54 protein-coding genes and 3 tRNA genes (1 of these 57 only partly in view) are annotated in these 56376 nt (G+C 66.0%); 38 read left to right on the top strand and 19 right to left on the bottom strand.

Features of this window, described 5'->3' with window-relative positions:
* Nucleotides 1-1571: the 3' portion of a bifunctional aspartate transaminase/aspartate 4-decarboxylase gene (locus DXK93_RS19345; protein ID WP_119450897.1), read on the top strand. The gene continues 250 nt to the left of window position 1, outside the view; 1571 of the gene's 1821 nt are visible here — the last part of the coding sequence; the start codon falls outside the window, past its left edge; the stop codon is at nt 1569-1571.
* A gap of 37 nt (nt 1572-1608) precedes the next feature.
* A complete protein-coding gene (gene aspT / locus DXK93_RS19340) occupies nt 1609-3309 on the top strand; it encodes an aspartate-alanine antiporter (protein ID WP_054450923.1) in 1701 nt (566 codons plus the stop codon).
* On the opposite strand, the gene DXK93_RS19335 is transcribed toward aspT, so the two are convergent.
* Nucleotides 3306-4241, bottom strand: a complete 936-nt coding sequence (locus DXK93_RS19335; RefSeq protein WP_054450925.1) for a LysR substrate-binding domain-containing protein — start codon at nt 4239-4241, stop codon at nt 3306-3308. The genes aspT and DXK93_RS19335 overlap by 4 nt on opposite strands.
* 95 nt (nt 4242-4336) lie before the next feature.
* Between DXK93_RS19335 and DXK93_RS19330 the strand changes: the two genes are divergently transcribed.
* The 14 genes from DXK93_RS19330 to DXK93_RS19265 all read left to right on the top strand — a co-directional run bounded on the left by DXK93_RS19330 (nt 4337) and on the right by DXK93_RS19265 (nt 19224).
* Nucleotides 4337-5542 (top strand): CaiB/BaiF CoA-transferase family protein, encoded by a 1206-nt coding sequence (locus DXK93_RS19330; RefSeq protein WP_054450927.1) that lies wholly within the window; start codon nt 4337-4339, stop codon nt 5540-5542.
* Nucleotides 5539-6306 (top strand): enoyl-CoA hydratase/isomerase family protein, encoded by a 768-nt coding sequence (locus tag DXK93_RS19325; protein ID WP_119450896.1) that lies wholly within the window; start codon nt 5539-5541, stop codon nt 6304-6306. Before DXK93_RS19330 ends, DXK93_RS19325 begins: the two co-directional genes overlap by 4 nt.
* Nucleotides 6307-6371: 65 nt before the next feature.
* Nucleotides 6372-7346 (top strand): tripartite tricarboxylate transporter substrate-binding protein, encoded by a 975-nt coding sequence (locus DXK93_RS19320; RefSeq protein WP_054450932.1) that lies wholly within the window; start codon nt 6372-6374, stop codon nt 7344-7346.
* A gap of 10 nt (nt 7347-7356) precedes the next feature.
* Nucleotides 7357-9183, top strand: coding sequence for an acyl-CoA dehydrogenase (locus DXK93_RS19315; RefSeq protein ID WP_119450895.1), 1827 nt, complete (start codon nt 7357-7359; stop codon nt 9181-9183).
* Nucleotides 9184-9331: 148 nt separating this feature from the next.
* Nucleotides 9332-9973, top strand: a complete 642-nt coding sequence (locus DXK93_RS19310) for a peroxiredoxin (RefSeq protein ID WP_042792543.1) — start codon at nt 9332-9334, stop codon at nt 9971-9973.
* A 271-nt stretch (nt 9974-10244) separates the two neighbouring features.
* Nucleotides 10245-11225, top strand: coding sequence for a sulfate ABC transporter substrate-binding protein (locus DXK93_RS19305; RefSeq protein ID WP_225589316.1), 981 nt, complete (start codon nt 10245-10247; stop codon nt 11223-11225).
* Nucleotides 11226-11249: 24 nt separating this feature from the next.
* The gene (cysT, locus tag DXK93_RS19300; protein ID WP_054450938.1) at nt 11250-12140 is read left to right on the top strand and encodes a sulfate ABC transporter permease subunit CysT; all 891 of its coding nucleotides are present in this window, start codon (nt 11250-11252) and stop codon (nt 12138-12140) included.
* Nucleotides 12137-13036 (top strand): sulfate ABC transporter permease subunit CysW, encoded by a 900-nt coding sequence (gene cysW, locus DXK93_RS19295; protein ID WP_054450940.1) that lies wholly within the window; start codon nt 12137-12139, stop codon nt 13034-13036. The genes cysT and cysW overlap by 4 nt, the downstream gene beginning before the upstream one ends.
* A gap of 12 nt (nt 13037-13048) precedes the next feature.
* The gene (locus tag DXK93_RS19290) at nt 13049-14113 is read left to right on the top strand and encodes a sulfate/molybdate ABC transporter ATP-binding protein (RefSeq protein ID WP_054450941.1); all 1065 of its coding nucleotides are present in this window, start codon (nt 13049-13051) and stop codon (nt 14111-14113) included.
* Nucleotides 14110-14853: a phosphoadenylyl-sulfate reductase gene (locus DXK93_RS19285; RefSeq protein ID WP_054450944.1), complete on the top strand. Its 744-nt coding sequence runs from the start codon at nt 14110-14112 to the stop codon at nt 14851-14853. The genes DXK93_RS19290 and DXK93_RS19285 overlap by 4 nt, the downstream gene beginning before the upstream one ends.
* A 41-nt stretch (nt 14854-14894) precedes the next feature.
* Nucleotides 14895-15803 carry a sulfate adenylyltransferase subunit CysD gene (gene cysD, locus DXK93_RS19280; protein ID WP_059379315.1) on the top strand — a complete coding sequence of 303 codons (909 nt, stop codon included), beginning with the start codon at nt 14895-14897 and terminating at the stop codon, nt 15801-15803.
* 41 nt (nt 15804-15844) lie between these two features.
* On the top strand, nt 15845-17143 hold the full coding sequence (locus DXK93_RS19275; RefSeq protein ID WP_119450894.1) for a sulfate adenylyltransferase subunit 1: 1299 nt from the start codon (nt 15845-15847) through the stop codon (nt 17141-17143).
* Between the two features lie 212 nt (nt 17144-17355).
* Nucleotides 17356-18702 (top strand): PA0069 family radical SAM protein, encoded by a 1347-nt coding sequence (locus DXK93_RS19270; RefSeq protein WP_119450893.1) that lies wholly within the window; start codon nt 17356-17358, stop codon nt 18700-18702.
* 72 nt (nt 18703-18774) lie between these two features.
* Entirely contained in the window at nt 18775-19224 is a 450-nt protein-coding gene (locus DXK93_RS19265) for a hypothetical protein (RefSeq protein WP_054450951.1), read from the top strand.
* A gap of 88 nt (nt 19225-19312) precedes the next feature.
* Here DXK93_RS19265 and DXK93_RS19260 read toward each other — a convergent pair whose 3' ends face one another.
* Nucleotides 19313-20185: a DMT family transporter gene (locus DXK93_RS19260; protein WP_054450952.1), complete on the bottom strand. Its 873-nt coding sequence runs from the start codon at nt 20183-20185 to the stop codon at nt 19313-19315.
* 298 nt (nt 20186-20483) lie between these two features.
* On the opposite strand from DXK93_RS19260, the gene rplS reads away from it, so the two are divergent.
* A complete protein-coding gene (gene rplS / locus DXK93_RS19255) occupies nt 20484-20864 on the top strand; it encodes a 50S ribosomal protein L19 (protein ID WP_006218237.1) in 381 nt (126 codons plus the stop codon).
* A gap of 135 nt (nt 20865-20999) precedes the next feature.
* Nucleotides 21000-21731: a CoA pyrophosphatase gene (locus DXK93_RS19250; protein WP_119450892.1), complete on the top strand. Its 732-nt coding sequence runs from the start codon at nt 21000-21002 to the stop codon at nt 21729-21731.
* A gap of 136 nt (nt 21732-21867) precedes the next feature.
* Here DXK93_RS19250 and rsgA read toward each other — a convergent pair whose 3' ends face one another.
* Nucleotides 21868-22773: a ribosome small subunit-dependent GTPase A gene (gene rsgA, locus DXK93_RS19245; protein ID WP_054450957.1), complete on the bottom strand. Its 906-nt coding sequence runs from the start codon at nt 22771-22773 to the stop codon at nt 21868-21870.
* Nucleotides 22770-24020, bottom strand: a complete 1251-nt coding sequence (locus DXK93_RS19240; protein WP_054450959.1) for a M48 family metallopeptidase — start codon at nt 24018-24020, stop codon at nt 22770-22772. Before DXK93_RS19240 ends, rsgA begins: the two co-directional genes overlap by 4 nt.
* Before the next feature lie 63 nt (nt 24021-24083).
* On the opposite strand from DXK93_RS19240, the gene orn reads away from it, so the two are divergent.
* Nucleotides 24084-24629 (top strand): oligoribonuclease, encoded by a 546-nt coding sequence (gene orn, locus DXK93_RS19235; RefSeq protein WP_042792554.1) that lies wholly within the window; start codon nt 24084-24086, stop codon nt 24627-24629.
* Between the two features lie 13 nt (nt 24630-24642).
* Nucleotides 24643-25617: a sigma-54-dependent Fis family transcriptional regulator gene (locus DXK93_RS19230; protein ID WP_054450961.1), complete on the top strand. Its 975-nt coding sequence runs from the start codon at nt 24643-24645 to the stop codon at nt 25615-25617.
* Nucleotides 25618-25620: 3 nt separating this feature from the next.
* Here DXK93_RS19230 and DXK93_RS19225 read toward each other — a convergent pair whose 3' ends face one another.
* The 3 genes from DXK93_RS19225 to DXK93_RS19215 form a co-directional block, all read right to left on the bottom strand.
* Nucleotides 25621-26571: a tripartite tricarboxylate transporter substrate-binding protein gene (locus DXK93_RS19225; RefSeq protein ID WP_233564574.1), complete on the bottom strand. Its 951-nt coding sequence runs from the start codon at nt 26569-26571 to the stop codon at nt 25621-25623.
* A 71-nt stretch (nt 26572-26642) separates the two neighbouring features.
* Nucleotides 26643-26969, bottom strand: a complete 327-nt coding sequence (locus DXK93_RS19220; protein WP_013392433.1) for a DUF4387 domain-containing protein — start codon at nt 26967-26969, stop codon at nt 26643-26645.
* Between the two features lie 12 nt (nt 26970-26981).
* Nucleotides 26982-28343, bottom strand: a complete 1362-nt coding sequence (locus tag DXK93_RS19215) for an acyclic terpene utilization AtuA family protein (RefSeq protein WP_054450963.1) — start codon at nt 28341-28343, stop codon at nt 26982-26984.
* Between the two features lie 180 nt (nt 28344-28523).
* Between DXK93_RS19215 and DXK93_RS19210 the strand changes: the two genes are divergently transcribed.
* Complete coding sequence (locus DXK93_RS19210) at nt 28524-29150, top strand: NAD(P)H-hydrate epimerase (protein WP_119450890.1); 627 nt, start codon at nt 28524-28526, stop codon at nt 29148-29150.
* A gap of 28 nt (nt 29151-29178) precedes the next feature.
* Here DXK93_RS19210 and paaX read toward each other — a convergent pair whose 3' ends face one another.
* Nucleotides 29179-30108, bottom strand: a complete 930-nt coding sequence (gene paaX, locus DXK93_RS19205) for a phenylacetic acid degradation operon negative regulatory protein PaaX (protein WP_119450889.1) — start codon at nt 30106-30108, stop codon at nt 29179-29181.
* A 173-nt stretch (nt 30109-30281) separates the two neighbouring features.
* On the opposite strand from paaX, the gene paaA reads away from it, so the two are divergent.
* The 9 genes from paaA to paaK all read left to right on the top strand — a co-directional run bounded on the left by paaA (nt 30282) and on the right by paaK (nt 38438).
* Nucleotides 30282-31271, top strand: coding sequence for a 1,2-phenylacetyl-CoA epoxidase subunit PaaA (paaA, locus tag DXK93_RS19200; protein WP_054450966.1), 990 nt, complete (start codon nt 30282-30284; stop codon nt 31269-31271).
* 83 nt (nt 31272-31354) lie between these two features.
* Nucleotides 31355-31639 (top strand): 1,2-phenylacetyl-CoA epoxidase subunit PaaB, encoded by a 285-nt coding sequence (gene paaB, locus DXK93_RS19195; RefSeq protein ID WP_006388300.1) that lies wholly within the window; start codon nt 31355-31357, stop codon nt 31637-31639.
* 15 nt (nt 31640-31654) lie between these two features.
* Nucleotides 31655-32419 carry a 1,2-phenylacetyl-CoA epoxidase subunit PaaC gene (paaC, locus tag DXK93_RS19190; RefSeq protein WP_119450888.1) on the top strand — a complete coding sequence of 255 codons (765 nt, stop codon included), beginning with the start codon at nt 31655-31657 and terminating at the stop codon, nt 32417-32419.
* On the top strand, nt 32416-32922 hold the full coding sequence (paaD, locus tag DXK93_RS19185; RefSeq protein ID WP_054450968.1) for a 1,2-phenylacetyl-CoA epoxidase subunit PaaD: 507 nt from the start codon (nt 32416-32418) through the stop codon (nt 32920-32922). The genes paaC and paaD overlap by 4 nt, the downstream gene beginning before the upstream one ends.
* 13 nt (nt 32923-32935) lie before the next feature.
* Entirely contained in the window at nt 32936-34024 is a 1089-nt protein-coding gene (gene paaE, locus DXK93_RS19180; protein ID WP_054450969.1) for a 1,2-phenylacetyl-CoA epoxidase subunit PaaE, read from the top strand.
* Nucleotides 34025-34072: 48 nt separating this feature from the next.
* Entirely contained in the window at nt 34073-35737 is a 1665-nt protein-coding gene (gene paaN / locus DXK93_RS19175; RefSeq protein ID WP_054450970.1) for a phenylacetic acid degradation protein PaaN, read from the top strand.
* Between the two features lie 14 nt (nt 35738-35751).
* Nucleotides 35752-36540 carry a 2-(1,2-epoxy-1,2-dihydrophenyl)acetyl-CoA isomerase PaaG gene (gene paaG / locus DXK93_RS19170; protein WP_119450887.1) on the top strand — a complete coding sequence of 263 codons (789 nt, stop codon included), beginning with the start codon at nt 35752-35754 and terminating at the stop codon, nt 36538-36540.
* A 2-nt stretch (nt 36541-36542) separates the two neighbouring features.
* Entirely contained in the window at nt 36543-37013 is a 471-nt protein-coding gene (paaI, locus tag DXK93_RS19165; protein WP_054450972.1) for a hydroxyphenylacetyl-CoA thioesterase PaaI, read from the top strand.
* Between the two features lie 111 nt (nt 37014-37124).
* On the top strand, nt 37125-38438 hold the full coding sequence (gene paaK, locus DXK93_RS19160) for a phenylacetate--CoA ligase PaaK (RefSeq protein ID WP_054450973.1): 1314 nt from the start codon (nt 37125-37127) through the stop codon (nt 38436-38438).
* A 32-nt stretch (nt 38439-38470) separates the two neighbouring features.
* Here the strand turns inward: paaK and DXK93_RS19155 are convergent, their stop codons facing one another.
* The 6 genes from DXK93_RS19155 to radC form a co-directional block, all read right to left on the bottom strand.
* Entirely contained in the window at nt 38471-39871 is a 1401-nt protein-coding gene (locus DXK93_RS19155) for an MATE family efflux transporter (RefSeq protein ID WP_119450886.1), read from the bottom strand.
* Entirely contained in the window at nt 39868-41598 is a 1731-nt protein-coding gene (locus DXK93_RS19150) for a glycosyltransferase family 39 protein (RefSeq protein ID WP_054450975.1), read from the bottom strand. Before DXK93_RS19150 ends, DXK93_RS19155 begins: the two co-directional genes overlap by 4 nt.
* 123 nt (nt 41599-41721) lie before the next feature.
* On the bottom strand, nt 41722-41988 hold the full coding sequence (locus DXK93_RS19145) for a type B 50S ribosomal protein L31 (protein WP_054450976.1): 267 nt from the start codon (nt 41986-41988) through the stop codon (nt 41722-41724).
* Nucleotides 41989-42247: 259 nt separating this feature from the next.
* On the bottom strand, nt 42248-43096 hold the full coding sequence (gene kynA / locus DXK93_RS19140; RefSeq protein ID WP_054450977.1) for a tryptophan 2,3-dioxygenase: 849 nt from the start codon (nt 43094-43096) through the stop codon (nt 42248-42250).
* A 179-nt stretch (nt 43097-43275) separates the two neighbouring features.
* On the bottom strand, nt 43276-43902 hold the full coding sequence (kynB, locus tag DXK93_RS19135; RefSeq protein ID WP_054450978.1) for an arylformamidase: 627 nt from the start codon (nt 43900-43902) through the stop codon (nt 43276-43278).
* An 82-nt stretch (nt 43903-43984) separates the two neighbouring features.
* Nucleotides 43985-44662: a DNA repair protein RadC gene (radC, locus tag DXK93_RS19130; RefSeq protein WP_054450979.1), complete on the bottom strand. Its 678-nt coding sequence runs from the start codon at nt 44660-44662 to the stop codon at nt 43985-43987.
* A 50-nt stretch (nt 44663-44712) separates the two neighbouring features.
* On the opposite strand from radC, the gene DXK93_RS19125 reads away from it, so the two are divergent.
* The 3 genes from DXK93_RS19125 to maiA are packed head-to-tail and all read left to right on the top strand — an operon-like array spanning nt 44713 to nt 46866.
* Nucleotides 44713-45189 carry a peptidylprolyl isomerase gene (locus DXK93_RS19125; RefSeq protein WP_119450885.1) on the top strand — a complete coding sequence of 159 codons (477 nt, stop codon included), beginning with the start codon at nt 44713-44715 and terminating at the stop codon, nt 45187-45189.
* Nucleotides 45189-46166, top strand: coding sequence for a 4-hydroxy-3-methylbut-2-enyl diphosphate reductase (gene ispH / locus DXK93_RS19120; protein WP_119450884.1), 978 nt, complete (start codon nt 45189-45191; stop codon nt 46164-46166). The genes DXK93_RS19125 and ispH overlap by 1 nt, the downstream gene beginning before the upstream one ends.
* A 55-nt stretch (nt 46167-46221) precedes the next feature.
* Entirely contained in the window at nt 46222-46866 is a 645-nt protein-coding gene (gene maiA, locus DXK93_RS19115; RefSeq protein WP_054450982.1) for a maleylacetoacetate isomerase, read from the top strand.
* A 23-nt stretch (nt 46867-46889) separates the two neighbouring features.
* Here maiA and DXK93_RS19110 read toward each other — a convergent pair whose 3' ends face one another.
* The 4 genes from DXK93_RS19110 to DXK93_RS19095 all read right to left on the bottom strand — a co-directional run bounded on the left by DXK93_RS19110 (nt 46890) and on the right by DXK93_RS19095 (nt 50587).
* On the bottom strand, nt 46890-48332 hold the full coding sequence (locus DXK93_RS19110) for a DegQ family serine endoprotease (protein WP_054450983.1): 1443 nt from the start codon (nt 48330-48332) through the stop codon (nt 46890-46892).
* Between the two features lie 64 nt (nt 48333-48396).
* The gene (locus DXK93_RS19105; RefSeq protein WP_119450883.1) at nt 48397-49725 is read right to left on the bottom strand and encodes an ATP-binding protein; all 1329 of its coding nucleotides are present in this window, start codon (nt 49723-49725) and stop codon (nt 48397-48399) included.
* Nucleotides 49722-50381, bottom strand: coding sequence for a response regulator (locus DXK93_RS19100; RefSeq protein WP_054450985.1), 660 nt, complete (start codon nt 50379-50381; stop codon nt 49722-49724). Before DXK93_RS19100 ends, DXK93_RS19105 begins: the two co-directional genes overlap by 4 nt.
* A gap of 130 nt (nt 50382-50511) precedes the next feature.
* Nucleotides 50512-50587: transfer RNA gene (locus DXK93_RS19095), tRNA-Thr, on the bottom strand.
* Between the two features lie 208 nt (nt 50588-50795).
* On the opposite strand from DXK93_RS19095, the gene DXK93_RS19090 reads away from it, so the two are divergent.
* From DXK93_RS19090 to DXK93_RS19080, 3 genes are all read left to right on the top strand, one after another.
* Nucleotides 50796-50871: transfer RNA gene (locus tag DXK93_RS19090), tRNA-Asn, on the top strand.
* A gap of 78 nt (nt 50872-50949) precedes the next feature.
* Nucleotides 50950-51948 carry a GTP-binding protein gene (locus DXK93_RS19085; RefSeq protein ID WP_119450882.1) on the top strand — a complete coding sequence of 333 codons (999 nt, stop codon included), beginning with the start codon at nt 50950-50952 and terminating at the stop codon, nt 51946-51948.
* Between the two features lie 121 nt (nt 51949-52069).
* Nucleotides 52070-52975 (top strand): LysR family transcriptional regulator, encoded by a 906-nt coding sequence (locus DXK93_RS19080; RefSeq protein WP_119450881.1) that lies wholly within the window; start codon nt 52070-52072, stop codon nt 52973-52975.
* A gap of 652 nt (nt 52976-53627) precedes the next feature.
* Here DXK93_RS19080 and DXK93_RS19075 read toward each other — a convergent pair.
* A tRNA-Met gene (locus tag DXK93_RS19075) sits at nt 53628-53704 on the bottom strand.
* Nucleotides 53705-53772: 68 nt separating this feature from the next.
* Between DXK93_RS19075 and scpB the strand changes: the two genes are divergently transcribed.
* Both scpB and rluB read left to right on the top strand, forming a co-directional pair.
* Complete coding sequence (scpB, locus tag DXK93_RS19070) at nt 53773-55011, top strand: SMC-Scp complex subunit ScpB (RefSeq protein WP_370127217.1); 1239 nt, start codon at nt 53773-53775, stop codon at nt 55009-55011.
* Between the two features lie 35 nt (nt 55012-55046).
* Nucleotides 55047-56376: 23S rRNA pseudouridine(2605) synthase RluB (gene rluB / locus DXK93_RS19065; RefSeq protein ID WP_199728315.1), on the top strand; the 1330-nt coding region annotated here is incomplete at its 3' end.

Genomic DNA, 56376 nt, shown 5'->3' with positions numbered 1-56376 from the left:
GCGTGCGCGACGAGTCCATCCTGGCGGGCATGCCGGCCAAGAAGGGCTGCGCCGACCGGATGCGCAAGTTCCTGGCCAAGCACAAAGGCATGGACGGCTACGATTTCCTGGTCGGCGTGCTGGAGTACGGCGTCAAGGTCAAGGGCTTCGACCCCGACGCGTGGGTCCATGAACTGACGGACAGCATCATCGGCGACAACTATCCCGTGCCGCCGCGCGCGCTGGTCCATCTTGAACAGATCGTGCACGATTACCTGATCAAGGAAATGTGCGACGGCCGTCCGCCCAAGGGCAAGTTCGACCTGTTCCCGGTCGAAGGCGGCACTGCGGCCATGTGCTACATCTTCGATTCGCTGATGCAGAACGGCCTGCTCAAGCAGGGCGATACCATCGCGCTGTTCCTGCCGACCTTCACGCCCTATATCGAGATCTCGCATCTGGAGCGCTTCCAGTTCAAGATCGTGCCGATCAACGCCAGCAGCCTGCGGGCCGACGGCACCCATGATTGGCACTACCCGGCGTCCGAAATCGCCAAGCTCGAGAATCCCAAGATCAAGCTGGCGGTCACGGTCAACCCCAGCAACCCGCCGTCGGTGGCGTTCAGCCCGGTCGAGATGAAGCAGATCGTGCGCCTGATCCGCAAGAATCCGGACCTGGTGCTGGTGACGGACGATGTCTATGGCACCTTCGTGCCGAACTTCCGCTCGCTGATGGCGGAAGTGCCGCACAACACCATCTGCGTGTACTCGTTCTCGAAGAACTTCGGCTGCACGGGATGGCGCCTGGGCGTGATTGCGACCCATGAAAAGAACACCATGGACCGCCGCATCGCCGAATTGCCTGCATCCTGGAAACAGCGCCTGAACAAGCGCTATGGCGCCATGACGATGGAGCCCGAAAAGCTCAAGTTCATCGACCGGCTGGTGGCCGACAGCCGCAACGTCGCGCTGAACCACACCGCGGGCCTGTCCTTGCCGCAGCAGGTGCAGATGGGATTCTTCGCGCTGTCGCACCTGATGGACCTGAAGGACTCCTACAAGCACCTGACGATGAAGATCGTGCGCGCGCGCCGCGATGCCTTGTGGCGCGGCCTGGGCATACCCATGCCGCCCGAAGATCCGATGCGCGCCTGGTACTACGTCGAGCTGGATTTCATGGTCTGGGCCAAGATCACGTACGGCGATGCGTTCTGCAAGTACATGATGGCCAACTACGAGCCGGTCGACTTCCTGTTCCGCCTGGCCGAGAAATCCGGCGTGGTGCTGATGGACGGCGGCGGCTTCGGCGGTCCGCCATGGTCGATCCGCGTGTCGCTGGCGAACCTGGACGACGGCGACTACGCCAAGATCGGCAAGCATATGGTCGAAGCCGCCACCGAGTACGTCGAGGCGTGGAAGGCCGGCGAACTGGTGCGTTCGGGCCCGACGGCCGGCAAGGGCCAGACCACGAAGGCGCCCGCGGCCAAGCGCAAGGCGGGCAAGACCGCGGCAGCCAAGAAAGCGGTCAAGAAGGCAGTGAAGAAGGCCGACACGGCGGCGAAGTCCGCCAAGAAGGCCGTGGCGCGCAAGTAGGCGGGCCGGGCAGCAACCTCCAGGGCGACATGACGACATGACTTGTACGGTCGGGTTTTTCAATAGCGTTCCCATCGCAGTGCTGTTTGTGACGGTGGGCTTGGGATACCTGATCGGCAAGCTGAAAGTCGGACCGATCCAGCTAGGCGGCGTGTGCGGAACACTCATCGTCGCCCTGCTGATCGGCCAGACGGGTTGTCAGATGCGCGGCGACCTCAAGGAAGTCGCCTTCGCCCTGTTCATATTCGCGATGGGGTACTCGGGCGGGCCGCAGTTCTTTGCCAACCTGAACCGCTCCAGCTTGCGCTACATCGCGCTGCCTATCATCGAAGCATTGCTGGTGCTGACCATCGTGCTGGCCGCGGTGCCGCTGTTCGGCCTGGACGCTGGGACGGCGGCGGGCCTCGCGGCCGGCGCGGCCACCGAATCGGCCGTGGTAGGCACGGCGGCAGAGGCGCTCAAGCATCTGGGCCTGGCGGATGCCGAGGTCCAGCGCATGGAAGCCAACATCGCCACGGCCTACACGCTGACCTATCTGGTTGGCCTGATCAGCATCGTGTTCTTCACCAGCCAGGTAGCGCCAGCCCTGTTGCGCATGAATCTGCGCGAGGCTTCCAAGGCATTGGAGGAAAAGCTCGGCGTGGCGGCCGGAGAGGGCGAGGACGCGAACATGCCCACCTTGCCGCGGCTGGTGGGACGCTCGCACGTGGTCAAGGACGCGGATGGCAAAAGCGTGGCTGAAGTGGAAGCCGCGCTGGGCGGACGCACCGTCATCAGCCGCATCCTGCGCAATGGCGAGGCGGTGGACGCCACGCCCGGCGACATGCTGGCCACGGGCGACATCGTGGTGGTGCTGGGCTTGCGGCGCTTCGCGCTGCGCGCGGGTTCCGTCATCGGACCCGAAATCCAGCTGCCGGAGGCGCATGCCGACGACTTGCAGCTGAGCGAGCTGGCCGTCATCGTCAACAAGAAGGCCGTCAATGGCCATACCGTCGGCGAACTGGCGAAGCGGCCCAACGCCCAACGCGCACGTGGCGTGTTTCTGCAGTCCATAGTGCGCTCGGGCCATTCCTTGCCGATCACGCCAGCCACCGTGGTGCAGTACGGCGACCTGGTTACGCTGGTCGGCGCCGAGCCCGAACTCTCCCAGGCCGGCGCGGCGCTGGGCAACGAGCTGCGGCGCAGCGGCGTGACCGACCTGGTGTTCCTGGCGTTCGGCATCCTGGCCGGCTTGTTGATCGGCAGCCTGAGCGCGCGGATGTGGGGCATCCCCGTGTCGCTGGGCAGTGGCGGGGGCGCGCTGGTCAGCGGTCTGGTCTGCGGCTGGATCAACGCCAAGCGGCCCTCGATAGGCCACATGCCGGACCATGCCGTGCAGTTGCTGAAGGATCTGGGCCTGGCTGTGTTCGTGGCCTGCGTGGGCTTGTCGGCGGGGCCGGAAGCCATCGCGCTGATCCGCGAGCACGGCGCGGTATTGCCGCTCATCGGCCTGCTGGTGTCGCTGGGGCCTGCCTGCCTGTCGCTGTGGGTGGGACACAAGATCCTGAAGATCGAAGGTCCCTTGCTGGTCGGCGCCATCGCTGGCCAGCATGTCAGCACGCCGGCCATCAGCGCCATCCTGACCTCCAGCGGCAGTTCCGTGCCGCTACTGGGCTACACGGTGACCTACGCCATCGCCAACGTGCTGCTGCCAGTGCTGGGGCCGATCATCGTGTCGCTGGCGCACCATCTGGGTTAGCGCGGGCTCTGCTTCAGCAGCGCGCATCCCTGCCACGCCTGATCGTCGATCAGGCGTTTTATTTCGTCCTTGCACAAGGCCATGATCTGGCTCACCGCCGGCGTGGGGGGCAGGCTCTCGCTGGCGCATAGCACCAGTTCGCGCGACAGCGTGTCGTCCAGGGCATGCGCCACGATCGACCCTTCCGCGATTTCGGGCTGCGCGGCCGAGCAGGGCAGGATCGTGGCGGCCATGCCGCTGCGCACCGCGGGGACGAGGATGGCCGAGGTGCTGGCTTCGGCAAACAGATTGCAGGTCAGGCCGGCGGTCAGGAAGGCATGGTCCAGGCGTGCGCGCAGCGTGTTGGGCAGGCTGGGCAGAACCAGGGGCAAGGCGGCGAAGTCCGCGATGGCCAGCGTGCGGCGCGGCAGCGCGACGCTGGCGTGAGCCAGCAGGAACAGGCTCTCGCGCAGCAGCGGCGTGCGCAGCAGTCCCTGCATGGGTTGCTGGTCCGGCGACAAGGAAAAATCGATGCGTCCCTGCAGCACCAGCTTGGTCAGGTCCGCGCTGGGCACATCGACGATTTCCAACACCACCGAAGGCAGCTCCGCCTTGGCCCGGCGCATCAGCGGCAACGCCAGCATGCGCGCGGTGCTGGAGGCCAGTCCTATCGACACCGTGCCGGTGACCTGGTCCCCGGTCTTGGACAGCAGGCTGCGAGTGCTGTCGACCTGACGCAGGATGGTTTGCGCGTGCCGGTACAGCAACAGGCCTTCCGCGGTGGGCTGGGCGCCTTTGACCCCGCGCACCAGCAGTGCGACGCCCAGGCTTTCCTCCAGCAGCGCCATCTGCTGACTCAGCGCGGGTTGCGCCACATGCAGACTTTCGGCGGCCCGGGTCATGTTGCGCATTTCAACCACCCGGACGAAGTACTTGAGCTGACGCAGATTCATTGGATAAGAAAATCTTATGAATGGATCGGAAAACAGTATTTTCGGGACCTGTGAAGCGCTGCCTAGAATGGGCTTCGCATCACGGGAGGACGAACATGAGTCTGCCATTGGCAGGGCTGAAAGTGCTGGATCTGACTCGGGCCCTTTCCGGGCCTTTCTGCACAATGATTCTGGGAGACCTGGGCGCCGAGGTCGTCAAGGTGGAACCCATGCCCGCCGGCGAGATGGCGCGGCAGTGGGGCCCCTTCGATGACGACATAAGTGTTTATTATCTTAGTGCCAATCGCAGCAAGCAAGGCATAGGCGTGGACTTCCGCAAGCCGGAAGGGATCGCGCTGCTGCGCAAGATGGCCCTGGCTTCCGACATCGTGGTCGAGAACTTCAAGGTCGGAACGATGGAGGCGATGGGCCTGGGATACGAGGCGTTGGCGCAAGAGCATCCGGGCTTGATCATGGCGTCGATTTCCGGCTTCGGCAGCAAGGGGCCGGCGCGGGACTGGGCCGGATTCGATCAGGTCGCGCAAGGCTATTCGGGCTTCATGAGCCTGACCGGCACGCCGGAATCGGGGCCGATGCGGGTGGGCGTGGCCGTGGGCGACTTGAGCGCCGGCATGTGGCTGACGATAGGAATACTGTCCGCCGTCGCGCAGCGTGCCTCGACCGGCCGCGGGCAGCATGTCGAAACCTCGCTGCTGGCGGGCCTCATGGCGTTGCTCAGCGTGCAGGGCCAGCGCTACCTCAGCAAGGGGGAGATCCCGGAACCCTGCGGCAACGTGCATCCGGTCATCGCGCCCTACGGCACATTCGAGACCGCGGATGGGCCGCTCAACCTGGCGCCCGCGACCCAGGCGATGTGGGTCAGGCTTTGCGGCATTCTCGGACTCTCCCATCTGGTGTCCGACGAGCGGTTCCTGACGAACGCCGAGCGCATGCAGCACCGCTATGCGTTGAAGCAGGAGCTGGAGGCGGGGCTCAAGCGCAAGACGCGCATGGAATGGACCGCGCTGATGATCGAGGGCGGCATTCCCGCAGGGCCCATCAATACCCTGGAGGATGTGTTCGCCGACGCGCAGGTGCAGGCTTGCGGACTGGTCCGCTCGTTGACGCATCCGGTGTTGGGCGAATTGCGGCAGGTGGACCTGCCCCTGGGCCTGAGCGGCGCGCAGGCGCCGAGCCGCCGCGCTCCGCCCGTGTTCGGCCAGCACACGCGCGAGGTATTCGCCCGTTACGGGATGGCAGATGCCGAGATCGACCGGCTGCTGGCCGAGGGCGTGGCGCATCAGGCGGAGACGTGCACATGACGGGTCCCGCCGATACGCCCAGCCTTGCCGTCGACGGCCACGTGGCGACCATCCGGCTGCGCAGGCCCGGCCATGCCAACCGGCTCGGGCCGCAGGACCTGGCGGTCCTCAGAGAGCATCTGGACAGGGTCAACGCGGACGACGCCGTGCGGGTGCTGCGCTTTCAATCCGACGGCAAGTATTTTTGCAGCGGGTATGACATTTCGTCCCTGGCGTCCGACAGCGCGCCCAGCTCTCTTTATTTTGGCCAGACCATGGACCTGATCGAGGCGGCGCGGCCAGTGACCATCGCCGCGGTGCAGGGCGGGGCCTATGGCGGCGGCACGGACCTGTGCCTGGCTTGCGATTTCCGCATCGGCACGCCGCAGTCCGACATGTTCATGCCGGCCACGCGCCTGGGCCTGCACTTCTACGCGGGCGGCATGTCGCGCTATGTGACGCGCCTGGGCCTGGACCAGGCCAAGCGCCTGTTCCTGACGGCGGAAAAAATCCAGGCCGACGAAATGCTGCGCATCGGATTCCTGACCGAGCTGGTGCCGCAAGAAATGCTATCGGCCCGGCTGGACGCCCTGAGCGCGCAGATTGCGGCAATGGCTCCGATTCCGCTGTTCGGCGTGAAAGCGCACCTGAACCGCCTCGCGCGGGGCGAGCTCGATCTGGCCGCAATCGAGCAGGCGGTGCTGCGTTCCGAGCAGTCCCGCGACCTGGCCGAGGGCGCGCGGGCGTGGAAGGAGAAGCGCGCGCCGGATTTCACCGGCCGCTGACGCGGCCGGCGCATGACCAGAGAGCCGCGCCACAAGCGGCTCCGATTCCATCAAAGGAGACCCTGATGAAACCTGCTATTGCCGTCCATGGCGCCTTGCTTGCCGCCATCGCCTTGTCCGCGATGTCCGGCGCCGCGCATGCCGCCGATCCTTATCCCTCCAAACCCCTGACCTTGGTGATCGGGTTCCCGCCCGGCGGCGGGGCGGATCAAGTGGGGCGGGTCTATGCGAATGCGCTGGCCAGGCAATTGAAGCAGCCGGTGGTCGTGGAAAACCGCCCTGGCGCCGGTTCCACGATCGGCGCCAGCCTGGCCGCGCGCGCCGCCGCCGACGGCTACACGCTGTACCTGGGGAATTCCAGCGTCATGGGCAGCGACAGCGCCTTGTACAAGGTGGATTACACGCCGGACAATTTCGTGCCCGTGGCCCAGCTCACGACCGGCCCCATGGTCCTGATCGCGAATGCAAAGCTGGGGCTGAAAAGCGTGCAGGACCTGATAGACCGGGCCAGGAGCAAGCCGGGGTCCATCAATGTCGCCTCGTCCGGCAACGGCGTCATCACGCATCTGGCCGCGGTCGAGTTCATGACGCTTGCCAACGTGAAGCTGATGCACATTCCCTTCAAGGGGGGCGCCGCGGCGGCGCAGTCCGTGGCGGCGGGCGACACAGATATCTCGTTCGCCACGGCGCCTTCGGCCAAGTCGGTGATCGATACGGGCAAGGTGGTGGCCCTGGCGGTCACGTCTGGCCAGCCCTCGCGCCTGTTGCCCTATCCGACCATCGCGCAGACCGTGCCCGGCTATGACGTGTCCAACTGGTGGGGAATCTTTGCTCCCAAGGGCACGCCGCCGCAGGTGCTGGACACGCTGTTCAAGGCCAGCAACGATGTGCTGGCGCTGGCCGATGTGCAGCAGGGCATGGCGGCCGGATACGAGGAAGTGACGCCGTCCGCGTCCTTGGCCGCGTTCGGGGAGTATGCCCGCAAGGAAGGAAGCAAGGGTTTAAGATTGGCCAAAGAGAGTCAGGAAACGGCCAATTGATGGAGACCCCATGCCCTACGTAACCCCGCTGCAGGACTTCCGCTTCGCTTTGAAGGAGCTGGCAGGACTCGATGATGTCCTGAAACTGCCCGGCTTCGAAGAAGTCACGCCGGATCTGGTGGACGCCATCCTGGAAGAAAACGGCCGCTTCGTCGAGCAGGCCGTGGCGCCTTTGAACGTGCCGGGCGATACGCAGCCGCCGGTCTGGAAGGATGGCCAGGTCACGACCACCCCGGGCTACGCGCAGGGCTTCAAGGATTACGCCGCGGGCGGCTGGCAGGGCTTGCAGCATCCGGTGGAGTGGGGCGGGCAGGGCCTGCCCAAGCTGGTCGCGGCGGCGCCGGGCGAGAACATCCAGGCGGCCAGCCTGGCGTTTTCCTTGTGTCCCATGCTGACGGACGGCGTGATCGAAGCCTTGTTGACGGTCGGATCGGACGCGCAGCGCAAGCAGTACGTGCCGCAGCTGATCGGCGGCAAGTGGACCGGCACGATGAACCTGACCGAACCGCAGGCCGGCTCGGACCTGGCGCAGGTCGCGACTCGTGCGGTGAAGCACGACGACGGCAGCTACCGGCTGACGGGCCAGAAGATCTTCATCACCTATGGCGACCACGATCTGGCCGAGAACATCATCCATCTGGTGCTGGCGCGCACGCCGGACGCGCCGGCCGGCGTGAAGGGGATCTCGCTTTTCATCGTGCCCAAGTTCCTGGTGCAGGCCGACGGCAGCCTGGGCAAGCGCAACGACGTCTGGTGCGCGTCGCTGGAGCACAAGCTGGGCATCCACGGCAGTCCCACCGCAGTGCTCATGTACGGTTCGGGCAAGGGCGACGTGGGCGAAGGCGCCATCGGCTATCTGGTCGGCGAGCAGAACCGCGGCCTGGAATACATGTTCATCATGATGAATGCCGCCCGCTATTCGGTGGGGCAGCAGGGCATAGGCGTGTCCGAACGCGCCTATCAGCATGCCCTGGCCTATGCGCGCGAGCGCGTGCAGGGCCGCGCGGTCGAAGGGTCGGCCGGCCCCGTGGCCATCGTGCGCCATCCGGACGTGCAGCGCATGCTGATGACCATGAAGGCGCTGACCGAGGCGGCGCGCGCCGTGTCCTACGTGACGGCGGCCGCGCACGACAAGGGCACGCATCATCCGGATCCGGAGCAGCGCTCGCGCAACCGGGCCTTCTATGAGTACATGGTGCCCATCGTCAAAGGATTCTCCACCGAGACCGCGGTCGAGGTCGCATCGCTGGGCCTGCAGGCGCACGGCGGCATGGGCTATATCGAGGAAACCGGGGCCGCGCAGTATTACCGCGACGCGCGCATCCTGCCCATCTACGAAGGCACGACCGCGATCCAGGCCAATGACCTGGTCAGCCGCAAGACGCAGCGCGACGGCGGCGCCACCGCCCATGCCGCGATCGCGGCGATGCGCGAGACGCTGCGCGCAGTCGAGAACGAGGCGATGCGCGCGTCGGCGGACGATCGCGAAGGACTGCGCCTGCTGCGCGACAACCTGGACAGCGCCATCCAGGCCTACGAGGCCGGCGTGGCATTCATCCTGGAGCAGTCGCCGACCAATATCAGGGCGGTCTATTCCAGCAGCGTGCCCTATCTGATGCTGGCTGGCGTGGTGCACGGCGGCTGGCAGATGGCGCGGGCCGTGCTGGCCTGCCGCCGGCATCTGGCGGCAGGTTCCACCGATCCGTTCTACGGGGCCAAGCTGGCGACCGGATTGTTCTACGGCGCCCACATCCTGCCGCGCGCGCTGGCCCTGTCCGCCGCAGTGCGGGCCGGGGCGGTGGCGGACGCCTGCGGCGCCAGCTTGAATATTGCATAAGGTTATATGACTTGCGTATTTCCCCGGCTACAGGTTTGATGGAAGAATCGTTTCACAGACGCTGACCTGCGCCATGAAACGCTTTTCCTGCGCTGCCCGCCGCGAAGGGCGGCCAGCCCCCAACCTGCATCCGCACACTGGAGACACCATGAGTCATCTACGCCTGGGCGACACCGCCCCTGATTTCGAACAGGAATCTTCGGCAGGGCCGATCCGCTTCCATGAGTATCTGGGCAACAGCTGGGGTGTTCTTTTCTCGCACCCGGCCGATTTCACGCCCGTCTGCACCACTGAACTGGGCTACACCGCCAAGCTGGCCGACGAATTCGCCAAGCGTAACGTGAAGGTGCTGGCGCTGTCCGTGGACGGCACCGATTCGCACACCAAGTGGATCGAGGACATCAACGACACGCAGTCCACCAAGGTCAACTTCCCGATCCTGGCCGACAAGGACCGCAAGGTGTCCGAGCTTTACGACATGATCCATCCGAACGCCAACGCCACGCTGACCGTACGCTCGGTGTTCATCATCGACCCCAACAAGAAGGTGCGCCTGACCATCACGTATCCGGCCAGCACCGGCCGCAACTTCAACGAGATCCTGCGCGTCATCGACTCCCTGCAGCTGACCGACAGCCACAGCGTGGCCACGCCGGTGAACTGGGAAGACGGCGACGATGTGATCATTGTTCCGTCCTTGCAGGACGAGGCCGTGATCAAGCAGAAATTCCCGAAGGGCTACAAGGCCGTGCGTCCCTATCTGCGCATTACGCCTCAGCCGAATAAGTAAATTCGGAAATCGAAGGGGCGGGTCCCCGTTAGCAACCGCCGCCTGCCCCTTGGGGAGGCGGCGGTTTTTCATTGGGGCGCGCATGGGGCCAGGGCAAATTCCCATTGCTGGGACACCGGTCCTATATGCCTGCGAGCGATGAGCAACCAAATAATGATTCGTTCCGTTCAGAACGCCCAGCCAGCACACTTGCTCCCACATTGCCGAACACAGGGAGCATGGGATGTCTTTCAGGAAAGCCGGTTGGTTGGCCGCCTTGGCCGCAGTGACGATGTCGTTTGCCGCGATTGCGCCGGCGCAGGCACAGCAGAAGCAGACGCTCCTGAATGTCTCATATGACCCGACCCGCGAGCTGTATCGCGCCATCGATGATGCGTTCATCAAGCAATACAAGGACAAGGCCAACGTCGACCTGACCATCCGCCAATCGCACGGCGGTTCGGGCCGCCAGGCGCGCTCCGTCATCGACGGCCTGGAAGCCGACGTGGTGACGCTGGCGCTGGCTTATGACATCGACGCGGTTGCCGACCGTGGGCTGCTGCCTGCCGATTGGCAGGCCCGCCTGCCGCAGAACAGCTCGCCCTACACCTCCACCATCGTGTTCCTGGTGCGCAAGGGCAACCCCAAGCAGATCAAGGACTGGGACGACCTGGTCAAGGATGGCGTGCAGGTCATCACGCCCAATCCCAAGACCTCGGGCGGGGCGCGCTGGAATTACCTGGCCGCCTGGGCCTATGCGCTGGAGAAGAACGGCGGCAGCGAGGACAAGGCCCGCGCCTTCGTGGGCGACCTGCTCAAGCACGTGCCGGTGCTGGACACTGGCGCGCGCGGCGCCACCACCACCTTCGTGGAGCGCGGCGTGGGCGATGTGCTGCTGGCCTGGGAAAACGAGGCTTTCCTGGCGCTGGAAGAGCTGGGTCCGGACAAGTTCGACATCGTGGTGCCGTCGCTGTCCATCCTGGCCGAGCCGCCGGTGGCCGTGGTTGACAAGGTCGTGGACAAGAAGGGTACCCGCGCCGCGGCGCAGGCCTATCTGGAATTCCTCTACACGCCCGCCGCGCAGGAAATCATTGCCAAGAACTACTACCGGCCCATCGACAAGACCGTGGCCGCCAAGTACGAAAGCAAGTTTCCCAAGGTCAAGCTCGTGACCATCGACGACAAGATCTTCGGCGGCTGGCGCAAGGCGCAGAAGGACCACTTCAGCGACGGCGGCACCTTCGACCAGATCTACCTGCCGCAAAAGAAATAAGCATCTGACGATCGGACGACGGCCATGACGACAGCCTCGAACCCGGTGGCAAGCGGCGCGCAAGCGCCTTTTGCCTTTCGGCGCAACAGCCCGGGCGTGCTGCCCGGATTCGGCATCTCGATGGGCTACGCGGTGCTGTACCTCAGCATCCTCGTGCTCATTCCGCTGGCGGCCTTGCCGATCAAGAGCGCGGGCCTGGGCTGGCAAGGCTTCTGGGACGCGGTGACCGCGCCGCGGGTGCTGGCCTCGTACAAGCTGACCTTCGGCGCGTCGTTGATCGCGGCGCTGGTGAACCTGGTGTTCGGCACGGTGGTGGCCTGGGTGCTGGTGCGCTACCGCTTTCCGGGCAAGAAGATTCTGGATGCGCTGGTGGATCTGCCGTTCGCGCTGCCCACGGCGGTGGCGGGCATCGCGCTGACCTCGCTGTATTCGCAGAAGGGCTGGCTGGGCGGACCGCTGGCCGACTGGTTCGGCTGGAAGGTGGCATTTACGCCCTTGGGCATCGTGATCGCGTTGATCTTCATCGGCGTGCCGTTCGTGGTGCGCACGGTGCAGCCGGTGCTGGAAGACGTGGAGCGCGAAATCGAGGAGGCCGCGGCCAGCCTGGGCGCCAACCGCTGGCAGACCATACGCCGGGTGCTGCTGCCCATCATCATGCCCGCCTTGATGACGGGCTTCGCGCTGGCGTTTGCACGCGCGGTGGGCGAGTACGGCTCGGTGGTGTTCATTGCCGGCAACATGCCGATGGTGTCCGAGATCACGCCGCTACTGATCATCGCCAAGCTCGAGGAATTCGACTACGCGGGCGCTGCCGCCATTGCCACGGTGATGCTGGTGCTGTCCTTCGCGCTGTTGCTCGTCATCAATCTGCTGCAGGGCTGGCAGGCCCGCCGCAACCTCGGGAGGCTCGCATGAGCGCCGCGGACCGTCCCGCCCATCTGACCGAGCCGCGCTGGGTGCGCGGCGTGCTGCTCTTCATCGCGCTGGGATTCCTGGCGCTGTTCCTGCTGGTGCCGCTGGCAGCGGTATTCGCCGAAGCCTTCAAGAAGGGCTGGCAGCTGTACCTGGACGCCATCGTCGAGCCGGACGCGCTGTCCGCCATCCGACTGACGCTGCTGGTGGCGGCCATCGCGCTGCCGGTAAACCTGGTGTTCGGCGTGGCCGCGGCCTGGGCGATCACCAAGTTCCAGTTCCGCGGCAAGCAGTTCCTGATCACCCTGATCGACCTGCCGTTCTCGGTGTCGCCGGTGGTGGCCGGCCTGGTGTTCGTGCTGCTGTTCGGCACCCAGGGCTGGTTCGGCGGCTGGCTGCAGGAGCATGACATCAAGATCGTCTACGCGGTGCCGGGCATCGTGCTGGCCTCGCTCTTCGTGACCTTTCCGTTCGTGGCGCGCGAGCTTATCCCCCTGATGCAGGCGCAGGGCAGCGAGGAAGAGCAGGCTGCGCTGACCCTGGGCGCCAACGGCTGGCAGATCTTCTGGCGCGTCACGCTGCCCAACATCAAGTGGGGCCTGCTGTACGGCGCCATCCTGTGCAACGCGCGGGCCATGGGCGAGTTTGGCGCGGTGTCGGTGGTGTCCGGGCAGATCCGCGGCCTGACCAACACCATGACCCTGCACGTCGAGATTCTCTACAACGAGTACCAGTATTCCGCGGCGTTCGCCGTGGCGTCGTTGCTGGCCCTGCTGGCGCTGGTGACGCTGGTGGCCAAGAACGTCGTCGAGTGGCGCAACGCGCGCTTTCAGCAGGCCGCCGACCTGCCGGTCGAGTATCCCGGCCAGCCGGCCGCCATCAAGCCGGCCCTGGCCTGACAGGAGACAAGCATGAGTATCGAAGTCCGCAATCTATCCAAGCGCTTCGGCCAGTTCCGCGCGCTCAACGACGTCTCGCTGCATATCGAGACGGGAGAGCTGGTCGCGCTGCTGGGCCCGTCGGGCTGCGGCAAGACCACGCTGCTGCGCATCATCGCGGGGCTGGAGTCGGCTGATTCCGGCAGCGTGCTGTTCGCGGGCGAAGACGCTACCGCGGTGGACGTGCGCCAGCGCCAGGTCGGTTTCGTGTTCCAGCACTACGCGCTGTTCAAGCACATGACGGTGTTCGAGAACGTGGCCTTCGGCCTGCGCGTCAAGCACCGCTCGCAGCGTCCTTCGGAGGACGTGATCCAGCGCAAGGTGCATGACCTGCTGGGCCTGGTGCAGCTGGACTGGCTGGCCGACCGCTATCCCGCGCAGCTCTCCGGCGGCCAGCGTCAGCGTATCGCGCTGGCGCGCGCGCTGGCGGTGGAGCCGCGGGTGCTGCTGCTGGACGAGCCCTTCGGCGCGCTGGACGCCAAGGTGCGCAAGGAATTGCGGCGCTGGCTGCGCCGCCTGCATGACGAGCTGAATGTGGCCAGCGTGTTCGTCACCCATGACCAGGAAGAAGCGCTGGAAGTGTCGGACCGGGTGGTGCTGATGAACTCGGGCCGCATCGAGCAAGTCGGCACGCCGCGCGAGGTCTGGGAAGCACCGGCCACGCCCTTCGTCTACGGCTTCCTGGGCGACGTCAACCAGTTGCAGGGCTTTGCCACGCGGGGCGTCTGGAACGGCGCCGGCCTGTCCTTGCCCGCGCCAGAGCTGGCGCAGGCCGAAGCGCAGCGCGCCACGGCCTACGTACGGCCGCACGAGTTCGAAGTCGAGCGCTACCGTGCCGGCGCTGACGGCATTCCGGTGCGCCTGGCACACGCCTTCCTTGCCGGTCCCAGCGCCTATCTGGAGCTGGCGAGCGAGGATTCCGACGCCATCATCGAAGCCGAGGTGCCCGAGTCCCTGTACCGGGAGTTGGGCCTGCGCGATGGCGAAATTCTGTTGGCGCGTCCGCGGCGGGCGCGCATTTTCGCGACGCAATCATGAGCACTACCGATCTTTTGCCTGAACTCGAGGCGGGCCTGGCCGCGCGCTGGCGCGAGCTGGGCGCACGCCTGGCCGACGTGCAGCAGCGCTACCCGGACGCCGCGCTGGCGTCCTCGCTGGCGGCCGAGGACATGCTGCTGACGCACGCCATCTACAGCGCCGGCCTGGACCTGGAGGTCTTTACGCTGGACACGGGCCGGCTGCACGCCGAAACGCTGGGCGTACTGGACGCCGTGCGCGAACGCTACGGCCGCGAGGTCTCCGTGTACAGGCCGATAGCGACCGCGGTCGAGCAGCACGTCGCCGAACACGGCGCCTACGCGTTCTATGAAAGCGTGGAGCTGCGCAAGGCCTGTTGCCAGATCCGCAAGGTCGAGCCGCTCAAGCGCGCGCTGGCCGGACGCGGCGCCTGGATCACCGGGCAGCGGCGCGCGCAATCCACCACCCGCGGCGAACTGCCGCTGGAAGAACACGACCAGACCTTCGGCCTCTACAAGTTCAATCCGCTGGCCGAATGGAGCGAAGAGGAAGTCTGGTCCGCCATCCGCGCGCTGGGCATCCCGTACAACCCGCTGCATGACCAAGGCTACCCGTCCATTGGTTGCGAACCCTGTACCCGCGCCATCCGTCCGGGCGAGGACCTCAGGGCAGGGCGCTGGTGGTGGGAGTCGTCGGACTCCAAGGAATGCGGCCTGCATGCGGGCAACCGGGTCATCAGCATCGCGGCGCGCGCCGACTGATGCGGCCCACGAATTCGAAATCTGTTTTAGGGGAAGTGCATATGTCTGCAGTGATCCAACGCAGCCACCTGGATTGGCTGGAATCGGAAGCAATATTCATCCTGCGCGAGGTGGCCGCCGAAAGCGAGAAGCCCGTGCTGCTGTTCTCTGGCGGCAAGGACTCCGTGGTGCTGCTGCGCCTGGCCGAGAAGGCATTCCGGCCGGGACGCTTTCCGTTCCCGCTGATGCACATCGACACCGGCCACAACTTCGACGAAGTGATCGCCTTCCGCGATGCGCGCGCGGCAGAACTGGGCGAGACCCTGATCGTGCGCAGCGTCGAGGATTCGATCGCGCGCGGCAGCGTGGTGCTGCGCCGCGAGACCGATTCGCGCAATGCCGCCCAGGCCGTGACGCTGCTGGAGGCGATCGAGGAATTCGGCTTTGACGCCTGCATCGGCGGAGCGCGCCGCGACGAGGAAAAGGCCCGCGCCAAGGAACGCATCTTCTCGTTCCGCGACGAGTTCGGCCAATGGGATCCGAAGGCGCAGCGCCCGGAACTCTGGAACCTGTTCAATACCCGCGTGCATCGCGGCGAGAACATGCGCGTGTTCCCGATCTCGAACTGGACCGAGCTGGACGTCTGGCAGTACATCCAGCGCGAGCAGCTGGCGCTGCCGTCGATCTACTACAGCCACCAGCGCGAGGTCGTGCGCCGCAAGGGCCTGCTGGTGCCGGTCACGCGGCTGACCCCGCCGCAGGATGGCGAACAGGTCGAACGCCTGCAGGTGCGCTTTCGTACCGTGGGCGATATCTCCTGCACCTGCCCGGTGGCGTCCGATGCCGCCGACACCCGGGCCATCATCGCCGAAACAGCGGTGACCGACATTACCGAGCGCGGCGCCACGCGCATGGACGACCAGACTTCCGAGGCCTCGATGGAGCGCCGCAAGAAGGAAGGCTATTTCTGATCGCTTGACACGCCGGCATCAGCCGGCGACCAGGAACGCACATGAACGCACTCAACGATTCTTTTCTTTCCGGCGCCGATACGGGCGTGCTGCGCCTGATCACCGCCGGCTCGGTGGATGACGGCAAATCGACGCTGATCGGCCGCCTGCTGTATGACAGCAAAGGCGTGTTCGCCGACCAGCTGGACGCGATCTCGCGCGCCAAGCACAAGCGCGTGGCGGGCGACGGCATCGACTTTTCGCTGCTGACCGACGGCCTGGAGGCCGAACGCGAACAGGGCATCACCATAGACGTCGCCTACCGTTACTTCTCGACGCCCGCGCGCAAGTTCATCATCGCCGACGCGCCGGGCCACGAGCAGTACACGCGCAACATGGTCACGGGCGCTTCAACCGCCGACGTGGCCGTCATCCTGATCGACGCCACCTGCGCGGCCGACGGCGTGCTGCTGCCGCAGACCAAGCGGCACAGCACCATCGCGCGCCTCTTGGGCATCCGCCATATCGTGGTGGCGGTCAACAAGATGGACCTGGTGGACTGGGACCGCGCCGTCTTCGAGCGCATCCGCGATGCTTATGCGGATCTGGCAGGCAAGCTGGGCATCGAGCACTTCGACGCCTTGCCGCTGTCGGCGCTCAATGGCGACAACGTCGTCACCTTGTCGCCGCAGACGCCGTGGTACGACGGGCAGCCTTTGCTGGCCTTGCTGGAATCGCTGGACCTGGCAAGCGACGGCCGCGCCTTGCCGCTGCGCTTTCCGGTGCAATGGGTGGCGCGCCATGACGGCAGTCGCAAGGATGACTTCCGCGGCTATGCCGGCCGCGTCGCCAGCGGCGTGCTGCGGCCGGGCGACGAGATCACGGTGCAACCCTCGGGCGTGACGGCTGTTGTGAGCGAAGTGCGCGCCTTCGACCGCGCGCTGGATGAGGCGGTGGCGGGCGACTCGATCACGCTGGTGCTGGATCGCGACGTGGACGTGTCGCGCGGCGACGTGATCGTGCATGCGTCGGCGCCGGCGCAGGTCGCGCGCGAATTCGAAGCCGAGCTGTGCTGGCTCGATGCGCAGGCCTTGAATCCCGCGCGCAAGTATCTGTTGAAGTCGGGTACGCGCCTGACCTCGGCGAAGATCCGCGCGGTGCTGTCGCATCGTGATATCCACGAATTGCAGGAAGTGGAGAACACCGAGGGCACGCTGCGCATGAACGACATCGGACGCGTCACGCTCACCACGCGCGAGTCGTTGGCGGTCGATCGTTATGCCGATGTGCCCGCGACGGGCGCATTCATCCTGATCGACGAGGCCACGCATCAGACTGCTGCGGCAGGCATGTTGCGCTAATCCGCAAGAGGCCGGAAAACAACGGCTTTCCAGCCCCTGAGGGATCTGTTGTTTTTCTGCTAGATCCAGTATTGGCGCGGGTTTCCGGGTGATCTCGCCTGGTGAAATCGATTTGTCCGGACGGCGCCGGCGTCTTGCGGTAAAGTGGGGCTGTCTTACGAAAAGGCTTTTGGTGCTTGTCAAAACCACTGTGTTTTTGTACAGTAGTTTTCATGGCACGCACCGATCATTCTTTTCCCGCCGGTTCTGGGTCCCCGGCTGCCGCCCCCGCCGCCTTGCGCGGTCGGGGTGCGGTTACTAATGTTCGGCATCGCTTTCAGCGCGATGACCGCGTGCAGGTCGACGACGGCTGGTCCTCCTCCGGCCTGCCCGCCGACTTCATAGATTCCGTCCCCGATAATTTCCCCGAAGCTGCCGCCGGCGAGCAAGCCGCCCGCGTCATTCCCATCCTGCCGGATGCGCGCATAGCGCCCGCCGCTCCCAAGACCGCGGTCACTGCTGAAGAAGCGCGCAAGATGCTGTCGCGCAACGATTCGCCCGATATCCCCTTCGACGTGGCGGTGAATCCGTACCGGGGCTGCGAGCATGGCTGCGTCTATTGTTACGCCCGGCCCACGCATTCCTACCTGGGCCTGTCGCCCGGGCTGGACTTCGAAACCCGGCTGGTGGCCAAGGCCAACGCGGTAGAGGCCCTGCGCGCCGAACTCGCGCGGCCCGGCTACAAGCCGTCTCCCATCAACATCGGTTCCGCCACCGACGCCTACCAGCCCATCGAACGCGAATGGCGGCTGACGCGCGGCCTGCTGGAACTGATGCTGGAAACCCGCCATCCGCTCACCATCGTCACCAAGAACGCGCTGGTCGCACGCGACCTGGACCTGCTGGCCGCGCTGGCCGAGCAGAAGCTGGTGGTGGTGTACATGAGCATCACCACGCTGGACGCCGGCATGGCCCGCACGCTGGAACCGCGCGCCGCCGCGCCGTGGCGTCGGCTGGAAGCCGTGCGCAGCCTGACCGACGCCGGCGTGCCGGTCGGCGTGCTGGTCGCGCCCATCATCCCGTTCATCAACGACGAGTCCATGGAGCACATCCTCCAGGAGTCCAAGGCGGCCGGCGCGCACTATGCCAGCTACACCGTCCTGCGCCTGCCCTGGGAGGTCAAGACCCTGTTCGAGGATTGGCTCAACGCCCATTTCCCGGACCGCGCCCAGCGCGTCCTGCATCGCATCGAAGACCTGCGCAATGGCCGCCGCAACGATCCCAACTTCGGGTCGCGCATGCGCGGAACCGGCGTCTGGGCCGATCTGCTGCGTCAGCGGTTCACCATCGCCACGCGCAAGCTGGGCCTGAACCGCCATCGCCTGGCGCTGGACTGCGACCGTTTCCTGCCTCCTGCCGCAACTGCGGCGAAGGCTGCCGATTTCCTATCCCCGGTTGGCGCGCAAGCGTCTTCAGGGGTCCCTTTTCCCGCCGTATCGCCCGCAGCCGGCGGCGCGCACGGGCGCGTAGCGCGCCAGTTGCAAGCCATGGCCGCAGGCCAGTTGTCATTGTTCGATTGACCGCCGGCTGCCGCCGCGGATGCCTGCCGGGGGGCTACGCCTGGCGCTGGACCGTCTTTCCTAGGAGTTCCCATGAACACCGCTGATATTTCCGTCTTGTCGGACGAACTCGTCGTTACGCTGAACCCGCTGCGCCGCGGCACGAACCGCGCCCGCGCCTGGTGCGCCCGGGTGGCCGGCATGGCGCTGCCCTGGAACACCTCCGGCGCCGATGTCGAGCCGCGCCGCCGCGTGCGGCCCGGCTCCGCGCCGGCTCGCTGGCCGTTCCCGCCCGCGCCGGCCGAGGCTGGCGCGCCGGCAGGCCCGGCCGTCGCCGCGCCGATGCCTGCGCCCGCAGCACCGGTCGAGGCCGCGGTTGCCGCCGCGCCTGCCGCGCGCGAGCGCAGCCTGGGTAACGCCACGGTGGAACCCGTGACGGCTCAAGTGACCATGAAGGCCATGGTGATAGATGTGGTGATGGTGCTGGCCTGGGGCGCGATCATTCCTGGCCTGATGTGGCTGGGCGCGGCCGCCGGATTCTGAACGGTCGGATGCCCGGCGGTAGCCGGCAGGCAAGGCGTAACCGGTACGCGCCAGCCCCGCCAGCCGGATCTGCCCGGAGCAGGGTTCGTCAGCTTGAACCCAGCAGAACGACGCCCGCCAGGATGGCCAGGCAGCCAGCCAACCGGCCCGGTCCGACTTTTTCGCGCAGCAGGAACATGCCGGCCAGGGTGCCCAGCATCATGGACATTTCCCGGGCAGGGGCTACCAGGCTCAGCGGCGCGCCGTTGCGCAGCGCGTACAGCACCAGGATGTAGCCCAGCGGCGACAAGAGGCCCACGGCCAGCGCCAGATGCCAGTGCCCGCGCATGGCCTCCCAGGACTGGGGGCGGCGGCGCAGCATGTGGGGGGCCATCATGGTCGTGCGGGTCACGCAGGTAAACCAGTCGAACAGCACGGGGCTGATCAGCAGCACCTTCACGCCGTAGGCGTCGACGACGGTATAGGCCGCGATGAACAGGCCGATCACCACGCCCCAGCGCACGCCCACCCAGGCCTGGGCCTGCTTGAAAATGGCCAGGCGGCCCTGGGTTGCGATCAGCAGCACCCCGCCCACTACGCAAAGCATGCCGATGATGCCGGTGCTGGTGGCGGGTTCGCCCAGCAGCAGAAAGGCGCCGGTGGTGGACAGCAGCGGCCCGGTGCCCCGTGCGATGGGGTAGACCACAGACAGGTCGGCCACCTGGTACCCGCGTTGCAGGCACAGGCTGTAGCCCAGATGCAACAGGCTGGAAGTCAGGATGGCGCCGACCACGGGCCAGGTCCAGGTCATGCCGTCGTGCAACAGCACCCAGATGACCCACGGCGCATACAGTACCGAGGCGCACAGGCCATAGGCGAAGACGAAGGGAGCGCCCACCATGGCCGCGCGCTTGGCGAGCAGATTCCACGTGGCGTGGGCCATTGCCGCCAGGACGACCAATATCAGGGACGAATACGACATGAAGGAACAGCGCCAGATGACGTGTTTGTTACAGAAGACGGAAGGGTACTCCAAACCGCGAGAACCGGGGCCATGTTACCTGATGCCCGGAGCGATTTTTGGTGTAGAATCATTGGTTTGCCAAATCTCATCCTCTGCTTGCGGCACATGCAACGGGAGCTGGCCTTAGCGTCAGTTGGCCGTGCAACACGCGATGGATGCGGGCTTGTGCTTATAGCGCAATCCTGCAGAAGCCGCGTGAACAACATCGAACGGCAAAAGTTTTAGTCCGCAAAGACATGATGATCTAGGAGTTCTCATGAACCTTATCGCTATCCTGGAACAGGAAGAAATTGCCCGCCTGACCGGCGGTCAAGCCAAGCCTGAATTTGCTCCTGGTGACACCGTCATCGTGAGCGTGAACGTCGTTGAAGGCACCCGCAAGCGCGTGCAGGCTTTCGAAGGCGTCGTGATCGCCAAGCGCAACCGCGGCCTGAACTCCGCGTTCACCGTGCGCAAGATTTCGTCGGGTGAAGCCGTGGAACGTACGTTCCAGCTGTACTCGCCGCAAATCGCCGGCATCGAAGTCAAGCGCCGCGGCGACGTGCGCCGCGCCAAGCTGTACTACCTGCGCAACCGCTCGGGCAAGTCGGCGCGTATCAAGGAAAAGCTGGTCAGCAAGCAAGCCTCGGCGGCTTGATCGCTTATCGGCACACGGCCCTACCAGTGTCGGACGCTCACGCCATCCAGCGTTTTCGTTCGGCACGGGTTTCCGGGTTAAAAAGGCACCTGCGAGGGTGCCTTTTTCTTTTTGCAGAGTCTTTTGCAGAGACGTATGTCTGATTCCTCGTCTTCCCCGCGGCCCCGGCGGCCGCTGGCGCGTCCCGGCTTCGATCCGGCGACGCAACCCTGGGTGGTGGCCAACGCGTCCTTGCCGGCCGTGCCCGCCAGCCTGTTGACCCCGGATTCGTTGCGGGGCACGCTCAGCCAGCCGTCCACCTGGACGCTGGAGCTGTCGCGCGACACCGACCTGCGTTATCCGGGCCGCGAAGGCGTGCCCGTGCCTGCGGCGGTGCTGATTCCGCTGGTAACGCGCGACAACGGCGTGCACATCATGCTGACGCAGCGCGCCGCCCACCTGCATGACCATGCCGGCCAGATCAGCTTTCCGGGCGGGCGCATCGAAACCAGCGACTCCACGCCGGAGGCCGCGGCCTTGCGCGAAGCGCAGGAAGAAACCGGGCTGCCCGCCAACCACGTCGAAGTGCTGGGCAGCATGCCGCCGTATCTGACGGCGACGGGGTTCTCCATCATTCCGGTGGTGTCGCTGGTGCGTCCAGGCTTTGACCTGGCGCCCGACGCCTTCGAGGTGGCGGAAGTATTCGAAGTGCCGTTGTCCTTCCTGATGGATCCGGCCAATCACCGGCTCTATGAGGCCCGCCTGGACGACGGCCGGGTGCGCCAGTACTACGGCATGCCTTACGGCAAGCATTTCATCTGGGGCGCGACAGCCGGCATGTTGCGCAACCTCTACCATCTGCTGCGCCACGGCTTTACGCCCCGTTGATCCCCGCCGCAAGCCGGCCTTGGTTTCCGGCTTTCGCTGCCAATGAATACGGCCCCGTACAGGGGCCGTATTCAATTACGGAACGTCCAGGGGAGTGTGTGTCGGACTCCGCAGCAAGTTCCCATTGGACGACACGCTAGTAGCGCTGCTGTCCCGCCAGGTTTTCTTCCAGGATGCGCTGGTACAAGGCGTAGCGCGCCGGATCGATTGCGCCCGCCTGCAAGGCCGCGACCACGCCGCAGCCGGGTTCCTGGCGGTGGGTGCAATTGTAGAAACGGCACTCCTCGATGGGCTTGGTGAACTCCGGGAAGCCGCGGATGATGTCCTCACGGCTCAGATGCTGCAGGCCAAAGGCCTGGAAGCCCGGCGAGTCGATCAGGTCGCCGCCCGGCGCGGGCAGGTGATAGAGCCGCGTGCTGGTGGTGGTGTGCTTGCCCATGTCCAGCGCGGTGGAGTGCTCGCGGGTGGGAGCGGCCGCGTCGGGCACCAGGGCGTTGAGCAGCGTGGACTTGCCCATGCCGCTCTGGCCCAGCAGCAGGCTGGTGTGTCCGGCCAGGCGCGGCGCCAGCAGCGTATGCACCTTTTCGGGTTCCAGCGCGCTGAGTTCGATCACGTCCACGCCCAGCGCGGCGATCGGCGCCAGCCGCGCGCGCGCCGCCGGCAGTTCGTCCGCCAGGTCGGTCTTGTTGAGGATGATGATGGGCGCGATATCCGCGCTCCAGGCGCCGGCCAGGGCGCGGCCGGTCAGGTCGTCCGAAAACGTGGGCTGCACGGCGACCACGATCAGCAACTGGTCGACGTTGGAGGCGAACTGCTTGGAACGCATTTCGTCCGAGCGGTACAGCAGATTGCGCCGCGGCAGGATGGCGTCGATGGCGCCTTCGTCCTTGCCCTGGGGGGTGATGCGCACGCGGTCGCCGACGGCGGCGCCTGCCTTCTTGCCGCGCGGGAAGCACTTGCGCAGCGTGCCGTCGGCGAGCTCCACCGTGTAGTGGCGCCCGTGGGCGGCGATGATGCGGCCTTCGTTGGACGGCGCGGTCATGCAGCGGCCGCCGTCAGGTGGCGGATGCGCACGGCGGCGGGGGGATGGCTGTCGTAGAAGGCGGAGTGCACGGGGTCGGGAGTCAAGGTGGCGGCGTTGTCGTCGTAGAGTTTGACCAGCGCGGACACCAGGCGTTCCGGCGAGCTCTGTTCGGCCGCGTAGCGGTCCGCTTCGAACTCGTCGCGGCGCGAGTACCAGCTGGCCACGGGCGTGAGCATGAAAGTGAAGACGGGGATCACCAGGAAGAACAGCAGCAGCGCCATGGCGTCGTTGCGTCCGCCCAGTTGCGGCATGACGCCCAGTCCCACGTAGAACCAGGGCTGTTGCGAGATCCAGCCCAGGATGGCGAAGAACACCAGCGCGGCGGCGAAGCTGAAGACGATGCGCTTGACGATGTGGCGCTTGGCGAAATGGCCCAGCTCGTGCGCCAGCACGGCTTCGATCTCGTCGCCGTTCAGGCGCGCCAGCAGGGTGTCGAAGAACACGATGCGGCGCGAGCGGCCGAAGCCCGTGAAGTAGGCATTGCCGTGGGCGGAGCGGCGCGAGCCGTCCATCACGAACAGGCCGTTGAGCGCAAAGCCGCAGCGCTGGGCCAGGCGCTGGATGCGGCCGGCCAGCTCCGGGTCGGACAGCGGCGTGAATTTATTGAAGAGCGGGGCGATGAACATCGGGTAGACGATCAATAGCGCCAGGTTGAACGCGGTCCACAGCGCCCAGGCCCACACCCACCAGTAGGCGCCCGCGCTGCCCATCAGCCACAGCACCGCGGCCGCCAGCGGCAGGCCCAGCACCGCCGCGACCAGCAGGCCCTTGGCGGCGTCGGCGATGAACAGGCCAGGCGTCATGCGGTTGAAGCCGAAGCGCGCTTCCAGCTTGAACTGCCGCCACAACGTGAAGGGCAGGCCCAGCACGCCCAGCAACAGCGCCACCACGACCAGCAGCAGCATCTGGCGCAGGAAGTCGTTGCTGGTAATCTGGGCCACCATCAGGTCGATGAGCTGCAGTCCGCCCATCAGGGTCAGGCACACCAGCAGGATGGCGTCGTAGGTGCGTTCCAGCATGCCCAGCTTGACCCGCGCCACGGTGTAGTCCGCCGCCCGCTGGTGGCTGGCCAGCCCGATACGGTGAGAGAATTCGGACGGCACCTGGTCACGGTTGCGCGCGACATGGCGGATCTGGCGCGTAGCCAGCCACAGGCGCACGGCGATATCGGTCAGCAGGAAGGCAACGAACAGCAATGTGAACATGGGCGATGCGGCGTGCTCAAGTGTGGGTATGTGCGAAAATCGAACGTTTTATAGGCAAATTATATGGCTGTGAACGAAAACCGCCTGGTTTGGCTGGACATGGAAATGACCGGCCTGGACCCCGAGAAAGAACGCATCATCGAAGTCGCCGTGGTGGTGACGGAACCCGACCTGACCGTCGTGGCCGAGGGCCCCGTGCTGGTGGTGCACCAGCCCGACAGCCTGCTCGACGCCATGGACAGCTGGAACAAGTCCACGCACGGCAAGAGCGGCCTGATCGACAAGGTCAAGGCGTCCACGATTTCCGAGGCGCAGGCCGAGGATACGCTGCTGGCGTTTCTGGCGCAGCATGTGCCGGCGGGCAAGTCGCCGCTGTGCGGCAACACCATCAGCCAGGACCGCCGTTTCATGTTTGCTTACATGCCGCGCCTGGAGCAGTTTTTCCACTATCGCAACCTGGACGTGAGTACGCTGAAGGAACTGGCCCGCCGCTGGGCGCCGGCCGTCTACAAGGGATTCGAGAAGAAGAGCCGCCACGAAGCGCTGGCCGACATCTACGAATCGATCGACGAGCTCAAGTACTACCGCGAACACTTCCTGAAGGTATAAGCGGCCCCCGCCCATGCCTGCCGCCCCGTCCGCCTGCGAGCCGCTCATCGGGGATCACCCGTCGATGGCGGCGCTGCGCGATCTGGTCGGCCGGGTCGCCCGCAGCAAGGCCAGCATCGTCCTCATCTACGGCGAAACCGGCACCGGCAAGGGGCTGGTCGCCCGCAACCTGCATGCGCAGTCGGCGCGCGCGGCCAAGGGCTATACCGAGATCAACTGCGCCGCCATCCCGGGCAACCTGCTCGAGTCCGAATTGTTCGGCCATGAACGCGGCGCGTTCACCGGGGCGGTGGCGCGCAAGACCGGCCTGCTCGAAGCCGCCAATGGCGGCAGCGTGTTCCTGGACGAAATCCGCGAGCTGGATCCGGTCATGCAGGCCAAGATCCTGACCTTGCTGGACAGCCGGCGCTTCCGGCGCATCGGTTCCGTCCAGGAGGTTTCAGTCGATGCGCGCTTCATCGCCGCCACCAACAAGATCCTGTTGGGGGAGGTGCAGGCCGGGCGCTTTCGCGACGACCTGTATTACCGCCTGCAGGTGGTGTCGATCAACCTGCCGCCGTTGCGCGAGCGCGGCGATGACGTGATCGTGCTGGCGCAGCGCTTCCTGGAACGCTACAACGCCACCCACGGCAGCCGTTTCACCGTCATCGATCCCGAGGTGCGGCGCATTTTCAAGGCCTACGCCTGGCCGGGCAATGTGCGCGAACTGAGCAATCTGCTGGAGCGCATCTGCATCCTGGAAGACGGCGACACGGTACTGGCGCGGCACCTGCCGCAGCGCATCCTGCGCGAAGCGGGCAAGCCCGCGCCGGCGGCCTCGTCTGCCGCCGCCGGCACCTACGCCGAACTGTCCGCGCAGTTCCAGCGCGGCCTGATCCGGGCGGCCTTGCAGGCCCAGGACGGCAACCTGGGGCGCGCCGCCGAGTCCCTGGGGCTCACGCGGCACGCCCTGCGCCACCAGATGCTCAAGCTGGGGCTGGAAGGCTGAGGCCTATTCCGCGCTGATGTTGTGCTTGCGCGCAATGCCTTGCCACAGGGCCAGTTCCTCGCGCACGCGCGTGCCGAATTCGGCGCTGTCCATGCGCGACGGCACGGTGCCGTCCAGGTCCAGCAATGCCTTCATTTCGGGCGAAGCCGAGATCTCGACGAGCGCGGCGTTGAGCTTGTCGATATAAGGCTGCGGCGTGCCCGCCGGCGCGAACACACCCACCCAGATCTGCACCGAATATCCCGGCAGCGCCTGCGCGGCCGGCGGCAGGTCGGGGAACGCCGCGGAGGGCGATTGCGCGGTGGTAGCCAGCAGCTTGACCTTCTTGCCCTGCACCACGGGGGCCAGCGTGCTGTAGTTGGACAGCATGACATGGATCAGCCCGCCGGCCAGGTCGGAGGCGGCGTTGGCCGCGCCCTTGTAGGGCACGTGGGTCATCTCCGTGCCGGCCGCGTCGTCCAGCATGACGGTGGCCAGATGCGCCAGCGAACCGACGCCGGCGCTGCCGTAGTTCAGGGCGCCCGGCTTGCTGCGCGCCGCTTCCAGCAACTGCTTCAACGAGGTATAGGGCGTCTGCGCCGAGGCGGCGATGACCAGCGGCCCCTGTCCTATCATCGCCACCGGCGCGAACTGCTTCAGCGGGTCGTAGGGCAGGTGAGGCTGCGTGGCGGCGGTGGTCAGGAAGGTCGACGAGGTCAGAAGCAGCACCGAGCCGTCCTTGGCCGAGCGGGCCACGTACTCGGAACCGATCGCGCCGGCCGCGCCGCCGCGGTTTTCCACGATCACCGTGTTGCCGAAGCGGGCCGCAAGCTGCGGCGCGATCGCGCGGGCGATCGCGTCATTGCTGGCGCCGGCGGTGAACGGCACCACGATCTTGACCTGCTTGGGCACTTCCGTCTGGGCCGCTGTCGCGCCGGCCAGCAGGGATGTCGCCAGGAACAACGTTGTTTGCATTAGCGCTTTCATGATCGATTCTCTAGGAGAGCGGAGGTTGGAGCGGGCGCCAGGTGCGGCGCCCGCGGCGTTCAGTCCGGCATGGGGACGGCGACGTCCAGCAGCGGCGCATATTGCTGCGCGCCGAAGATGTCGCCATCGCCCGCGGACCCGCTGGGAGCCAGCCGGTAGATCGTGAACTTGATGGCCAGGCCGGGATCGTAATGCACGAAGTCCGATATGCGGCTGTCGTCGATGCGGTACAGGGCCGCCATGCTGGCGCGCGTCAGCGCGCCGGAGCGCTTGACCGCCTCGTAGGTCGCCGGCTCGCGGAAGATGATGTCGAAGGTGATCTTGTTCACGCCCGCGTTCTTGCTGCGGATGGTCTTGGCCAGGGTGCTGAGTTTCTGGGTGCTCATGGTTTTGCCGGCTCAGGCGCCAGCCTCGGTGAGGTGGGTCGGGAAGAGTTCGCCGGCGTCTTCCACCGGCAGCGTGTGGTTCAGGGTCCAGCGGTAGGCGGCGCTGGTGCGCACCACCTCGTCCAGCGGGAACGACACCGAACCGGCCGTGCCTTTCACGTCGGGCAGGCGGGCGTAGAACATCTGGCGCAGGCCCGTAAGCGTCAGTTCCTCGGCCATTTCGGCGGTCGGCGCCACGCCCTGGACCATGACGCACAGCTCATGGCCCGGCTGGTCGCGCAGCGGCTCCAGGTCGCCCATGACGCCGTCGCGCCCGTAGACCTTGTAGTGCAGCTCATAGCCCGAGTCGCCGAAGCGTTCGCGCACCTTGTCTCGCGCCCAGGCGATGACGCGGTCGACGTTGGCGATGGTGTAGGGATCGCGTATGCCGCAAAGTCCCATGTAGCGCTCGCCGACCTTGCCGGAGCCTTCCAGCTTTACGCGCACCTGGGCGGCGGGTTCGAAGCGCGAGCCGGTGATGCGGGTGGTCTTTTCGCTCAACTGCTCGTAGCGGCAATCGGCCATGTCCAGCCGGCCGCCTGCGAAGAATTCTTCGTAGGGATTGGAGCGCTCGTACATCGCGTGGCCCGCGACCGACGCGATGGTGCAGCGCTGGTCGGGATGCATGGCCGTGACGCGCACGTCCTCCGCCGAGATCTCGCCCATCACGGTTTCCTTGCCGCCATAGGGTTCGGCGCAGAACGAAGCGCACTCCAGCACCTTGCCCAGGTAATAGGCGCGGTCGGCGTCGTAGCCCCGGTGCAGGGCAGGGGCGGCGAACACGGCGGCATCCGAGCTGCGGCCGCCGATGATCACGTCCGCGCCAGCTTCCAGCAGCTTGATGTAGGGATGCACGCCGGCCACCGCCACGATGCGGTCGCTGGCATCCAGCTCGGCTTCGGTCAGGTCAGCGTAGCCGTCCAGGCCGGCCACCTGCTGGCCCGCGCGCAGCGCGCGGCGCACGCGTTCCTTGTCGACTTCGGAATAGAAGTAGCCGACCTTGAACGGCGCCAGCTTGTGCTCGGCGGCGATCTCCTTGATCAGGCGCACGTACAGGTCGACCCGGCTGTTGGAGCCGGTGTCGCCGGCCGAGCCGATGACCATGGGCACGCCCAGCTTGCGCGCGGCCAGCAGCATCTGTTCCAGGTCGTGGCGCTGCCAGGCTTGCGGGCTGGTGGAGGTGTCGGAGCCCAGCGGCACGGGACCCACGTCGTCGCTGCCCGAGTCGGCGGCGATGCAGTCCGGCCCGGCGGCGACGCCGAGCTGGAAGCTCTCGGTGCGCAAGGGGGCGAATCCTAAGTGCCCGTTCGGGCAGATGATGCTCATGGAACGCATGGGTGTAGTCTCTTCAGTTGAGTCGTCCGGTCTCGCTCGTACCGGCAATGACTACAACGCAAGATGCGTGCCAACTGGCGGGAAGCGCAAATCCCGCGCATTTGCGGGCTTGTCGGCGCGACCTCTTTAAATTTGCGGGTAAATTTTCACGCAATGCGTGAATTTCACACATAAAAAGCGATGCCATCTTCATACCCGGTCGCCCGGATCCGCGACGCCGAACGCCAGGCCTTGGCCGCCGGCAGAAACTTGATGCCCCTGGCGGGGGCCGCTGCGGCCCGTTACGCGGCGGCGCGGCTCGGGCCGGGGGCGAGGGTGCTGGCACTGGCGGGGCCTGGGAACAATGGCGGCGATGCGCTGGAAGCTGCGGCCGGCCTGCGCGCCATGGGACATGACGTGCGGGTGCTGTTGCCGGCGGGGGCGCAGCGCCTGCCTCCGGATGCCGCCCGCGCCTATGCCGGCTGGCTGGCCGCGGGCGGTGAAACCTGGTCGGAACTGGAAACGGGCTTCGTGCCGGAACTGGTCATAGACGGCCTGTTCGGCATCGGCTTGAATCGCCCGCTGGGCGCGGATTGGCAGGCGCTGGTGGACACGGTCAACGCCTGGAGCGTGCCGGTGCTGGCGCTGGACGTGCCCAGCGGCATAGACGCGGATAGCGGCGAGGCCCTGGGGCGGCCCATCCGGGCGCGCTGGACGCTGTCTTTCATCGGCCGGGCCAGGGGGCTGGAACGGCCAGGCCCGGGACGCGACGCCTGCGGCGTGTCGGAAGTGGACACGCTGGGCGTGACCATCGAGCCGGCGGCCTGATCCGAAAGGCAGGTCTTGGCGTCTTGGCCTAGGCGGGCTTGCCGCCGAAGCGCGAGGCGATGTCGGCCGCCAGCGGCGCGTAGCGCTCGTTGTCGCGGCCGGCCAGTGCATCCAGATGCGCTTCCGACGCGTCGAACACCTGCCAGTAGATGCGGCCGCAGATCTCGCGGGCGGCATGGCCGGGCCAGTCGTCAGGGAGCATGGGGCCCGGCAGTTGCGGATCGTGCAGCACGATCCGGCGCCAGCTGTGCAGCAGCATGACCCGCACGATGAACGCATCGGCGGGGGCGGGCGGGGTTTCCAGCAGCTTTTCCAGCGGGCCGAAATTCTTCGCGAACTGGCGGTACTGCTCGGCCAGCTCGTCCAGGTTCCAGCATTGCGAGGCCAGGCTGGCTATCGGCAGACCGCCTGCGCCGGCCAGGTCGCGCGCCGACAGTACCAGCGCGCGGTCGGGGATACCCAGCTTTTCCAGGATGTCGTGCGCGGCGCTTGCCTCGGTGTGCGGATGCGCGAACAGCCCGGGCGCGATCATGCCGAAGCCTTCCCAGACCAGTTCCCGGCGCAACTCGGCGCGCTCGGCCAGTCCGTTGCCGGTGCGCGGCAGGGCGACCAGCGTCCATTCGCCGTTCCATTCCAGGGGCGGACCGACATAGATGCGCTGCGAGGCGTGCGCGGTGTGGCGCAGGCCCTGCTCGGAGATCAGGTAGAGGCTGCGCCGTCCGTGGCGTTCGGATTGCAGCCAGTTCTGCGCCACCAGGCGGAACACGCTGGTGCGCAGCAGCCGTTCATTGATGCCCAGCGGGGCCAGCAGCTCGATCAGATCGCCCAGCCAGATGGCGCCGCCGTGCGGCGCCAATGCGTCCCCGAGCAGGCTGACGCAGAGCGATTTCGCGCGCGGCGGATCGTTCTTGATCAGGCGTGACAGAAAGCGGTCCAGGGGCGACTGAGGGTTTGCCATTAGAGGGGGCCAGAGTGGCCGATATCGGGATCCGCAATATGATACATAAATCCAATGTGATACAGATTTGAGTTTGACAATGAATTTTTTGTATTAAATAATCCGCCTATGACATGACGGCACTGCGGAACGTTTGCTTTGCGTTTTCGCAAACCGTCTTCAAGGAGACAGACATGTACGCTCAACTCGTCGAAACCGGCGTCAAGCAGGTCAAGACTGCGGACCAGCTCGAAGGCCGGGAACAGACGTTCCAGCGCCGGATCGACGACGGCGTCCGCATCGAGGCCAAGGACTGGATGCCGGACGCCTACCGCAAGACGCTCGTGCGCCAGATTTCCCAGCACGCGCACTCGGAAATCGTGGGCATGCTGCCCGAAGGCAACTGGATCACCCGCGCGCCTTCGCTCAAGCGCAAGGCCATCCTGCTGGCCAAGGTCCAGGACGAAGCCGGCCACGGACTCTACCTGTACAGCGCCGCGGAAACCCTGGGCGTGTCACGCGACGACCTGATCGACGACCTGCATGCCGGCCGCGCCAAGTACTCCAGCATCTTCAATTACCCCACGCTCAGCTGGGCCGACATCGGCATGATCGGCTGGCTGGTCGACGGCTCGGCCATCATCAACCAGATCCCGCTGTGCCGCTGTTCCTACGGCCCCTATGCGCGGGCCATGGTGCGCGTCTGTAAGGAAGAGTCCTTCCACCAGCGCCAGGGCTACGACCTGCTGATGCAGATGTGCCTGCACGGCACGCCCGAGCAGAAGGCCATGGTGCAGGACTCCCTGAACCGCTGGTGGTGGCCCGCGCTGATGATGTTCGGTCCCTCGGATGCCGACTCGCCCAACAGCGCCCAGTCCATGGCCTGGAAGATCAAGCTCTTCTCCAACGACGAACTGCGCCAGAAGATGGTGGACCAGACCGTGCCGCAGGCCGAATACCTGGGCCTGAAGGTGCCGGATCCCGAGCTCAAGTGGAACGCCGAACGCGGCCACTATGACTTCGGCGAGATCGACTGGTCCGAGTTCTACGCGGTGCTCAAGGGCAACGGCCCCTGCAACCGCGAACGCCTGGCCGCGCGCGTCAAGGCGCACGAGGACGGCGCCTGGGTGCGCGATGCGCTAGTCGCCTACGCCGACAAGCAGGCCGAGCGCAAGGTAGCTTGAGCCCGCGAGCGGGCTCCACTCTTCTTCACCACCATTGCAAACCGGAGCGCGCCGCGCGCGCCCGGCATTCAAGGACATCCATCATGAGCAAAGACTGGCCCCTGTGGGAAGTGTTCATCCGCAGCCAGCACGGCCTGGCGCACAAGCACGTCGGCAGCCTGCACGCGCCCGACGCCGAAATGGCGATCAACCACGCCCGCGACGTCTACACGCGCCGCAACGAAGGCCTGAGCATCTGGGTGGTGCGCGCCTCCGATATTTCGGCCAGCAGCCCCGGCGACAAGGATCCGCTGTTCGAACCGGCCAACAGCAAGGTCTACCGGCATCCCACGTTCTTCCCGATGCCCGAAGAAATCAAGCACATGTAAGACGGCGGGGGAGACATGGACAAGACTCTGTTTGAATACCTGCTGCGCCTGGGCGATTCCTCGCTCATCCTGTCGCAGCGGCTGGGCGCCTGGACCGGCCACGGCCCGATCCTGGAAGAAGACCTGGCGTTGACCAACACCGCGCTCGACCTGTTGGGCCAGGCCCGCATGTGGCTGACGCTGGCCGGCGAAGTCGAAGGCGCCGGCCGCGACGAAGACGCGCTGGCCTATTTGCGCGATGCGCACCAGTTCCATAACGCGCTGCTGGTCGAACGCCCCAACGGCAACTACGCCGACACCATGGCGCGCCAGTTCCTGTTCGACGTCTGGCACTATTTCCTGCTGCAGCGCCTGGAAAAGTCCAGCGACGAACGCGTCGCCGGCATTGCGGCCAAGGCCATCAAGGAAGTGACCTACCACGTGCGGCGTTCCTCGGACATGGTGGTGCGCCTGGGCGACGGCACGGCGGAAAGCCATGCCAAGATGCAGGCCGCCATCGATGATGCCTGGCGTTTCACCGGTGAGTTGTTCGCCGACGACGCCGTCGACCTGGACGTCGCCGCCCGCGGCATCGGCTGTGAACTGTCGGCCCTGCGCCAGCCCTGGCTGGCCCATGTGCGCGAAGTCCTGGAAGAAGCCACCCTGACGGTGCCCGACGAAGCCGCCGCCAGCCATCTGGCATACCGTGGCGGACGCCAGGGCAAGCACACCGAGGAACTGGGCTACGTGCTCGCCGAAATGCAGTTCCTGCCGCGCGCCTACCCGGGAGCCACCTGGTGAACGCGCTGGCGCCCGTTTCCGCCGACCAGGTCTACGCCTGGCTGCAGGAGGTCCCCGACCCGGAGATCCCCGTGCTGTCCGTGGTGGATCTGGGCGTGGTGCGGGACGTGTCCTGGGACGGCGAGGCCTGTGTCGTGGTCATCACGCCCACATACTCCGGCTGTCCGGCCATGCGCGAGATCACGCAGGATATCCAGCAGACGCTGGCCCGCCACGGCGTCGCCGAGGTCCGCGTGGAAACCCGCCTGGCGCCAGCCTGGACCACCGACTGGATGAGCGAGAAGGGACGCGAGGCGCTCAAGGGCTACGGCATCGCCGCGCCCGCCGAACGCGCCGTCGACATCTCGGGCATCAGCCGGCGCGCGGCCGGCCCCGCCATCGCCTGCCCGCGCTGCGGCTCGAAAGACACGCGCCTGGTCAGCAACTTCGGGTCCACGTCGTGCAAGGCGCTGTATCGCTGCGTGTCTTGCCGCGAGCCCTTCGATTATTTCAAGACTCACTGAGAGCGGTTTCGCAATGAGCCAGAACCAATTCCATTCCTTGACGGTGGCTTCGGTGGCGCGCAACACGCGCGACGCCGTGGTCGTGACCTTCGACCTGCCCGAGACGCTGGCGCAAGAGTTCGCCTTCCTGCCGGGCCAGTACCTGACGCTGCGCACCGAGCTCAACGGCCAGGAACAGCGCCGCTCCTATTCCATCTGTTCCGCGCCCCACGACAAGCTGCTGCGCGTGGCCATCAAGAAGGTGGACGAGGGCGTTTTCTCCAGCTGGGCCAACCATGAACTGCAGCCCGGCCAGACCCTGGAAGTCATGGCGCCGGCCGGCAACTTCACCGTCGATTTTTCCCCCGAGAACAAGCGCCACTATGTGGCGTTTGCCGTAGGCAGCGGCATCACGCCGGTGTTCTCCCTGGTCAAGACCGCGCTGTCGACCGAGCCCGACAGCAAGTTCACGCTGTTCTTCGGTAACCGCGCTTCGTCCGCGGTGCTGTTCCGCGAAGAGATCGAGGACCTGAAGAACCTCTATATGGAGCGTTTCTCGCTGGTCTACATCATGAGCCGCGAGACCCAGGACATCGAACTCTTCAACGGCCGCCTGGACGGCGACAAGGTCGACCAGCTGATGTCGGCCTGGATGAGCCCCGAGGATATCGATTACGCTTTTGTCTGTGGTCCGCAGACCATGACCGAAAGCGTGGTCGAGCGGCTGCAGGCCCGCGGCATTCCGAAGTCGAACATCAAGTTCGAACTCTTCGGCGCGCCCAAGGGGCCGCGCGCATTGCGCACCGGCCAGGACGCCCGCCAGGCGCCCGGCAAGGGCCAGTGCGAGGTGACCGTGGTGCAGGACGGCCACAGCCGTATGTTCGTGATTGAAAAGAATAAAGACAGCGTGCTGGATTCGGCGCTGGCGCAAGGTATCGAACTGCCGTATTCGTGCAAGGGCGGGGTGTGTTCCACCTGCCGCTGCAAGGTCATCGAAGGCGAGGTGGACATGGACGCCAACTTCGCCCTGGAAGACTACGAAGTGGCGCGCGGATTCATCCTGAGCTGCCAGAGCTTTCCGGTCAGCGACCGCCTGGTCATCGACTTCGACCAGGAAACCTGACCCGGCCCGCGCCAGGCAGATAAAACCATATCCATTTGGAGAGACGCAGTGTCCCAACAATTCTTCGAACGTCATCAGCCCCTGCTGGAACAAGCCATGGCCGCCGCCTCCCTGCGCGGCTACTGGAGCCCCTTTGCCGAGTCGCCCAGCCCCCGCAACTATGGCGAAACCGCCAACGACGACGGCCGCGCGGCTTTTGAAGCGCTGCAAGGCAAGCCTTTCCCGCTGAACCTGCACGACGCCGACGGTACCGTCGGCGGCGAAAAATCGCCGTTCGGCTTCGACTTGGGCATCACCTATCCGCACGTGCCCGCCGACAAGCTGATCGCCGCCTCCAAGCGCGCGCTGGAAGACTGGCGCCGCGCCGGCCCGCGCGCCTGGGTGGGCGTGTCGCTGGAAATCCTGGCGCGCCTGAACAAGCGCAGCTTCGAGATCGCCTACGCGGTCCAGCACACCACCGGCCAGGGCTTCATGATGGCCTTCCAGGCCGGCGGCCCGCACGCGCAGGACCGCGGCTTCGAAGCCGTGACCTACGCCTGGCAGGAAATGTCGCGCATCCCCGGCGTGGCCGTCTGGGAAAAGCCGCAAGGCAAGAACGACCCGATCCGCATGGAAAAGCAGTTCACCGTGGTGCCGCGAGGCGTGGCGCTGGTGATCGGCTGCTCCACCTTCCCGACCTGGAACGGCTACCCCGGCCTGTTCGCCAGCCTGGCTACCGGCAACACCGTCATCGTCAAGCCGCACCCCGGCGCGATCCTGCCCCTGGCCATCACCGTGAAGGTGGCGCGCGAAGTTCTGCAGGAAGCGGGCTTCGACCCGGACGTCGTCCTGCTGGCCGCGCACGCTGCCGGCGATGACACCGCGCAGAAGCTGGCGCTGGACCCGGCGGTCAAGATCGTCGACTTCACCGGCAGCACCGCCAACGGCGACTGGCTGGAGAACAACGCCCGCCAGGCGCTGGTCTACACCGAGAAGGCCGGCGTCAACCAGGTCATCATCGATTCCACCGACGACCTCAAGGGCGTGGCCCGCAACCTGGCGTTCTCGCTGGCCCTGTACTCGGGCCAGATGTGCACCGCGCCGCAGAACATCTACGTGCCGCGCGACGGCATCCAGACGCCGGAAGGCCGCGTCAGCTTCGACGAGGTCGCTGCTGCCCTGGGCGCCGCGGTCGAGAAGGTCGGCGCCGATGCGGCCAAGGCCGTCGAGCTGACCGGCGCGATCCAGAACGAAGGCATCGTCGAGCGCATCGAGAAGGCCCGCGCGCTGGGCCTGCCGGTGGTGGCCGACAGCAAGGCGCTGACGCACCCGCAGTTCGAGAACGCCCGCGTCCGCACGCCGCTGCTGCTGCGCACGGAAGCTGGCAACGCCGCCATCAGCCAGGAATGGTTCGGCCCGATCGCCTTCGTGGTGGCTACCGATTCCACCACGCACAGCATCCAGCTGGCGCGTGACAGCGTCATCAAGCATGGCGCGTTGTCGCTGTCGGCCTACACCACCAGCGACGCCGTCGCCGACCAGGTGCAGGACGCGGCTGAAGTCTCGGGCGTGTCGCTGTCGCTGAACCTGACGGGCGGCGTGTTCGTCAACCAGACCGCCGCTTTCAGCGACTTCCACGGCACCGGCGCCAACCCGGCCGCCAACGCCGCGCTGTCGGATTCGGCCTTCGTGTCCAACCGCTTCCGCGTGGTGCAAACCCGCCGTCATGTCTGAACGGGGGCGATGACATGAGCTACCAGGATATCCAATTCGACCTGTCCGGCGGCATCGCGCGCCTGACGCTGAACCGTCCCGACAAGCTGAACAGCTTCACCGCCAACATGCACGGCGAAGTGGCCGACGCGTTGACGCGCGTGGAGACCGAGGGCGCGCGTGTGCTGCTGCTGACGGGAGCCGGCCGCGGCTTCTGCGCCGGCCAGGACCTGAGCGAGCGCAAGCCCGCCGCCGACGGCACGCCGCCCGACCTCGGCGAAACCGTCGACAAGTTCTACGGGCCGCTGGTGCGCCGCGTCAACGCCTTGCCCATGCCCGTCGTGGTGGGCGTGAACGGCGTGGCGGCCGGCGCAGGCGCCAACCTGGCGTTTGCGGGCGACATCGTCATCGCCAAGGCTTCGGCAACGTTCATCCAGTCGTTCTGCCGCCTCGGGCTGATCCCCGACACGGGCGGCACCTTTGTGCTGCCGCGTCTGGTCGGCCGTGCCCGCGCCATGGGCCTGGCCATGCTGGGCGACAAGCTCAGCGCCAAGCAGGCCGAAGAGTGGGGCCTGATCTGGCAATGCGTGGCGGACGAGGAATTCGATGCCACGCTGGAACGCCTGGCGCAGCACTTCGCCAAGGCGCCGACCAAGGGCCTGGCGTACACCAAGCGGGCCATGCAGGCCAGCCTGGGCAATGACCTGTCCACGCAGCTGGACCTTGAGCGCGACATGATGCGCGAACTCGGCCGCAGCGCAGACTACGCGGAAGGCGTGGCCGCCTTCCTCGGCAAGCGCGAACCGCAATTCAAGGGGCAATAAGAATGAACGCACATGTTCCCGCGGTCGAAGTGCCGGCCGATCCCCAGGAGCTGGCGCAGGCCGTCGGCACCGTCATGTTTGCGGGCGATGCGGCCTCGCAGGGCCTGGACATGAAAGTCGAGGAAATGGCGCCGGGCTACGCGCGCCTGACCATGCGCGTGCGCGCCGACATGCTGAACGGCCACAAGACCTGCCACGGCGGATTCATCTTCGCCCTGGCGGACAGCGCCTTCGCCTTTTCCTGCAATTCGCGCAACGTCAGCACCGTGGCCTCGGGCTGCACCATCGACTATCTGGCCCCGGGCTTCGAAGGCGATCTGCTGACTGCCGTGGCGCAGGAGCGTTCGCTGGCCGGCCGCACCGGCGTCTATGACGTCACCGTCACCAACCAGGAAGGACGCAACGTGGCGCTGTTCCGCGGCCGCTCCTACCGCATCAAGGGCCAGATCGTCGGCGTCCCCGCGGACGCTTGAGGCAGCCAGCCAACCAAAGCTATACGGCCGCGGGCCGCGCCGCGAGCGGGCAGGGCATACGCCCGCCGCGATCCGGCCCCGCGCAGAGAGAATTTCAGGAGAGAGATAACCATGTCCAACACCATGAGCAAGCCGGGGCTGGACCCCATCGAGCATGCCAGCCAGGATGAGCTGCGCGCGCTGCAGCTCGAGCGCCTGAAGTGGTCGCTCAAGCATGCCTACGACAATGTGCCGCACTACAAGAAGGCTTTCGATGAAGCCGGCGTGCATCCCGACGATCTGAAGCAGCTGTCCGATATCTCGAAGTTCCCCTTCACCACGAAGAAGGAACTGCGCGAGAACTATCCTTTCGGCATGTTCGCCGTGCCGCGCGAGCGCATCTCGCGCATCCACGCCTCCAGCGGCACCACCGGCAAGCCGACGGTCGTGGGCTACACCAAGGGCGACCTGGACAACTGGGCCAACCTGGTGGCGCGCTCGATCCGCGCGGCGGGCGGCAAGCCCGGCGACACGGTGCACGTGGCCTACGGCTACGGCCTGTTCACGGGCGGCCTGGGCGCGCATTACGGCGCGGAACGCCTGGGCTGCACGGTCATCCCGATGTCGGGCGGACAGACCGAAAAGCAGGTGCAGTTGATCAACGATTTCCGTCCGGACATCATCATGGTCACGCCCTCCTACTTCTGCAATATTCTGGAGGAACAGCGCCGCCAGGGGATTGATCCGCGTCAAAGTTCGCTGCGCATCGGCATCTTCGGCGCCGAACCCTGGACCGGGCAGATGCGCGCCGACATCGAGGCCGAAGCCGGCATCGACGCCGTGGACATCTATGGCCTGTCCGAAGTGATGGGGCCTGGCGTTGCCAGCGAATGCGTCGAGACCAAGGACGGTCCGGTGGTCTGGGAAGACCATTTCTACGCGGAAATCATCAATCCCGACACGGGCGAGCCCGTGGCCGACGGCGAGCCGGGCGAACTGGTGTTCACCTCGCTGACCAAGGAAGCGATGCCCATCATCCGCTACCGCACCCGCGACCTGACGCGCCTGCTGCCGCCCACCGCGCGCAGCATGCGGCGCATCGGCAAGATCACTGGCCGCAGCGACGATATGCTGATCGTGCGCGGCGTGAACATGTTCCCGACCCAGGTCGAGGAACTGGTCCTGAAGATCGCCCAGCTGGCGCCGCATTACCAGTTGGTGCTGTCGCGCACCGGCAATATGGACGAGCTGGAAATCCTGACCGAACTGCGCGCCGAATTTTCCACCCTGTCGGATGCCGAGCGCGCAAACCTGGGCAAGCAGCTCCAGCATGCCGTGAAGACGCACATCGGCGTGAGCGCGCGCATCCAGGTGTCGGATTCCGGGCACGTGGAACGCACGCTGACCGGCAAGGCTCGCCGCGTGATCGACAAGCGGCCGAAATAAGGTCCAAAAAAAGCAGCCGCAAGGCTGCTTTTTTACTTGATCGTCCCGCGCACGATGCGCCGGTACCAATAGTGCAGCAAGGCCGCCGACAGTCCCAGGCCGACCATGGCCATCAGCCACATGCTGCCCGCGCCCTGGGGGGAGCCAGGGACCAGGATGGCGCGCACGCCGTCCAGGCCACCGCGGCCCGGGCCGAAACCGAACCACCAGCCGCCGACCAGGCCCACGCCCGCCAGCGCCACCACCTGCAGCAGCAGCGGCACCACCGCGACCTTGTAGGCGCGCAGCAGGTAGGAGTTGATGCACTGCATCGAGTCGAACAGGTGGAACAGGGGCAGGACGGCCAGCAGCGTGGTCGCCACCGCGGCCACCTCCGGATTGTCGGTATAGGCGGCCAGGATCAGCGGACGGCCGGCCAGCAGCACCGCCGCCGTCAGCAGGGCGCCCAGGATGCCCAGCGTCAGGCCGGCCATGCCGGTGCGATGCGCATGGGCGAGGTTGCCCGCGCCGATGGCCTGCGCGGTCAGGGCTGCCGTGGCGACGCCCAGCGCCATGGGCATCATGTAGCAGAGCGCGGCCAGGTTGGACATGATCTGATGGCCGCCGGTCACGTAAGTGCCTTCGCGCGCCACCAGCAGGGCCATGAAAGTGAAGGCCGACACTTCGACCAGGTAGGAACCGCCCATGGGGATGCCCAGGCGCAGCAGTTCCTTGAGCGTCTTCCAGTCGGGCTTGCCGACGTGCAGCTTGAAGCGGCGGTAGTAGCGGTCGTGGGTGATGACCCACAAGCCGAGGCCCAGGCTCATCCACGACACCACGGCGGTGGCCAGTCCGGCGCCGGTGGCGCCCATGGCGGGCAATCCCAGCTTGCCGTAGATGAACAGCCAGTTGAAGAAGGCCTTGAAGACTATGGCTGTCAGGTTGATCGCCATGACCAGCTTGGGCCGCGAAACCGACGTGCCCAGCGCGTAGATGGTGCGGAACACCAGCGCGGCGGGCAGGGCCAGCACCAGGGCCTGCAGATACGAGCCGATGCGTTCGCGCACGCCGGGAGCGACCTCGCCGGACATGGACAGCCACATGTTGGGGAACAGCATCAGCACGGCGCCCACCACGGACAATCCCAGCGCCAGCCAGACGCCCTGGCCCCAACTGCGGCCGACCTCAAGATTGTTGCCTGCGCCGAAGTGCTGGGCCAGGATGGGGATCAGGGCGTGCACCACGCCCATCAGTCCGACGAAGATGGTGATGTAGATCGACGCGGACAGCGCCATTGCCGCCAGGTCGGCGGCGCTGGAATGGCCGGTCATGGCGGTGTCGAGCACGCCGAAGGAGATGCCGGCCCATTGGCTGACCAGCACCGGCCAGGCCTGCCTGGCGATGCCGCGCAGGGTGGCGCCGAAACTCATCGGCGCGGCGGGCGCGGGCGTCATCGGGGGGCGCCGACTCGGAGCAGGCGGAAGACTTCCTGGCGGTCGGCGCGCCGGCCGCCTTGCCACAGCACCTCGGCGCCGTCGCTGTAGGCGGCGGTGTTGTCCCGCAAGCTCTGGTTGCTGGTCTGCTGCAGCACCAGCGTGCACTTGGAGTCGAACGTGAACGTGAGGTTATTGAAGATCAGGAACGAGGCGCGCTGCCCGCTGCCCAGGCTAAGCCCGCGCACGCACTCGCCGGGGCGCACGTTCTGCTGCAGCGCCTGGGCTAACTGGCCCGACACGGTGCGGTAGCTGCGGGCGTAGTCCACGGCGGGTTGCCACAGCAGCACCAGCAGGATCCAGGTCACCGTCAGGCCGCCGGCCGACAGCACCGTGCCGCGCCACAGCGCCTGCGGCCGCACCCGCAGCCGCCACACCACCAGCGCGATCCAGCCCACGGTGAAACCCACGGCCAGCGCGAACGCGACCCAGGAGATCTCGGGTTGGTAGCCGGTGGTCTGGCGGGCGATATTGCGGGAAATCTGCGCCGGCCAACCGAAGTGCAGGGCAACCCAGCCCAGCCAGACCGTGATGGCCGTCAGCGAAAAGCACATGACGGCGAACCAGTCCAGCGTGTTGACCACGCCGCGGCGCAGCGTGGGCAGCGAGAACGCGCCCAGCACCGCGCAGGGCACGGCCAGCAGCACGTACTCGGAATCCGAGGCTTCTTCCAGGCCGAACAGCACGACCGCCGAGCACACCAGCAGGACCAGCGGCAGCCAGATGTGCGGCGCGTAGAGCCAGGCGCGCCAGCGCCAGATGGCCAGCAGGGCCAGCGGCCAGGTCGGCCACAGGTACCAGGGCAGGTCGCGCAGGGTGCGCCCGATGTCATGCCAGGGCGGCACGGCGAAGGACGACAGGTTCCAGGTCTTCCAGTTGCGGATCCAGTATTCGCTGCTGTGGCTGGCGGGTATCCACCAAGCCAGAATCAGGACGGCGGCCAGCAGCGCGGCCCACGGCAGCCAGCGCCGGCATTTCCACAGTCGGCTGCGGGGGTAGAACGCCAGGGCCGCGCCCACCATGATGGGGATGGCGCCGACCCAGCCGCGGGTCAGGAAACTGGCCGCCAGTGCGATGCCCAGGGTGGTGCTGCCGGTGAATGGCCGGTCTATGCTGCGCGCCAGCGAATAGAAGGCAAGCGCCTGCCAAGCCATGATGGCGGGCACCACGGTGGTTTCGTGGGTGCGCTGCAGGATGCCGACCGTGGCCAGCAGCAACAACAGCGCGGCGTCCGCCAGCATGCGTCCGTAGTCGCGCGGTTCGGGTTCGCCGCCGAAGGGCAGGGCCAGCGGTTGCGCCTCGGCGCGGCGGCCCAGCAGATAGGTGCCGTACCAGACGCTGGTGGCGGTGATGCCGAACCACAGCAGATTGGGCAGGCGGCCGGCGGTGATGTCGCCGATGTAGGGGCCGAACAGCCAGATGCAGATCGCGCCCACCCAGGTGATCAGGGGACCTTCCTCGGCGTGCGCCAGGTGTCCCACCTGCGGCAGCAACCAGGTGATGCCGCCTTCGCGGATCGCCGTGATCATGGTCGCCAGTCCCACGGCATCGTCTGTTTTCCACGGGTCGCGCATGAACAGGCCGGCCACGATATAGGCCAGCGACAAGCCCAGCAGAATCAGTCTGGGCAGTTTCGCGGTAGCCACGGACGTGAGCCGGGCTGGAGTGGAAATGGAAAGTGGGGACACGGGCGTTAATGTAACCGAGTGGTCTGGTTGCGCTAGTACCCAGCGTCAGAATCGGACGGCCAGGGAGAAAAAAAAGCAGCCCGGAGGCTGCCTTTTCGCTGCGGCTCCCGGGGGAGCGACAGATCAGGAAGCGGACTTGACCGTGCCTGCGGTGCGGGCGAAGCGGGCGCGGAACTTTTCCACGCGGCCGGTTTCGACGATGCGCGTCTGGGCGCCCGTGTAGAACGGATGCGATTCGGAGGTCACGTCGCACTTGAAGAGCGGGTACGTCTTGCCATCCAGTTCGATGCTTTCGCGCGTCTGGACGGTCGAACGGGTGATGAACTTGTTGCCCGTTTGCAGGTCGGCGAAGACGACTTCGCGGTATTCGGGGTGAATGCCTTCTTTCATGGTGCTTTCCTAGGGCTCTGTCGAGCCTTGCAAGTTGTTAGGGTCGCCAGCCGGGTGTCCGGTGTCCCGCCTGCCTGGCGAACCCGCCGATATGCGGATCGGGTTTGCCCAGCGGCCGGATACTCGTTGACTGCTCCAGCCACGTATCCAAAAAGTAACCCCAAATTCTAGCATGGGAATTTTGGCCAGGCCAAGAGGAAAGGAGGCCCCGCTCAGGGGCTCCCCTTGGCCAAAAATTGGGGCCAGATAAATTCGGCGCTTAAAGATCCGTGCGCAGCTTCCAGATCTCGGGGAACAGCACCACTTCCAGCATGCGCCGCAGGTAGTCCACGCCCGACGTGCCCCCGGTGCCGCGCTTGAAGCCGATGACCCGTTCGACCGTCGTGACGTGGCGGAAGCGCCACAGGCGGAACGCGTCTTCCAGGTCGGTCAGCTTTTCTCCCAACTGGTACAGGTCCCAGTAGCGGTCGGGCTGGCGGTAGACCGTCAGCCAGGCAGCTTCCACGCCAGCCGACGATTGGTAGGGTTGGGTCCAGTCGCGTTCGAGGTGATCGGCCGGCACGTCCAGGCCGTGGCGCGCCAGCAGCCGCAGCGCCTCGTCGTACAGCGACGGGGCTTCGTAGGCGCTGCGCACCTGGGCCAGCAGGTCCTCGCGGTGCGCATGCGGCTTTAGCATGGCCGCGTTCTTGTTGCCGAGCAGGAATTCGACCTGGCGGTACTGATAACTCTGGAATCCGCTGGAACGCGCCAGATAGGGACGCAGCGCCGAATACTCGGGCGGCGTCATGGTCGCCAGCACGTCCCAGGCATGGACCAGCTGTTCCATGATCTTGCTGACGCGGGCCAGCATCTTGAAGGCGGGCTGCAAGCGGTCGGCTGCCACATTGGCGATGGCGGCGCGCAGTTCGTGCAGCATCAGCTTCATCCAGAGTTCGCTGGTCTGGTGCTGGATGATGAAGAGCATCTCGTTGTGCTCGGGCGACAGCGGATGCTGCGCGCCCAGCAGTTCGTCCAGATGCAGGTAATCGCCATAGGTCATGTCGCGCGTGAAATCCAGCTGCGCTTTTTCCTGGCGGACGATGTCTTCGGGGCGTTCGGAGTGGCTCATGCGCGGCCTCCCTTGCAGGGCGGGGCGGCGCGGCGCGCCGAGGCGGGCAGGGCGCGCCACGAGGGCGCGTGGGGGCGGGCGCAGGCAAGCGCCGCATGCAAATCGGAATGGTCTTTCATGGTCGTGCTTCCAGAACCGGCGGCCGACTTCGGATCGGCCGCCATGGCCAGCGGACCAGCCTACAGTTCGCGCAGGACGGCGCGAACCGGGCTGGCATCGGCCTGGACCAGCGCCAACGGCAGTGCGATCAACTCGTAATCGCCTTCCGGCACATCGTCGAGCACCAGGTTCTCCAGTACCCGCATGTCGTGCCGCAAGATCGTGTGGTGGCTGTCCAGGGTCTTGCTGGACGCGGGGTCGATGCTGGCCGTATCCAGGCCGATCAGCATGACGCCGCGTTCGGCCAGCCATTCGATGGTCTGGGGCGCGTAGGCGGAGAAATCGTCGGTCCACCAGTCCTGCGCGGCATGCTTGGCGGTGCGGACCAGCACGCGCGGCGGCAGGTTCAGGGCCGCATGGGCCAGGTGGTCCACCGTGATGAGGGGGCCGCAATCGATGGCGTGGATGACGCGACAGGGACCCAGGAATGGTTCCAGTGATACGGCCCCGATGGCTGCGGCGCCGTTCTGGTAGTGCAGGGGAGCGTCAGCGTGCGCGCCGATATGCGGCGACATGGTGATTTCGCTGACATTCACCGGACAGCCGGGCGCAAGCGACCATTTCCATTGCTGGCGGTACGGCGTGTCGCCAGGAAAGACTGGCGATGCGGTGGACACGGGCGGGGAAATGTCCCACAAGCGTTTCATGTCAGGCGGGGGGATCGAGAGATGCGTTAAGCCTAAAGCAATTGCGGGCGCTAGTCTAACGAATTCCGGCGCGGGCCGCAGCCTACAGGCCGCCGAGTTCGGCCATGGACACGACCGTGCCGGCAGCCACGATCAGGTGGTCCACCAGCCGGATGTCCACCAGCGCGAGCGCCTGCTTCAGGTGCTGGGTGAATATGCGGTCCGCGGCGCTGGGCTCGGCCAGGCCGGACGGATGGTTGTGGGCGATGATCAGGGCGGCCGCGTGATGGCGCAGGGCTTCGCGCACGACCTCGCGGGGATAGACCGATGCCTGCGACAGGGTGCCGCGCGCCAGCTCGCCCGTGGCGATCAGGCGCAGGCGGTTGTCCAGGTAGAGCGCAATGCAATGTTCCACCTGCCGGTGCCCCAGCGCCATCTTGCAATATTGTTTTACCGGCAGCGGGTGATCCAGATTGCTGTTGCGGGCCAGATCTTCCTCGATGGCGCGGCGGGCCAGTTCCAGCAGGGCGGCCAGCATGCACGCCTTGGAAACCCCCAGGCCGGGAACCGCGGTCAGTTCCTCGGGCGTCGCGCCCAGCAGGCCTCGCAGGCCGCCAAATCGGGTCAGTAGCCGGCTGCCCAGTTCAACCACGTCCAGGCCGGGAATACCGGTGCGCAGGGCGATGGCGAGCAGTTCCGAGTCCTGGAGCGCAGCGGCGCCGTGGCGCAGCAACCGCTCCCTGGGGCGCTCGTGTTTGGGCAGCCGGTCGGACAATTTCATAAGAGGCTCTAAAATCAAGGTTTACTCAATTGCATATACGGTGGCAGATCTTGAGCATCGCCTCTAATGAAGTGAACGTTTTGGTCCGTCCGGATTCCTACCTGACGCTGCACTATCGCATCACGCTGGCCTCGGGCCCGGGCAAGGATTCCGTGTTCGCCGACACCTTCGATGGCCGTCCCGGCACGCTGCAGATGGGCAGCGGCCAATGGGCGCCTGGCCTGGAAGCGGCGCTGGTCGGCCGCGCCGAAGGCGAGCGCTTCAGCGTCACGGTCGAACCCGCCGACGCCTACGGCGAACGCAACCCCGAACTGATCCAGCGCGTCACGCGCGCCATGCTGGCCGAGCATGCGGGCGCCGACGCCACCTTCGAACCCGGCGACCTGGTGGAATTCACCGCGCCCAACGGCGGCCGCTATTCGGGCGTCCTGAAGGAAATCAACGACGAATCGGCCCTGTTCGATTTCAACCACCCGCTCGCGGGCATCAGCTTGCGGGTCGACGTGGCGCTCTTGGGAGTCCTCTGATGAGCCAGGTTGTCACCGCCACCGACGCCGAAGTCCTGCTGGCGCAGCCGCGCGGCTTCTGTGCCGGTGTGGATCGCGCCATCGACATCGTCGAGCGCGCGCTTGAATTGCATGGCGCGCCCATCTATGTGCGCCACGAAATCGTCCATAACCGCTACGTGGTGGAAGACCTGCGCGCCAAGGGCGCCATCTTCATCGATGAACTGGACGACGCGCCCGCCGGCGCCATCGTGGTGTTCTCGGCGCACGGCGTGTCCAAGGCGGTGCGGGCCGAGGCCGACGCCCGTGGGCTGCGCGTGTTCGACGCCACCTGCCCGCTGGTCACCAAGGTCCACATCGAGGTGGCCCGCATGCGCGCGGCCGGCCGCGAGATCATCATGATCGGCCACAAGGGCCATCCCGAGGTCGAGGGCACGCTGGGCCAGGCCCAGGGCGGCATGTACCTGGTCGAGACCGTCGAGGACGTCGCCGGCCTGCAGGTCACCGATCCCGAGAACCTGGCCTACGTCACGCAGACCACCCTGTCGGTGGACGACGCGGCGGCCGTGTCGCGGGCGTTGAAAGAACGCTTTCCCAACATCGCCGAGCCCAAGAAAAGCGATATCTGCTACGCCACCCAGAATCGCCAGGACGCGGTCAAGGTGATGGCGCCGGATTGCGACCTGGTGCTGGTGGTGGGCAGTCCCAACAGTTCCAACTCCAACCGGCTGCGCGAAGTGGCCGAGCGCAAGGGCGTCGCGTCCTATCTGATCGACGGTGCGCAATCGATCGATCCGGCCTGGCTGGTGGGCCGCAAGCGCATCGGCGTGACCGCGGGCGCTTCCGCGCCGGAGATCCTGGTGCAGCAGGTGATCGATCGGGTCAAGGAATTGGGCGCGGTGTCGGTACGCACCATGCCCGGCCTGGAAGAGAATGTGGCGTTCCCGCTGCCCAAGGGCCTGTCCCGCAAGTCGGCGCAGACGGAATCGCTGGAATAAGCAGGCGGACGCCGCGCGCATGCGCGGCGCCGCAACAGAAAATCAAGGAGACTTCATGCAGTTGTACAGCTACTTTCGCAGCTCGGCCGCGTACCGCGTGCGCATCGCCCTCAACCTGAAGGGCTTGCCCTACGAATACCTGCCCGTGCATCTGCTGAAGGACGGCGGCCAGCAACTGTCGGCGGATTATCGCAAGGTGAATCCGACCGCGCTGGTGCCCACGCTGGTCGATGGCGACGCCGTCATCGGCCAATCGCTGGCCATCATCGAATACCTGGAAGAAACGCATCCTGAAGTGCCGTTGCTGCCGGCGGACGCGGTAGGCCGCGCGCGGGTGCGCGACCTGGCGCTGGGCATCGCCTGCGACACGCATCCCCTGAACAACCTGCGCGTGCTGAAGTACCTGAAGCACACCCTGGGCGTGGACGAGGCGGCCAAGACCGCCTGGTACAAGCACTGGGTGCATCAGGGCCTGGAAGCCCTGGAGGCGCAATTGGCCGGTTCTTCCGCCACCGGCCTCTTCTGCCACGGCGATACGCCCACCATTGCCGACCTGTGCCTGGTGCCCCAGGTGGCGAACGCCCAGCGTTTCGACTGCGACCTGTCGGCCATGCCCAACGTCGTGCGCATCGATGCCGCCTGCCGTGCGCTGCCGGCGTTCGACGCGGCCGCGCCGGGCAAGCAGCCCGACGCGGAGTAGCGCCTATCCGTGTGCGGACCGGCTCAGCCGATCTGCACCGGCACGAAGATCTTGTCTTCGCCGCGCTGTACCAGCAGGGCGACCGTCTTGCCCGCCTTGGACAGCGCGTCCTTCACCTGAGCGACGTTGCGCACCGGTACGCCGTTCAGCGACAGCAGCACATCTCCCGGTTCGATCCCGGCCTTGGCGGCCGGTCCGATCGAACGTTCGATCAGCAGCCCCTCGGCGCCAGCCGCCTGCTGCTCCTGCGGGCTCAGCGGACGCAGTGCCAGGCCGAGCTGGCCGCGCTGAACCTCCTGGTCGCCAGCCGAGGCCTGCGTCTTGTCCTTGGGCACGCCGCCCAGGGTGGCGACCAGCTCCTTCTGCGAGCCGTTGCGCCAGACGTCCAGCTTGATCTTTTCGCCCGGAGTCGCCAGCGTGATGGTGGAGGCCAGGTCGCCCGAGGACACGATGGTCTTGCCGTCGATCTTGCGCACCACGTCGCCAGGCTGCAGGCCGGCCTTGTCGGCGGCGCTGCCTTTCTCCACGCTGGAAACCAGCGCGCCCGAGGGGGTATCCAGCTTGAAGGAGTTGGCCAGGTCCTGGTTCACTTCCTGCACCGTCACGCCCAGCCTAGCGTGCTGCACCTTGCCGTGTTCGAGGATCTGGTCCTTGATCTTGTAGGCCACGTCGATCGGGATCGAGAACGACAGGCCCTGGAATCCGCCGGTGCGGCTGTAGATCTGCGAATTGATGCCCACGACTTCGCCGCGGTCGTTGAACAGCGGGCCGCCCGAGTTGCCGGGGTTGACCGCCACGTCCGTCTGGATGAAGGGCACCGAGGTGTCGTCGGGCAGCGACCGGCCCTTGGCGCTGACGATGCCGGCGGTGGCCGTGTTCTCCAGGCCGTAGGGCGAGCCGATGGCCAGCACCCATTCGCCCACCTGCAGCTGGTTGACGTCACCCACCTTCACCACCGGCAGGTTCTTGGCGTCGATCTTGAGGACGGCCACGTCGGTTTGCGGATCCGAGCCCAGCACGCGGGCCTTGTATTCGCGGCGGTCGGTCAGCTTGACCGTGACTTCCTTGGCGTCCTGCACCACGTGCGCATTGGTCAGGATGATGCCGTCGGCGCTGACGATGAAGCCGGAGCCTTCGCCGCGCATGGGCACTTCACGCGCGGGCCGCTGGCCGCGCGCGCCGGGAATCTGGCCGAAGAATTGGGCGAACGGATCGCCTTCGTCGGCGGACACTTTGCGGGTGCCGCTGACGCTGATGTTCACCACGGCCGGACCGAAGTCGCGCGTGATCTGCGCAAAGTTGGGCGGGCTGGACGTGCCCGGCGCCTGGAAGGAGGAAGCGATGGCCGGCGCGGTGGCCGCCATCGAAACGCCGCCGGTGAAGGCGGTTGCGCCCGCGCCGCCTATGGCGCCGGCTGCCAGCAGCGCCAGCACCAGGCGCGAGGGTTTCATTTGGGTGGTCTTCATGTCGGCTCCTGCGTTCATGTTGAAGGACATGGCGCTATCTTCGGGCCTGACACTTAGGCGAGTCTTAAGTCGGAAAAACCACCTTCACGCGCAGGCCTGCGCCCACCGGCGTGTCCTGCAGTTCTATGGTGGCGCCGTGCTGGTCGGCGATGCTGCGCGCGATCGCCAGCCCCAGGCCGCTGCCGTGCTGCGAATTGCCTTCGACGCGGTAGAAACGGTCGAACACGCGCTCGCGCTCGTCCGGCGCAATGCCGGGGCCCTCGTCGTCGATCAGCAGGGTCGTCTCGCCGGGAGCCTGTTCCAGATGGAGGTGGACGCGCTTGCCGGCGGGCGTGTACTTGATTGCGTTGTCCAGCAGGTTGCGTGCCAGCAGCGTCAGCGCGTCGCGATGTCCCTGCACCGATGCTTGCGGCGCGCCGTCCAGGTCGATGCTGATCGATTTCGCGTTGGCCTGGGGCAGCATTTCAGAGAGCGCCTGGCGCAGCACGTCGGCCAGGTCCACGGTTTCGGCGGGTGCCTGTCCGGCCGCGCTTTCATGGCGCGCCATGGATAGCAGCTGTTCGACCAGGCGTGTCGCGCGGTCGATGCCGGCTGCCAGCCGCTGTTCGGCCAGCCGGCGCGCATCCGTGTCGCCCGCGCGTTGCAGGGCCTGCAATTGCAGGCGTAGCGCAGTCAGGGGCGAACGCAGTTCGTGCGCCGCATCGCCGACGAACTGCTTTTGCTGCGCGAAGGCGCCGCGCATGCGCTCCAGCAGCAGGTTCAGTTCCAGCACCAGCGGCCGGATCTCGTCGGGCAGGCCCTCCACGCTGACGGGTGACAGATCTTCCGGCTGGCGCGCCGCAACCTGGGCGCGCGCCCGCTTCACAGGCCGTAGCGACCAGCTGACCACGCACCAGACGATCAGCATGAGCAGGGGAGCGGCGGCGGCGATGGGGGCGATGGTGCGCAGCGCCAGCGCGCGCGCCATGCTGGTGCGCACGGTCATGTCCTGCGCCACCTGGATGACCTGGAAGGGCGTGGCCAGCGAATATACGCGGTAGGTGCTGCCCTCCATCTTCGCGTCGGAGAAGCCGAGGACGATCTGGTCCGGCAGCGGCCGGCGGGATCGGGAATTGAAGACACGCACGCCGTCGGGCGTCCAGATCTGGATGATCAGGTCGTCCGCCACGGGCGAACCCGCGCCGCGCGCGTGCGCCGGACCTGTGCTGAGCAGTCCGTCGCCGGTGCCCAGCGACAGGGCGGTGCGCTGCAGCAGCGAGTCGAAGATATCGTCGGCCTGCGCCAAAGTGCTGCGGTAAGCGATGGCGCCTTGCACCAGCGCGCCGACCACGATGGCGGCCAACAGGAAGAAAAGCAGCCTGGCTCTCAGTGAGTAGCTAAGCGGAATGCTCATGTTTTGGGGATGACATAGCCGACGCCTCTGACGTTCTGGATCAGGTTCGGACCCAGCTTCTTGCGCAGGCCATGAATATAAACCTCAACAGCGTTGCTGCTGATGCCGTCTTTCCAGCTGTACAGCTTTTCTTCCAGCTGGGCGCGCGAAAAAATCATGCCCGGGCGAGCGATCAGCGGTTCGAGCACCGCCCATTCGCGCGCGGTCAGCGTGACCGGAGCGCCGTCCACCATGGCGGCGTGCGACTGGGGATCGATGGTGATGCCCTCATGCTCGAACACCGGTTCCGCGCGGCCTGCGCTACGGCGGATCAGGGCGCGCATGCGGGCCAGCAATTCATCCACGTCGTAGGGTTTGACCACATAGTCGTCGGCGCCGGCGTCCAGTCCCGCGATCCGGTCGCTCACGGCATCGCGGGCGGTGGCTATCAGCACCGGCGTGCGGTCCTTGCGCGTGCGCAGGTCGCGTAGGAGCGACAGGCCGTCGCGCTTGGGCAGCCCCAGATCCAGAAGTATGAGGTCGTACGTATCGGTGCGCAGCGCGAGCTCCGCGGCATTGCCGTCCTTGACCCAGTCTACGGCGTAGTGTTCGGCGCGCAGGCAGTCCAGCACGCTCTCGCCTATCATGAGGTCATCTTCGACTAGAAGGATGCGCATGGTCGTGTCCGCCAGGATGGTCCAGCAGATTGGACGCGTGGCGGCGGACGGGAGTTCCCGGGTGAGGGTTCGGCGCGCGAACCGGCGCGGAAATGAAAAAAGCAGCCCGAGCGGGCTGCTTTTTGGAATCTGGTGCCGGCAATAGGAGTCGAACCTACGACCTTCGCATTACGAATGCGCTGCTCTACCAACTGAGCTATGCCGGCAAGACCATTTGCTCCGCTCCTGTAAGAGCCGCAAGCAAAACATCTTCGTTTTTTCCGGTCCGTCACCCTGTTTATGGGGTCCGATCTGGAAAGACCGAGATCATATCAGAGTTTTTTTGCGATGGGAAACCAAGCGGGCCAAACAGGCGAAAAAATCAGCGATTTGCACACTTCAAATTTTTAGTTCATAATCTCGTTTCTTAGCAGTTCCCCGATAGCTCAGTCGGTAGAGCGACGGACTGTTAATCCGCAGGTCGCTGGTTCGAGCCCAGCTCGGGGAGCCAAAGAATTCAGGGCCATTCACGCAAGTGAATGGCCCTTTTGGTTTTCTCCATCAGGGCGGCGAGCATGGAAGATCGGGTATGGACGACAAACGCATAGGCGTGACGGTGATTTCCGGCTTCCTGGGTAGCGGCAAGACGTCGCTGCTCAATCGCCTGCTGAGGGATCCGGCATACGCTGATGCTGTCGTCATCGTCAATGAGTACGGTGAGATCGGTGTGGACCATCACCTGGTGCGCCAGGCCCGCGACAACATTGTCCTGGTTGAGGGCGGCTGCCTGTGTTGCGTCGTCAGCGGCGCGGTAGTCGACGCTTTACGCGAATTATTCATGTTGGCGCTCAGCCGCAAGATCAAGCCCTTTCGTCGCGTGGTCATCGAAACCAGCGGATTGGCCGATCCCGCGCCCATCCTGTTCACCCTCAAACACGACCGCTTCCTCGCCGAGCGCTATGCGTACCGGGGCGCGATCGTCCTGGCGGACGCCCGCAATGGGTTGGACCAATTGGAGCGGCAGCCCGAAGCCCCGCGGCAACTGGCCCTGGCGGATGTCGTGGTGTTCAGCAAGCCGGACCTGGCGGACGCCGCGAGTCTGGATCTTCTGGATCAGGCCGTCGCCGCCATTAATCCGGGGGCGCAGCGCTGCGTGCAATGGCCTGATGCGCCGCTTGCGGATCCGCTGCGCACGGGTCTCGACCTGCGGGCCAGGCGCGATGGCGTGACTCTTGCGAATTGGTTGCGGCCCTTCGCACAGTCGAGAGCCGCCGTTCATGGAGATGTGGGCAGTTTCTCGCTGGTATTGGCTGCTCCTGTCGGGCGGGCGGCGTTTCTTGCTGGCATGTCGCGGGTTCTGGAACGCTTTGGGCAGGGCTTGCTGCGCATGAAGGGGCTGGTGTGCTTTGAGGGTGAGGCGCTGCCGTGCGAGGTGCATGGCGTGCATGGCGAGCTCTATCCGATCAATCAGCTGGAGCAGTGGCCGGACGAGGAGCGGGCGTCACGGCTGGTCTGCATCCTGCGGGGGGTGGATATCAATGAGGTTCGTGCCGCCTTGGGCGTTGCGCTCGGGCAGCTGGCTCCTTGATCGCCTGCGTCTGAGCGTCTGGTCCGGTCAGGGCTTGCGGGTGGCCGTCTCGATTATGGTGTCGATGTTGCGCCGAAATACGGTATAACCGGAGCGGTCTGGTGCAAGAATCGAGACAATCATGGATCGTTTGAAAGCCATGCAGGTATTCGTGGAAGTCGCTGACAGGGGCAGCCTGTCGGCGGCGGCGATCCATCTGGACATGTCGCGCGCCATGGTGTCGCGCTATCTCGCGGAAATGGAGCAGTGGGTGGGGGTGCGCCTGCTGCACCGCACGACGCGGCGCCTGAGCCTGACGCCGGCCGGCGCCGAAACGCTGCCGCGCTGCCGCCAGATGCTGGACATGGTGGGAGACCTGCGCAATGCGGTATCGACCCCGGACGACACGCCCCGCGGGCTGCTGCGCATTACCACCAGCATGTCGTTTGGCTCCCGCCATCTGGCCAGCGCCATTACCGACTACGTCAAGCTGCATCCGGGCACCTCGGTTGACCTGATGCTGGTCGACCGCGCCGTCAATCTGGTGGAAGAGCGCGTGGATCTGGCGGTGCGTATCACCAATGACCTGGATCCCAACCTGATCGCCCGCAAGCTGGCGGTCTGCCGTTCGGTGGTGTGCGCCTCGCCCGAGTACCTGCAGCGCGAAGGCGTGCCGGCGCGCATCGAGGACCTGTCCTTGCGCAACTGTCTGACTCATTCGTATTTCGGCAAGAGCCTGTGGCGCTTCGAGCGCGACGGCGAGCCGGTGGATGTGCCGGTCAGTGGCAATATCAGCGCGAACGAGGTGTCGGTGTTGTCGCGCGCGGCGCTGGAGGGCGCGGGTATTGCGATGCTGCCGACCTACTATGCCGCGGACTACATCGCATCGGGCCGCCTGCGGGCCATCCTGACGCAAAGCAAGCCGCAGGAACTGGGTATTTATGGTGTTTATGTCTCGCGCCGCCAGATGCCTCTGATCTTGAGGTCCATGCTGGATTTTCTGGTGGACCGCCTGGAATCCACGCCGTGGGACAAGCCTGCTCCGTAGTTTTTGCGCCGCGCAAGGCGCTGTGCGGGCTTGAGGGTGGGGTATATGGCGGTATAATGAAACAACTGCTTGAATATGTTGGACGCGGCGGGCGGATGCCGGCCTTGTCTGGTTAGAAAACATCCAAGAATCGTGGTTGCGGCTTATGTGGGCCGCGGGCATTGCGGAACTGGTTTTTCGCGTGCGCCAGGGGAAACGTATCGGGTTTGTGGGTTGTGGCGGTCTGTCCGTGGCGCCCGAACCTTGATGATTCAGGTCCTTGATATCGATTGCCGCGGGAAGGCGGCGCCGGGTTGCCGGCGTGCTCCGCGGGCTGGCTGGCGATTTGTGCCGGCTTTTCCAGAATTTGCTTGAGTGTTTGCTGCGCGGGGCGCGGCAGGCATCCCGCTCAATCCCGATTGGCGCGGTCGTTTCGGCACATGTCCGGGGTATCTCTATCCGGGGCGCATGGCGGTAAACACAGGAATCCAGTGAGAACTACGCAAACCCATGCAGTCTGTTGCTGGCGAGCCGCCGAGGCTGCCGGTGCGGCGGCGGGTGCCTGTGCTGCCGTGCTGCGCACGTCGGTGCAGCCGGGTTTGCTGGATCTGCGGATTTTTTCCGGCGCCGCAAATGAAAAAGGCCCGGCGAAATCGCCAGGCCTGAATCAATTTGGTTGCGGGGGCAGGATTTGAACCTACGACCTTCGGGTTATGAGCCCGACGAGCTGCCAGACTGCTCCACCCCGCGTCTGAGAAATGAATAGTAGCCTTATTTTCAACCTAGCGCAAGTTAGCCCTTTTTGAATTTGAATGTCGATGAACGATAGCGAGGCAATACTCGTGTTGGAAACCGCGCTGCTTTGCGCGGCGCAGCCGATGCAACTGTCCGATATGCGCAAGCTATTCGGGGACGATGAACAATTCGACAACAGCGCATTGCGCACGCTTCTGGAAACGTTGCAGGCCAATTGGGCCGATGGCGGGCTGGAGCTGGTGCAGTTGGCCACCGGATGGCGCTTTCAGAGCCGTCCGCGCATGCAGCGCTACCTTGAGCGCCTCAATCCGGAAAAGCCGCCCAAGTATTCGCGCGCCGTGATGGAAACGCTGGCCATCGTGGCCTGGCGCCAGCCGGTGACGCGGGGCGACATCGAGGATATCCGCGGCGTCACCGTGTCTTCGCAGATCGTGAAGGCGCTGGAGGACCGCGGTTGGATCGAGGTCATCGGCCACCGCGACGCGCCGGGCCGTCCGGCGCTGTTCGGCACGACGCGCCAGTTTCTCGATGACCTGGGCCTGCGCGCCCTGGATGAATTGCCGGCGCTGGAATCCGCGCAGGCCGCGGCCGCGCTCGCCGGGCTGGATCTGGGTGAAGTGCAGCAGGTGCTGGGCGGCGAAGCGCCCGCCACCGAGGATGCGCCCACCGATGGTGCCGAAGCTGCCGGTCAAGCGGTTGCCGAGGCTGCGGAGGGCGTCGAGGGTGAGGCGAGCGCCGAGGGCGAGGTTGGCGGCGAAGCCGAGGCTCGTCCTGACGGCGAACCTGCGGCTACGGCAGGCGAGGGTGAGGCGTCCGAAGTCAGTATTCCGGTTGCGGAATTGTCTGTTTCGGAACAGGATGTACCCATCGCTCCCGTCGATAGCGTAGAATCCATGCTTTCGCGCACAGAAGAAGGCGCGGATCCCGCCGACGAATCCACCGTCCGGGAGCAAGCCGAAGGCTTGTCCAATACGTCAGCCACGTCCGGTTTTCCCGACGATGCGGCTGACAACGACATTTCCGATATGGCCGCCGATGCCCCAGAAGCCGGCGCTGCAAAGGAAAGCGTCGAGAACGCAAAACACGCGGAACCGACCGACCCGATTGACGAGACCGATACCGCGGCGCCTGACGCCGCCGGGCATGAGCCCGCTTCCGGTCTTGCCGATCCTGTTCGGCCTGGCCCGGATGCCGCCTCTCCGGAATCGGACGAGGCAGGCGTCGAGCGGCCCGAGGCCGACCGACAGCCGGCGTCCCCAGATGATGACGAGCCTGCCGCAGGCAGGCCCACCCAAGTTTGAAATTCGGAGCTGTCCCAGTGACAACGAATACAGCAATGCAGGACGACAATCCCCGTTCGGATGATGCCGCTTCCAATGGCCAGCCGGAATCCGCCGCGCGTGAGCCGGCGGCTGAAGGCGAGACGGGAGCCCGCGGCAGGGGCCGCAAGCTGAGAACGCCGTTCCGCCGTCGCCGCGGCGATACCGCCGCCGAGCAGGCGCCGGCCGGCGAAGCGCAGCCCGCGGCGGCTGCCGCCCCTCAGGCCGAGCCGCAGGAGTCGCGCGGCACCGAGCAGGAAGCCGAGCAGGCGTTGTCGTACCTGGAAACCGCTGACCGCATGGAGCAGCGTCTGGGCAAGTACCTGAACAGCGATTCGGTCATGCCCAAGCTGCACAAGGTGCTGGCGGACGCCGGCATCGGTTCGCGCCGCGAAATGGAAGAACTGATCGTTGCGGGCCGCGTGTCGGTCAACGGCGAGCCGGCCCATATCGGCCAGCGCGTGGCGCCCAATGACCAGGTGCGCGTCAACGGCAAGCCCATCATGCGCGTCAATACGAAAAAGCCGCCGCGCGTGATCCTGTATCACAAGCCCGCTGGCGAGATCGTCAGCCATGACGACCCGGGCGGCCGCGCAAGCGTTTTTGCCCGCCTGCCGAAGCTGCGCACGGGCAAGTGGCTGTCGGTCGGCCGTCTGGATCTGAACACGGAAGGCCTGTTGATCTTCACGACCTCCGGCGACATGGCCAACCGCATCATGCATCCGCGCTACGGCACGGAACGCGAGTACGCGGTGCGTGTGCTGGGAGAAATGGACGAGGCTCAGCGCCAATCGCTGGTCGACGGCATCGAGCTGGACGACGGCATGGCTGCCTTCGGCGCCCTGGACTACCTGGGCGGCGACGGCAGCAACCGCTGGTACCGCGTCACCCTGCAGGAAGGTCGCAACCGCGAAGTCCGCCGCATGTTCGAGGCCGTGGGCGTCACGGTCAGCCGGCTGATCCGCACCCGTTTCGGCGACGTGGTCCTGCCGCGTACGCTGCGCCGCGGCCGCTGGGAAGAGCTGGATTCTTCCCTGGTCACGGCCTTGATGGTCCAGTTGGGCCTGGTACGCGACGACGATGAATCCGGCGGCAACCGTCGCCGCTCCAAGCAGCCGCAGTCGCATGACAGCGCGCTGCCCCCGGGTTTCGGCACCATGGACCGCAACGGCATGAACGGCGCGCGCATCGGCCGCCGCGGCAAGCTGCAAGGCGGCCGCTTGGGCAGCGCAGGCCAGGCGGCCGCGTGTCCGTCGGATCCTTTTGGCACGGGCCTGATGATTGCCGGTGGTTATGCCAACGGCCATCCCCTGTCGGGAGAGGGCGCTCTGTCTCTTATACACATCT

The organism is Achromobacter sp. K91, assembly GCF_003576205.1.
Taxonomy (GTDB): domain Bacteria; phylum Pseudomonadota; class Gammaproteobacteria; order Burkholderiales; family Burkholderiaceae_B; genus Achromobacter; species Achromobacter aegrifaciens.
The sequence above is the reverse complement of the archived record's forward strand: the minus strand, read 5'-3'. Positions and strand labels throughout refer to the sequence as shown.

Coding starts and splice junctions, on each gene's coding strand:
- aspT (WP_054450923.1), top strand. CDS start 1,609: ATGACTTGTACGGTCGGGTTTTTCAATAGCGTTCCCATCGCAGTGCTG.
- DXK93_RS19335 (WP_054450925.1), bottom strand. CDS start 4,241: ATGAATCTGCGTCAGCTCAAGTACTTCGTCCGGGTGGTTGAAATGCGC.
- DXK93_RS19330 (WP_054450927.1), top strand. CDS start 4,337: ATGAGTCTGCCATTGGCAGGGCTGAAAGTGCTGGATCTGACTCGGGCC.
- DXK93_RS19325 (WP_119450896.1), top strand. CDS start 5,539: ATGACGGGTCCCGCCGATACGCCCAGCCTTGCCGTCGACGGCCACGTG.
- DXK93_RS19320 (WP_054450932.1), top strand. CDS start 6,372: ATGAAACCTGCTATTGCCGTCCATGGCGCCTTGCTTGCCGCCATCGCC.
- DXK93_RS19315 (WP_119450895.1), top strand. CDS start 7,357: ATGCCCTACGTAACCCCGCTGCAGGACTTCCGCTTCGCTTTGAAGGAG.
- DXK93_RS19310 (WP_042792543.1), top strand. CDS start 9,332: ATGAGTCATCTACGCCTGGGCGACACCGCCCCTGATTTCGAACAGGAA.
- DXK93_RS19305 (WP_225589316.1), top strand. CDS start 10,245: ATGTCGTTTGCCGCGATTGCGCCGGCGCAGGCACAGCAGAAGCAGACG.
- cysT (WP_054450938.1), top strand. CDS start 11,250: ATGACGACAGCCTCGAACCCGGTGGCAAGCGGCGCGCAAGCGCCTTTT.
- cysW (WP_054450940.1), top strand. CDS start 12,137: ATGAGCGCCGCGGACCGTCCCGCCCATCTGACCGAGCCGCGCTGGGTG.
- DXK93_RS19290 (WP_054450941.1), top strand. CDS start 13,049: ATGAGTATCGAAGTCCGCAATCTATCCAAGCGCTTCGGCCAGTTCCGC.
- DXK93_RS19285 (WP_054450944.1), top strand. CDS start 14,110: ATGAGCACTACCGATCTTTTGCCTGAACTCGAGGCGGGCCTGGCCGCG.
- cysD (WP_059379315.1), top strand. CDS start 14,895: ATGTCTGCAGTGATCCAACGCAGCCACCTGGATTGGCTGGAATCGGAA.
- DXK93_RS19275 (WP_119450894.1), top strand. CDS start 15,845: ATGAACGCACTCAACGATTCTTTTCTTTCCGGCGCCGATACGGGCGTG.
- DXK93_RS19270 (WP_119450893.1), top strand. CDS start 17,356: ATGGCACGCACCGATCATTCTTTTCCCGCCGGTTCTGGGTCCCCGGCT.
- DXK93_RS19265 (WP_054450951.1), top strand. CDS start 18,775: ATGAACACCGCTGATATTTCCGTCTTGTCGGACGAACTCGTCGTTACG.
- DXK93_RS19260 (WP_054450952.1), bottom strand. CDS start 20,185: ATGTCGTATTCGTCCCTGATATTGGTCGTCCTGGCGGCAATGGCCCAC.
- rplS (WP_006218237.1), top strand. CDS start 20,484: ATGAACCTTATCGCTATCCTGGAACAGGAAGAAATTGCCCGCCTGACC.
- DXK93_RS19250 (WP_119450892.1), top strand. CDS start 21,000: ATGTCTGATTCCTCGTCTTCCCCGCGGCCCCGGCGGCCGCTGGCGCGT.
- rsgA (WP_054450957.1), bottom strand. CDS start 22,773: ATGACCGCGCCGTCCAACGAAGGCCGCATCATCGCCGCCCACGGGCGC.
- DXK93_RS19240 (WP_054450959.1), bottom strand. CDS start 24,020: ATGTTCACATTGCTGTTCGTTGCCTTCCTGCTGACCGATATCGCCGTG.
- orn (WP_042792554.1), top strand. CDS start 24,084: ATGGCTGTGAACGAAAACCGCCTGGTTTGGCTGGACATGGAAATGACC.
- DXK93_RS19230 (WP_054450961.1), top strand. CDS start 24,643: ATGCCTGCCGCCCCGTCCGCCTGCGAGCCGCTCATCGGGGATCACCCG.
- DXK93_RS19225 (WP_233564574.1), bottom strand. CDS start 26,571: ATGCAAACAACGTTGTTCCTGGCGACATCCCTGCTGGCCGGCGCGACA.
- DXK93_RS19220 (WP_013392433.1), bottom strand. CDS start 26,969: ATGAGCACCCAGAAACTCAGCACCCTGGCCAAGACCATCCGCAGCAAG.
- DXK93_RS19215 (WP_054450963.1), bottom strand. CDS start 28,343: ATGCGTTCCATGAGCATCATCTGCCCGAACGGGCACTTAGGATTCGCC.
- DXK93_RS19210 (WP_119450890.1), top strand. CDS start 28,524: ATGCCATCTTCATACCCGGTCGCCCGGATCCGCGACGCCGAACGCCAG.
- paaX (WP_119450889.1), bottom strand. CDS start 30,108: ATGGCAAACCCTCAGTCGCCCCTGGACCGCTTTCTGTCACGCCTGATC.
- paaA (WP_054450966.1), top strand. CDS start 30,282: ATGTACGCTCAACTCGTCGAAACCGGCGTCAAGCAGGTCAAGACTGCG.
- paaB (WP_006388300.1), top strand. CDS start 31,355: ATGAGCAAAGACTGGCCCCTGTGGGAAGTGTTCATCCGCAGCCAGCAC.
- paaC (WP_119450888.1), top strand. CDS start 31,655: ATGGACAAGACTCTGTTTGAATACCTGCTGCGCCTGGGCGATTCCTCG.
- paaE (WP_054450969.1), top strand. CDS start 32,936: ATGAGCCAGAACCAATTCCATTCCTTGACGGTGGCTTCGGTGGCGCGC.
- paaG (WP_119450887.1), top strand. CDS start 35,752: ATGAGCTACCAGGATATCCAATTCGACCTGTCCGGCGGCATCGCGCGC.
- paaI (WP_054450972.1), top strand. CDS start 36,543: ATGAACGCACATGTTCCCGCGGTCGAAGTGCCGGCCGATCCCCAGGAG.
- paaK (WP_054450973.1), top strand. CDS start 37,125: ATGTCCAACACCATGAGCAAGCCGGGGCTGGACCCCATCGAGCATGCC.
- DXK93_RS19155 (WP_119450886.1), bottom strand. CDS start 39,871: ATGACGCCCGCGCCCGCCGCGCCGATGAGTTTCGGCGCCACCCTGCGC.
- DXK93_RS19145 (WP_054450976.1), bottom strand. CDS start 41,988: ATGAAAGAAGGCATTCACCCCGAATACCGCGAAGTCGTCTTCGCCGAC.
- kynA (WP_054450977.1), bottom strand. CDS start 43,096: ATGAGCCACTCCGAACGCCCCGAAGACATCGTCCGCCAGGAAAAAGCG.
- kynB (WP_054450978.1), bottom strand. CDS start 43,902: ATGAAACGCTTGTGGGACATTTCCCCGCCCGTGTCCACCGCATCGCCA.
- radC (WP_054450979.1), bottom strand. CDS start 44,662: ATGAAATTGTCCGACCGGCTGCCCAAACACGAGCGCCCCAGGGAGCGG.
- ispH (WP_119450884.1), top strand. CDS start 45,189: ATGAGCCAGGTTGTCACCGCCACCGACGCCGAAGTCCTGCTGGCGCAG.
- maiA (WP_054450982.1), top strand. CDS start 46,222: ATGCAGTTGTACAGCTACTTTCGCAGCTCGGCCGCGTACCGCGTGCGC.
- DXK93_RS19110 (WP_054450983.1), bottom strand. CDS start 48,332: ATGAAGACCACCCAAATGAAACCCTCGCGCCTGGTGCTGGCGCTGCTG.
- DXK93_RS19105 (WP_119450883.1), bottom strand. CDS start 49,725: ATGAGCATTCCGCTTAGCTACTCACTGAGAGCCAGGCTGCTTTTCTTC.
- DXK93_RS19100 (WP_054450985.1), bottom strand. CDS start 50,381: ATGCGCATCCTTCTAGTCGAAGATGACCTCATGATAGGCGAGAGCGTG.
- DXK93_RS19085 (WP_119450882.1), top strand. CDS start 50,950: ATGGACGACAAACGCATAGGCGTGACGGTGATTTCCGGCTTCCTGGGT.
- DXK93_RS19080 (WP_119450881.1), top strand. CDS start 52,070: ATGGATCGTTTGAAAGCCATGCAGGTATTCGTGGAAGTCGCTGACAGG.
- scpB (WP_370127217.1), top strand. CDS start 53,773: ATGAACGATAGCGAGGCAATACTCGTGTTGGAAACCGCGCTGCTTTGC.